57 protein-coding genes (1 of these 57 running past the window's edge) are annotated in these 55,395 nt (G+C 72.0%); 23 read left to right on the forward strand and 34 right to left on the reverse strand.

Going from position 1 to position 55,395, the window contains the following annotated elements; genetic code table 11:
- Positions 1-167: 167 nt before the first annotated feature.
- The 4 genes from ACIPEP_RS01180 to ACIPEP_RS01195 all read right to left on the reverse strand — a co-directional run bounded on the left by ACIPEP_RS01180 (position 168) and on the right by ACIPEP_RS01195 (position 5,650).
- Positions 168-1,307 carry an LLM class flavin-dependent oxidoreductase gene (locus ACIPEP_RS01180; RefSeq protein ID WP_070417138.1) on the reverse strand — a complete coding sequence of 380 codons (1,140 nt, stop codon included), beginning with the start codon at positions 1,305-1,307 and terminating at the stop codon, positions 168-170.
- A gap of 105 nt (positions 1,308-1,412) precedes the next feature.
- On the reverse strand, positions 1,413-2,369 hold the full coding sequence (locus ACIPEP_RS01185; protein WP_092384764.1) for a DUF4436 family protein: 957 nt from the start codon (positions 2,367-2,369) through the stop codon (positions 1,413-1,415).
- Positions 2,366-4,753 carry an Ig-like domain-containing protein gene (locus ACIPEP_RS01190; RefSeq protein ID WP_402716234.1) on the reverse strand — a complete coding sequence of 796 codons (2,388 nt, stop codon included), beginning with the start codon at positions 4,751-4,753 and terminating at the stop codon, positions 2,366-2,368. The genes ACIPEP_RS01185 and ACIPEP_RS01190 overlap by 4 nt, the downstream gene beginning before the upstream one ends.
- Positions 4,754-4,849: 96 nt before the next feature.
- Positions 4,850-5,650: a phosphatase PAP2 family protein gene (locus tag ACIPEP_RS01195; RefSeq protein WP_071295521.1), complete on the reverse strand. Its 801-nt coding sequence runs from the start codon at positions 5,648-5,650 to the stop codon at positions 4,850-4,852.
- A 334-nt stretch (positions 5,651-5,984) separates the two neighbouring features.
- Here ACIPEP_RS01195 and ACIPEP_RS01200 point away from each other — a divergent pair, with 334 nt between their 5' ends.
- On the forward strand, positions 5,985-6,437 hold the full coding sequence (locus ACIPEP_RS01200; protein ID WP_175473751.1) for a DUF4383 domain-containing protein: 453 nt from the start codon (positions 5,985-5,987) through the stop codon (positions 6,435-6,437).
- A gap of 94 nt (positions 6,438-6,531) precedes the next feature.
- Here the strand turns inward: ACIPEP_RS01200 and ACIPEP_RS01205 are convergent, their stop codons facing one another.
- From ACIPEP_RS01205 to ACIPEP_RS01235, 7 genes are all read right to left on the reverse strand, one after another.
- Positions 6,532-7,854 (reverse strand): ATP-dependent RecD-like DNA helicase, encoded by a 1,323-nt coding sequence (locus ACIPEP_RS01205; RefSeq protein WP_402716235.1) that lies wholly within the window; start codon positions 7,852-7,854, stop codon positions 6,532-6,534.
- Positions 7,851-9,785 carry a cytochrome c oxidase assembly protein gene (locus ACIPEP_RS01210; RefSeq protein WP_402716236.1) on the reverse strand — a complete coding sequence of 645 codons (1,935 nt, stop codon included), beginning with the start codon at positions 9,783-9,785 and terminating at the stop codon, positions 7,851-7,853. Before ACIPEP_RS01210 ends, ACIPEP_RS01205 begins: the two co-directional genes overlap by 4 nt.
- 166 nt (positions 9,786-9,951) lie before the next feature.
- Positions 9,952-10,239, reverse strand: coding sequence for an HU family DNA-binding protein (locus ACIPEP_RS01215; RefSeq protein WP_022908191.1), 288 nt, complete (start codon positions 10,237-10,239; stop codon positions 9,952-9,954).
- 288 nt (positions 10,240-10,527) lie between these two features.
- Positions 10,528-10,833 (reverse strand): 30S ribosomal protein S14, encoded by a 306-nt coding sequence (gene rpsN / locus ACIPEP_RS01220; RefSeq protein ID WP_070417144.1) that lies wholly within the window; start codon positions 10,831-10,833, stop codon positions 10,528-10,530.
- Positions 10,834-10,835: 2 nt separating this feature from the next.
- Positions 10,836-11,006 carry a 50S ribosomal protein L33 gene (rpmG, locus tag ACIPEP_RS01225; RefSeq protein ID WP_022908193.1) on the reverse strand — a complete coding sequence of 57 codons (171 nt, stop codon included), beginning with the start codon at positions 11,004-11,006 and terminating at the stop codon, positions 10,836-10,838.
- Positions 11,006-11,242 (reverse strand): 50S ribosomal protein L28, encoded by a 237-nt coding sequence (rpmB, locus tag ACIPEP_RS01230; RefSeq protein WP_022903747.1) that lies wholly within the window; start codon positions 11,240-11,242, stop codon positions 11,006-11,008. Before rpmB ends, rpmG begins: the two co-directional genes overlap by 1 nt.
- Before the next feature lie 419 nt (positions 11,243-11,661).
- Positions 11,662-12,357, reverse strand: a complete 696-nt coding sequence (locus ACIPEP_RS01235) for an alpha/beta fold hydrolase (protein WP_402716237.1) — start codon at positions 12,355-12,357, stop codon at positions 11,662-11,664.
- A gap of 62 nt (positions 12,358-12,419) precedes the next feature.
- On the opposite strand from ACIPEP_RS01235, the gene ACIPEP_RS01240 reads away from it, so the two are divergent.
- From ACIPEP_RS01240 to ACIPEP_RS01255, 4 genes are read left to right on the forward strand one after another with little or no spacing between them, the layout of a single operon-like run.
- Complete coding sequence (locus ACIPEP_RS01240; RefSeq protein ID WP_402716238.1) at positions 12,420-12,701, forward strand: hypothetical protein; 282 nt, start codon at positions 12,420-12,422, stop codon at positions 12,699-12,701.
- Positions 12,702-12,729: 28 nt separating this feature from the next.
- Positions 12,730-13,890, forward strand: a complete 1,161-nt coding sequence (locus ACIPEP_RS01245; RefSeq protein WP_402716239.1) for a hypothetical protein — start codon at positions 12,730-12,732, stop codon at positions 13,888-13,890.
- The gene (locus ACIPEP_RS01250; RefSeq protein WP_402716240.1) at positions 13,887-14,603 is read left to right on the forward strand and encodes a hypothetical protein; all 717 of its coding nucleotides are present in this window, start codon (positions 13,887-13,889) and stop codon (positions 14,601-14,603) included. Before ACIPEP_RS01245 ends, ACIPEP_RS01250 begins: the two co-directional genes overlap by 4 nt.
- The gene (locus ACIPEP_RS01255; RefSeq protein ID WP_402716241.1) at positions 14,600-15,304 is read left to right on the forward strand and encodes a hypothetical protein; all 705 of its coding nucleotides are present in this window, start codon (positions 14,600-14,602) and stop codon (positions 15,302-15,304) included. The genes ACIPEP_RS01250 and ACIPEP_RS01255 overlap by 4 nt, the downstream gene beginning before the upstream one ends.
- A 4-nt stretch (positions 15,305-15,308) precedes the next feature.
- Here the strand turns inward: ACIPEP_RS01255 and ACIPEP_RS01260 are convergent, their stop codons facing one another.
- From ACIPEP_RS01260 to ACIPEP_RS01280, 5 genes are all read right to left on the reverse strand, one after another.
- A complete protein-coding gene (locus ACIPEP_RS01260; protein ID WP_402716242.1) occupies positions 15,309-15,725 on the reverse strand; it encodes a Fur family transcriptional regulator in 417 nt (138 codons plus the stop codon).
- Positions 15,722-16,669: a metal ABC transporter permease gene (locus tag ACIPEP_RS01265; protein ID WP_402716243.1), complete on the reverse strand. Its 948-nt coding sequence runs from the start codon at positions 16,667-16,669 to the stop codon at positions 15,722-15,724. Before ACIPEP_RS01265 ends, ACIPEP_RS01260 begins: the two co-directional genes overlap by 4 nt.
- On the reverse strand, positions 16,669-17,550 hold the full coding sequence (locus tag ACIPEP_RS01270; protein ID WP_083295100.1) for an ABC transporter ATP-binding protein: 882 nt from the start codon (positions 17,548-17,550) through the stop codon (positions 16,669-16,671). The genes ACIPEP_RS01265 and ACIPEP_RS01270 overlap by 1 nt, the downstream gene beginning before the upstream one ends.
- Entirely contained in the window at positions 17,547-18,458 is a 912-nt protein-coding gene (locus tag ACIPEP_RS01275; RefSeq protein ID WP_070417147.1) for a metal ABC transporter solute-binding protein, Zn/Mn family, read from the reverse strand. Before ACIPEP_RS01275 ends, ACIPEP_RS01270 begins: the two co-directional genes overlap by 4 nt.
- A gap of 115 nt (positions 18,459-18,573) precedes the next feature.
- Positions 18,574-19,839, reverse strand: coding sequence for a PTS transporter subunit EIIC (locus ACIPEP_RS01280; protein WP_071303396.1), 1,266 nt, complete (start codon positions 19,837-19,839; stop codon positions 18,574-18,576).
- A gap of 178 nt (positions 19,840-20,017) precedes the next feature.
- On the opposite strand from ACIPEP_RS01280, the gene ACIPEP_RS01285 reads away from it, so the two are divergent.
- Together ACIPEP_RS01285 and ACIPEP_RS01290 are read left to right on the forward strand one after the other, a co-directional pair.
- Positions 20,018-20,254 (forward strand): PTS transporter subunit EIIB, encoded by a 237-nt coding sequence (locus ACIPEP_RS01285; protein ID WP_022907163.1) that lies wholly within the window; start codon positions 20,018-20,020, stop codon positions 20,252-20,254.
- A complete protein-coding gene (locus ACIPEP_RS01290; protein WP_402716244.1) occupies positions 20,251-20,703 on the forward strand; it encodes a PTS glucose transporter subunit IIA in 453 nt (150 codons plus the stop codon). Before ACIPEP_RS01285 ends, ACIPEP_RS01290 begins: the two co-directional genes overlap by 4 nt.
- A gap of 93 nt (positions 20,704-20,796) precedes the next feature.
- On the opposite strand, the gene ACIPEP_RS01295 is transcribed toward ACIPEP_RS01290, so the two are convergent.
- A complete protein-coding gene (locus ACIPEP_RS01295; protein WP_070417150.1) occupies positions 20,797-21,537 on the reverse strand; it encodes a GntR family transcriptional regulator in 741 nt (246 codons plus the stop codon).
- A gap of 115 nt (positions 21,538-21,652) precedes the next feature.
- On the opposite strand from ACIPEP_RS01295, the gene ACIPEP_RS01300 reads away from it, so the two are divergent.
- The 8 genes from ACIPEP_RS01300 (at position 21,653) to ACIPEP_RS01335 (ending at position 30,210) form a co-directional block, all read left to right on the forward strand.
- On the forward strand, positions 21,653-22,276 hold the full coding sequence (locus ACIPEP_RS01300) for a response regulator transcription factor (RefSeq protein ID WP_217647220.1): 624 nt from the start codon (positions 21,653-21,655) through the stop codon (positions 22,274-22,276).
- Positions 22,269-23,471 carry a sensor histidine kinase gene (locus tag ACIPEP_RS01305; protein WP_083403336.1) on the forward strand — a complete coding sequence of 401 codons (1,203 nt, stop codon included), beginning with the start codon at positions 22,269-22,271 and terminating at the stop codon, positions 23,469-23,471. The genes ACIPEP_RS01300 and ACIPEP_RS01305 overlap by 8 nt, the downstream gene beginning before the upstream one ends.
- A 97-nt stretch (positions 23,472-23,568) precedes the next feature.
- Positions 23,569-25,608, forward strand: coding sequence for a bifunctional lysylphosphatidylglycerol flippase/synthetase MprF (locus ACIPEP_RS01310; RefSeq protein ID WP_402716245.1), 2,040 nt, complete (start codon positions 23,569-23,571; stop codon positions 25,606-25,608).
- A complete protein-coding gene (locus ACIPEP_RS01315) occupies positions 25,605-26,885 on the forward strand; it encodes an alpha/beta hydrolase (protein ID WP_402716246.1) in 1,281 nt (426 codons plus the stop codon). Before ACIPEP_RS01310 ends, ACIPEP_RS01315 begins: the two co-directional genes overlap by 4 nt.
- Entirely contained in the window at positions 26,882-27,049 is a 168-nt protein-coding gene (locus tag ACIPEP_RS01320; protein WP_402716247.1) for a hypothetical protein, read from the forward strand. Before ACIPEP_RS01315 ends, ACIPEP_RS01320 begins: the two co-directional genes overlap by 4 nt.
- A 77-nt stretch (positions 27,050-27,126) precedes the next feature.
- A complete protein-coding gene (locus ACIPEP_RS01325; protein WP_402716248.1) occupies positions 27,127-27,522 on the forward strand; it encodes a lactococcin 972 family bacteriocin in 396 nt (131 codons plus the stop codon).
- Positions 27,523-27,547: 25 nt separating this feature from the next.
- Positions 27,548-29,572, forward strand: coding sequence for a hypothetical protein (locus ACIPEP_RS01330; protein WP_402716249.1), 2,025 nt, complete (start codon positions 27,548-27,550; stop codon positions 29,570-29,572).
- Positions 29,572-30,210 carry an ABC transporter ATP-binding protein gene (locus ACIPEP_RS01335; RefSeq protein ID WP_402716250.1) on the forward strand — a complete coding sequence of 213 codons (639 nt, stop codon included), beginning with the start codon at positions 29,572-29,574 and terminating at the stop codon, positions 30,208-30,210. The genes ACIPEP_RS01330 and ACIPEP_RS01335 overlap by 1 nt, the downstream gene beginning before the upstream one ends.
- Before the next feature lie 15 nt (positions 30,211-30,225).
- Here the strand turns inward: ACIPEP_RS01335 and ACIPEP_RS01340 are convergent, their stop codons facing one another.
- Positions 30,226-30,801 carry a GNAT family N-acetyltransferase gene (locus tag ACIPEP_RS01340; RefSeq protein ID WP_402716251.1) on the reverse strand — a complete coding sequence of 192 codons (576 nt, stop codon included), beginning with the start codon at positions 30,799-30,801 and terminating at the stop codon, positions 30,226-30,228.
- Between the two features lie 113 nt (positions 30,802-30,914).
- On the opposite strand from ACIPEP_RS01340, the gene ACIPEP_RS01345 reads away from it, so the two are divergent.
- A complete protein-coding gene (locus ACIPEP_RS01345; RefSeq protein WP_402716252.1) occupies positions 30,915-31,973 on the forward strand; it encodes a type IV toxin-antitoxin system AbiEi family antitoxin in 1,059 nt (352 codons plus the stop codon).
- Positions 31,970-32,800: a hypothetical protein gene (locus ACIPEP_RS01350; protein WP_402716253.1), complete on the forward strand. Its 831-nt coding sequence runs from the start codon at positions 31,970-31,972 to the stop codon at positions 32,798-32,800. The genes ACIPEP_RS01345 and ACIPEP_RS01350 overlap by 4 nt, the downstream gene beginning before the upstream one ends.
- On the opposite strand, the gene ACIPEP_RS01355 is transcribed toward ACIPEP_RS01350, so the two are convergent.
- The 5 genes from ACIPEP_RS01355 to ACIPEP_RS01375 form a co-directional block, all read right to left on the reverse strand.
- Positions 32,797-34,389 carry a dihydrolipoamide acetyltransferase family protein gene (locus ACIPEP_RS01355; RefSeq protein WP_402716254.1) on the reverse strand — a complete coding sequence of 531 codons (1,593 nt, stop codon included), beginning with the start codon at positions 34,387-34,389 and terminating at the stop codon, positions 32,797-32,799. The genes ACIPEP_RS01350 and ACIPEP_RS01355 overlap by 4 nt on opposite strands.
- Before the next feature lie 41 nt (positions 34,390-34,430).
- Entirely contained in the window at positions 34,431-35,390 is a 960-nt protein-coding gene (locus tag ACIPEP_RS01360) for an alpha-ketoacid dehydrogenase subunit beta (RefSeq protein ID WP_402716687.1), read from the reverse strand.
- A gap of 86 nt (positions 35,391-35,476) precedes the next feature.
- Entirely contained in the window at positions 35,477-36,613 is a 1,137-nt protein-coding gene (locus ACIPEP_RS01365) for a thiamine pyrophosphate-dependent dehydrogenase E1 component subunit alpha (RefSeq protein WP_402716255.1), read from the reverse strand.
- Between the two features lie 23 nt (positions 36,614-36,636).
- Positions 36,637-37,716, reverse strand: coding sequence for a histidinol-phosphate transaminase (locus ACIPEP_RS01370; RefSeq protein ID WP_309888362.1), 1,080 nt, complete (start codon positions 37,714-37,716; stop codon positions 36,637-36,639).
- A gap of 214 nt (positions 37,717-37,930) precedes the next feature.
- Complete coding sequence (locus ACIPEP_RS01375) at positions 37,931-39,592, reverse strand: hypothetical protein (RefSeq protein WP_402716256.1); 1,662 nt, start codon at positions 39,590-39,592, stop codon at positions 37,931-37,933.
- A 97-nt stretch (positions 39,593-39,689) separates the two neighbouring features.
- Here ACIPEP_RS01375 and ACIPEP_RS01380 point away from each other — a divergent pair, with 97 nt between their 5' ends.
- From ACIPEP_RS01380 to purB, 3 genes are all read left to right on the forward strand, one after another.
- Positions 39,690-40,088, forward strand: coding sequence for a phage holin family protein (locus ACIPEP_RS01380; RefSeq protein ID WP_229086539.1), 399 nt, complete (start codon positions 39,690-39,692; stop codon positions 40,086-40,088).
- 119 nt (positions 40,089-40,207) lie between these two features.
- Positions 40,208-40,720, forward strand: a complete 513-nt coding sequence (locus tag ACIPEP_RS01385) for a low molecular weight protein-tyrosine-phosphatase (protein WP_070419277.1) — start codon at positions 40,208-40,210, stop codon at positions 40,718-40,720.
- Positions 40,717-42,102 carry an adenylosuccinate lyase gene (purB, locus tag ACIPEP_RS01390; protein ID WP_070417158.1) on the forward strand — a complete coding sequence of 462 codons (1,386 nt, stop codon included), beginning with the start codon at positions 40,717-40,719 and terminating at the stop codon, positions 42,100-42,102. The genes ACIPEP_RS01385 and purB overlap by 4 nt, the downstream gene beginning before the upstream one ends.
- Positions 42,103-42,225: 123 nt before the next feature.
- On the opposite strand, the gene ACIPEP_RS01395 is transcribed toward purB, so the two are convergent.
- Positions 42,226-43,140: a LysR family transcriptional regulator gene (locus tag ACIPEP_RS01395; RefSeq protein WP_402716257.1), complete on the reverse strand. Its 915-nt coding sequence runs from the start codon at positions 43,138-43,140 to the stop codon at positions 42,226-42,228.
- A 72-nt stretch (positions 43,141-43,212) separates the two neighbouring features.
- Between ACIPEP_RS01395 and ACIPEP_RS01400 the strand changes: the two genes are divergently transcribed.
- Positions 43,213-44,340 carry an EamA family transporter gene (locus ACIPEP_RS01400; RefSeq protein WP_402716258.1) on the forward strand — a complete coding sequence of 376 codons (1,128 nt, stop codon included), beginning with the start codon at positions 43,213-43,215 and terminating at the stop codon, positions 44,338-44,340.
- Here ACIPEP_RS01400 and ACIPEP_RS01405 read toward each other — a convergent pair.
- Positions 44,309-45,286, reverse strand: a complete 978-nt coding sequence (locus ACIPEP_RS01405) for an epimerase (RefSeq protein WP_402716259.1) — start codon at positions 45,284-45,286, stop codon at positions 44,309-44,311. The two genes, ACIPEP_RS01400 and ACIPEP_RS01405, sit on opposite strands and share 32 nt — an antisense overlap.
- Positions 45,287-45,415: 129 nt before the next feature.
- On the reverse strand, positions 45,416-45,793 hold the full coding sequence (locus ACIPEP_RS01410) for a DUF4166 domain-containing protein (protein WP_402716260.1): 378 nt from the start codon (positions 45,791-45,793) through the stop codon (positions 45,416-45,418).
- A gap of 214 nt (positions 45,794-46,007) precedes the next feature.
- Between ACIPEP_RS01410 and ACIPEP_RS01415 the strand changes: the two genes are divergently transcribed.
- A complete protein-coding gene (locus ACIPEP_RS01415; protein WP_402716261.1) occupies positions 46,008-46,928 on the forward strand; it encodes a cation diffusion facilitator family transporter in 921 nt (306 codons plus the stop codon).
- Positions 46,929-46,965: 37 nt separating this feature from the next.
- On the opposite strand, the gene ACIPEP_RS01420 is transcribed toward ACIPEP_RS01415, so the two are convergent.
- Together ACIPEP_RS01420 and ACIPEP_RS01425 are read right to left on the reverse strand one after the other, a co-directional pair.
- A complete protein-coding gene (locus ACIPEP_RS01420; protein WP_402716262.1) occupies positions 46,966-47,577 on the reverse strand; it encodes a hypothetical protein in 612 nt (203 codons plus the stop codon).
- Positions 47,578-47,673: 96 nt separating this feature from the next.
- The gene (locus ACIPEP_RS01425; protein ID WP_402716263.1) at positions 47,674-48,948 is read right to left on the reverse strand and encodes an MFS transporter; all 1,275 of its coding nucleotides are present in this window, start codon (positions 48,946-48,948) and stop codon (positions 47,674-47,676) included.
- 48 nt (positions 48,949-48,996) lie between these two features.
- On the opposite strand from ACIPEP_RS01425, the gene ACIPEP_RS01430 reads away from it, so the two are divergent.
- Positions 48,997-49,926 carry a LysR family transcriptional regulator gene (locus tag ACIPEP_RS01430; RefSeq protein ID WP_181015155.1) on the forward strand — a complete coding sequence of 310 codons (930 nt, stop codon included), beginning with the start codon at positions 48,997-48,999 and terminating at the stop codon, positions 49,924-49,926.
- 73 nt (positions 49,927-49,999) lie between these two features.
- On the opposite strand, the gene ACIPEP_RS01435 is transcribed toward ACIPEP_RS01430, so the two are convergent.
- From ACIPEP_RS01435 to ACIPEP_RS01460, 6 genes are all read right to left on the reverse strand, one after another.
- A complete protein-coding gene (locus ACIPEP_RS01435; protein ID WP_402716264.1) occupies positions 50,000-50,782 on the reverse strand; it encodes a hypothetical protein in 783 nt (260 codons plus the stop codon).
- The gene (locus ACIPEP_RS01440; RefSeq protein WP_402716265.1) at positions 50,772-51,311 is read right to left on the reverse strand and encodes an RNA polymerase sigma factor; all 540 of its coding nucleotides are present in this window, start codon (positions 51,309-51,311) and stop codon (positions 50,772-50,774) included. Before ACIPEP_RS01440 ends, ACIPEP_RS01435 begins: the two co-directional genes overlap by 11 nt.
- 104 nt (positions 51,312-51,415) lie before the next feature.
- Complete coding sequence (locus tag ACIPEP_RS01445) at positions 51,416-52,912, reverse strand: DHA2 family efflux MFS transporter permease subunit (protein WP_402716266.1); 1,497 nt, start codon at positions 52,910-52,912, stop codon at positions 51,416-51,418.
- Positions 52,884-53,147, reverse strand: a complete 264-nt coding sequence (locus tag ACIPEP_RS01450) for a hypothetical protein (RefSeq protein WP_070417166.1) — start codon at positions 53,145-53,147, stop codon at positions 52,884-52,886. The genes ACIPEP_RS01445 and ACIPEP_RS01450 overlap by 29 nt, the downstream gene beginning before the upstream one ends.
- Positions 53,144-53,803 carry a DUF308 domain-containing protein gene (locus ACIPEP_RS01455; protein WP_309888345.1) on the reverse strand — a complete coding sequence of 220 codons (660 nt, stop codon included), beginning with the start codon at positions 53,801-53,803 and terminating at the stop codon, positions 53,144-53,146. Before ACIPEP_RS01455 ends, ACIPEP_RS01450 begins: the two co-directional genes overlap by 4 nt.
- 111 nt (positions 53,804-53,914) lie before the next feature.
- Positions 53,915-55,395 carry the 3' portion of a hypothetical protein gene (locus ACIPEP_RS01460; protein WP_402716267.1) on the reverse strand. 490 nt of this gene lie beyond the right edge of the window, so the window shows 1,481 of its 1,971 coding nt (coding positions 491-1,971); its start codon lies beyond the right edge, outside the window; the stop codon is at positions 53,915-53,917.

Below are 55,395 nucleotides of genomic sequence, written 5' to 3' on the forward strand. Positions count from 1 at the left end.
CGCCCCGGGTTCCTGGGTCGCGCCCCGCGCGGGGCGCGGGCCCGGCCGGGGGGGGGGGGGGGGGGCCGGGGGGGGGCGCCCCCCCGCCCCCCCCCGCCCCCCGGCCCGGGGGGGGGGGGGGGGGCCCCCCCCCCCCCCCGCCTCCAGGCCGTCAAGCGGTCACGCGATCAGACGGACGCACCCGTCCACTCGTCCTCGGCGGCGACGTGGTCGCTGCCCAGGGTGCCGGCGGCCATCGCCGCGGCCACGCGGTCGGCGTGCGACGGCGGGTTCGAGGGGACGCCTTCCGGGCGGCCCTCCTCGTTGATCTTCCGCAGCTCGGGGACGATGTCCTCGGCCAGGATGTCGATCTGCTCGAGCACCGTCTTGAGCGGCAGCCCGGCGTGGTCGACGAGGAACAGCTGGCGCTGGTAGTGCCCGACGTGGTCCTTCATGGCGGCGTACCGGTCGATCACCTGCTGCGGCGAACCGACCGTGAGCGGGGTCTGCTCGGTGAAGTCCTCCATCGAGGGGCCGTGCCCGTAGACCGGCGCGTTGTCGAAGTACGGGCGGAACTCGTCGATCGCGTCCTGCGAGTTCTTCCGCGCGAAGAACTGGCCACCGAGTCCCACGATCGCCTGGTCGGCGCGGCCGTGCCCGTAGTGCTCGAAGCGCTGGCGGTACAGGCCCACCATCTGCTCGGTGTGCTGGATCGGCCAGAAGATGTTGTTGTGGAGGAATCCGTCGCCGTAGTAGGCGGCCTGCTCCGCGATCTCCGGCGTGCGGATCGACCCGTGCCACACGAAGGGCGCGACGCCGTCGAGCGGACGCGGGGTGGACGTGAAGCCCTGCAGCGGCGTGCGGAACTTGCCCTGCCAGTTGACGACGTCGTTCTCCCAGAGCTGGCGGACGAGCGCGTAGTTCTCGATCGCGAGGTTGACGCCCTGGCGGATGTCCTGCCCGAACCACGGGTAGACCGGCCCGGTGTTGCCGCGGCCCATCATGAGGTCCATGCGGCCGTCGGAGATGACCTGGAGCATCGCGTACTCCTCGGCGATGCGCACCGGGTCGTTCGTGGTGATGAGGGTCGTCGACGTCGAGAGCGTGATGTGCTTCGTGCGTCCCGCGAGGTAGCCGAGCATCGTCGTCGGGCTCGAGGCGACGAACGGCGGGTTGTGGTGCTCACCGGTGGCGAAGACGTCGAGTCCGGCCTGGTCGGCGTGCTCGGCGATCGTCAGGATGTCGCGGACCCGCTGGGTGTCGTCGGGGGTCCGGCCGGTGACCGGGTCGGTCGTGACGTCACTGACCGTGAAGATGCCGAACTGCATGATGCGCCGCCTTCCGCGGAGTCCCTCCGCCTGCGATTTCGATGCGTTTGCATCGACTTGCTCGGTACAACGTACCGCAGGCCGAGGCATTCCCGCCAGCGGCGACTACGCGGCGTCGTCGTCCAGCACGCGGTTCCGCAGCACCTTCGACTCCCGCCACAGCATGTACGCGCCGGTCCACACGAACATGATCGCCACCAGCGCCAGGCAGGGGAAGAGGAAGACGAAGTCGAGCGTCGTCCCGATCGGCGGGGCGCCGGGCATCGCCGACCGCAGCGCCGGGAACGACAGCAGCGTGGCGCTCAGCCAGATCACGTTCGCGAACTCGAGCTTCCGCCGGAGGATCGCGCTGCCGATCGTCACGACGGCCATCAGCGTCGTGAACAGGATCGCCATGATGTAGAACGACACGATCACGACGCTCAGGGTGTCCCGGTGCCCGTCGATCTGCATCGGGACGAGGGTGCGGTCGCTCTGCACCTCGGCGGCGCTCCGCTCGGCGTTCATCACCCACGGCCGGGCGGAGTTCGACATGTCGACCTCGAACGGCACGGCGTCCCCGGAGTCGTCGTCCTGCACGCTCAGCTGGAAGTTCGCGAACGGCTGGTCGAACGGGTACGAGGTGTCGCCCCGGTCGAGCGTCAGCGTCAACGAGGTCGCGTCCACCACCGACTGCCCAGGGAACGTCACGACGCTCGTCGTCACCCCGCCGCTCGAGACCTCGATGCGCAGCGGCTGCGAGATCTCGCCGGCCTTCTCGCCCTCGAACGAGCCGTGCGGGATCGGCAGGACGTTCGCCTGCATCACCCGGTTCGAGAGGTCGACGTCCTGCACGCTCATCCGCAGCGTCATGTAGTCGCCGGACTGGCTGTTCGACCCGCTCACCGGGACGGCGGTCGTCGTCTTGAGCGCTCCGGAGAGGCCGATCACGACGTAGTAGACGGCCAGGAGGACCACCGCCACGAGCAGGATGACCGGCGCGGGGTTCCTGCGGGTGCGCTTCGCGGTCGGAGCGCCGGGAGCGCCGGGTGCGTCGGTCGGGGCGTCGGTCGTGTGGGTCATCGGTTGCTCCCGGACGGTGGGTCGGTGGCGGGTCGGCTCGGGTCGGTGGTGGGGCCGGTCGGTGCGGCGGTCGGACCGGTCGGTGCGGCGGTCGGACCGCTCGGTGCGGCGGTCGGACTGGAGGCGCGGCTCGGGTCCGACGGACCGGACCCGGTCGGCGAGGCGGTCGCCGCTGCGGCGGGGCCGCTCGTCGCCCGCCGGCCGACGACGGTCGCGGCGAGCGCGAAGAGCAGCATCGCGAGGAGCGGCACCATCGCACCGGGGAACTCCGTCGCGTTGAAGGTCGTGATCTGGTCGGCCAGCTGCGACGCCTCGGTCTCGCCCTTCGCGACGGCCGTGGTCACCGTCATCGCGTTGGACTGCGACGCCCGGTTCGACGCGAGCGAGATCTGCTGGACGGCGGTGTCCGGCGCGTTCACCGGGTCGGCGTACACCCGGACGTCGACGTCCGCCTGCTGCCCGGGGTCGAGCGGGATCATGCACGAGAACGAGCTCGTGGCGACGGTGCAGTCGAGCGGGGAGCCGTCGACCTCGACGTTCACGTTCCGGTAGACCATGCCGGTGGTGATCCGGGCCTCGAACGTGATCGCGACGGTCGCCCCGGAGGCGTTCGGACCGAGCGTGCCCCGCATGTCGGCCGCGGTGCCGGGCACGATGCGCTGCGTGCCGAAGCGGAGGTCCATCGCGAGCGGACCGTCGTCCGTGCCGCCGTTGCCGTTGCCGTTGCCGTTGCCGGCGCTCTCCCCCGGCGCGGGCGGTGTGGTCGAGGGCGGCGACGACGGACCGGTGCTGCCGCCCACGTCTCCCGACCCGACCCCCTGGCCGACGCCGGAACCACTCCCGGCTCCTGTGCTCGAGCTGCCGGGTGTGCTCGGCGCGGTCGGCGCGGTCCCGCCACCGGCGCCGCCGGGACCGCCCGTGGAACCGCCGCCGGTGCCGGGGAGGCCACCCGCGCCTCCTGGAGGGGCCGGTGTCGCGACCGTCACGGTGAAGGCGGTCGACGCGCGCGCGGACTCGACGCCCCCGTACGTCTGGGTCGCCGTCAGGGCGACCGCGCCGAGGGCGAATGCGCGCTCCGGCGTGCAGGCGAAGGAGGTGGTGCGCGTCGCGGTGGCCGTGCAGACCACGGTCTCTCCCTGCCGGACGGTCACGACGGCGTTCGGGATGACGCCGCGGCCGCGGACCTCGGGTGTGCGTTCCGTCGTCGACGTGCGATTGCCCGGAGCGGTGATCACCGGCGCTCCGGGAGCGATCGTGCGGACGGTGCTGCCGGACTCGACCGGTGAGACGGCCGCGGTGGTGGAGGACGCCCGGGCCGTGATGGTGAACGCCGACGCGGGGACGGTCCCGGACCGGGCGGCGACCGTCAGCCGGAGGACGTGCCGGTCGCCGGGAGCGATCGTGCCGAGGTCGACCCCGGCGGCGAGGCCGGCGCAGTCGATCGTGGCGCCGTCGAGCTCGCACACGGGGACCTGCAGGCCGCCGGTGTCGGCGGTGAGGAGGACGCCTCGCGCCTCGCCCTCGCCGGTGTTGGCCAGTGTGACCGTCCGGATCGCCGGGAAGCCCGCGTAGAGCTGCGTCGCACCGGCCTGGGTCACGCTGAGGCCGGCCGGCGCCAGGACCGTGAACGTGCTCGTCGCCGCCGGGGAGACCTGCCCGAAGCGGTCCGTCTGCGTCGCACTGACGGTGTGCTGTCCGACCGCGAGCGGCTCGGTCGGCGTGCACGACCAGTCCGGGGTCGTCGCCGGGTCGACCGTGCACAGCGGCTCGCCGTCGATCGTGGCCGCGAGGGTCGTTCCCGTCGTGTCCGCCGCACCGGCCACCTTCGTGCCGGTGATCGTCGGCTGTGTCGCGATCGACTCGTCGCCCGCGGGCGGGGCGGTGATGGTGGGGGCAGCGGGGGCCGGGGGTGCGACGACCGTGATCGAGTAGGGCGCGGCTGCCTCGAACGGGCTGATCTCGGACGAACCGGCGACGGTCCCGAGCGGCGAAGCCGGATCGATCGTCATCGTGATGGCGACCTGGTTGCCGGTCCCCCACGTGCTGGCACCGCACGCCGCCTGCGTCCCGCCGTTCGTGGGCACGCAGGTGAACTGTCCGAGCCCGGGTGCCGGGACCGACTGCGCAGCCGTGATCGTCGTGTTGGGCGGCGCGGTGATCGTCCAGGTCCCGGTGCCGGCGGCCTGGTTCTGCACGACGGCCTGCACGGAGCTCCCGGGGACGCCGGTCGGTGGCGCGCCGACCTGGGTCATGGCGGATGCGGAGGTCGCGGGGACGAGCACCCCGGTGGCGACGAGGAGCGCCCCGAGGGCAGCGGCGACGGTGCCACGGACCCGACGAGCCCGCGTCGGGGTGTGCTCCACCCGCATGTGTTCCCCGTCCACGCCGGCTCCCGAGGCCGGCGTGTGGACGACGCTAGTCGGCCAACGGCCGTCGGGTCCGGAGGCGTTACAGGCCTGTAACCCTTACGGATGCGATGGCTACCGGCCCGGGAGCGCCTCGGAGTCCGTCCGCGCCGCGTGGTGCATGCCGTCGGCGATCCACACGATCGTCACGACGGCCAGCACGCTCGCGCTCGACGCCATCCGGCCCGCGACGAGGATCGCACCGTGGTCGTGTGCCCCGCCCGAGATGCCGTACACGAGCGCCGCGACACCGACCAGGAACGTCACCCCGGTGGCGACGAGGAGGACCCAGGTCACCAACCGACGCGGACCACGGTGGCCGTCGCGGTCGCCGCGCGCGCCACGGTCGACCCGTGGTCCGAACGCCCGGACGGCCCCGACCCAGAAGAGCGCGATCGCGCACGCGCCGATGATGTCGCTGACCCGGTGCCAGCCGTAGACCACGGTCTGGTTCGCGACGAAGACCGCGTAGGCGGCACCGACGATCACGACGAGCGGGCGGAACCGACGCGGCGTGACCATGAGCACGGCGAACAGGGCGGCGAGGGCGATCGTGGCGTGACCGGACGGGAACGAGTTCGGCGTGGTCGACTGGGCGATCTCCGGGCGCTCGGCGATACGCTTGACGAGCGTCGAGGTGGCCGCCGAAGCGAGCACGACGACACCGGCTCCGAGCCCCACTGCGAGCCGGCGCCGAGCGAGCGCGACGGCGGCGATCACGACCACGAGCAACAGGATCACCGGTACCGAGATGACGTTCAGGGCAGTGTCCGACGAGAACAGGTCGGATTCCCGGACCCCGCCGAGTGCGGCGTCCTCGACCCGCTGCCCCACCGGCGTCAGCACCGCCACCGCGTAGACGAGAGGCACGATCACGAACCCCAGAGCCGACAACAGTCCCCACCGCAACCGCCGTGAGACGCTCGGTCCACGCGACTCGGGTGCGCTGCGTTCGGGCGTTCGGGTCACCGGGCTGGTCCTCCTCGGGGTGCTGGTCGTCGGTGTCGTCGCACGCCTGTTCACGCGCGTGCGATTCGGACGGTCGGGGTCCGACACGATACCGTTGGGACGCCGGTCGGAGCCTGGGAACCGCGGGACAGCGACCTTCGGATCCGGCAACGCACCGACCGGCCGCGCGCGGGCGAACGCACCGGCGCGCATCGCCGGACCGACGTACACGGCGTCGGCTGCGTACGAGGAGGAAACCGAAGTGGCCATCAAGGAACCGAGCATCACCGCTTCCCCGAACCGCGGTCTCGCGCTCACCGTGGGCGCGCTGCTCCTCATCTGGGGCATCCTCGGGTTCTTCTTCGCCGCCGACGGCGACCCCGGCTTCTTCAGCCGCAAGGGCGGCATGCTCTGGAACGCGTTCGGCGTCAACCCGCCGCTGGCACTGCTGTGGGTCCTGCTCGCGGCCGTGCTGCTCATCGTCGGGCTCGGCAACACGATCGGGTCGCGGAACGCGAACGTCCTCGTGGGCGCCGTCCTCGTCGTGCTCGCGGTCTACGGCTTCGTGTTCGTGAACACCTCGGCGAACGTGTTCGCGCTCAACACGACCGACAACGTCTTCCACGCGATCGTCGGTGTCATCCTGCTCCTCACGGCGTTCGGCGCCGACAAGGAGAACCTCCGCGCGCTGCGTGCGGACACCGCTCGCGCCTGATCCCGCGCGTCCCGACGCCCCGCCCGCCCCTCGTGGCCGGCGGGGCGTCGTGCGTCCGGGCCGTCGCGCGCCTGGGCCGTCGCGCGGGGGCGGGTCAGTCGCCGTCGTCGGCGCCCGGGCCCGGAGCGGGAGCCGCCTCGAGCTCCGTCGCCACCACCCGCGGCGCCTCGGACATGAACCGCCGGACGTCGAGGTCCACGATGATGTCCTGCGGCCGCAGCGGACGCGTGAGGTACAGCCCCTCGAGCGAGGTCAGCCGTGACAGCGCCACGTACGTCTGCCCGGCGCTGAACACCCGGTTGCCGAGGTCGATCACCGCCCGGTCGTAGGTGCTGCCCTGCGACTTGTGGATCGTCACCGCCCACGCGAGCCGGAGCGGGAACTGCTGGAACTCGCCGACGGTGTCCTTCTTGAGTTCCTTCTTGTCGGCGTCGTAGGAGTACTTGAACTTCTCCCACACCGACGGCTGGACCTCGAACGACTCCCCGTCGACGTCCACCCACACGGTGTCGCGGATCGTCTGCACGACTCCGAGGGTGCCGTTCACCCAGCGCTGGTCGGGGTCGTTGCGCAGGAACATCACGTGCGCGCCGGGCTTCAGCTCGAGGGCTTCGTCCGCCGGGAAGTTCCGTCCGCCGAAGTCGCCGTTGACGTCGGCCCGCGCGGTCCGCACCTTGCCGGGCAGCCGGTCGAGCGCGGCCTTGTTGATGCGCGCCACGGTGTCGTTCCGGGTCGCCAGGGTGATCGCGTCGTCCGGCGCGGGCCGGGCGCCCGCCGCGTTGAGCTGCCCGGCGACGTCGGCCGTCACGCGCCCGTGCCGCACGGCCGTCAGCATCGCGGCGAAGGCGTCGTCGCGCTGCCGGTGGACGGTCGCGAGCTCGACGATGTTGAGCTCCGCCTCGAGCCAGACCTTGGCGTCGAAGAACCACATCGAGCGGTAGTGGTCGGTGAAGTACGCGCGCTCGTCCCCGTCGCCCGGCACCGGCGGCAGCTGGTACGGGTCGCCGAACATGACCACCTGCACGCCGCCGAACGCCTCGAACTGACGCCCGCGGGCCTTGCGCAGCGAGCGGTCCATCGCGTCGAGGAGGTCGGCGTTCACCATCGAGACCTCGTCGATCACGAGGGTGTCGATCGTGTTGAGGAGCTTGCGGGTGTCCGGCCCCTGCCGGAGTTCGGCGTCGGCGATGAGCCCGATCGGCAGGCGGAAGAGCGAGTGGATCGTCTGCCCACCGACGTTCAGCGCCGCGACACCGGTCGGCGCGCAGATCACGACCTGCTTCTCGGTGTTCCACGACAGGTGGTTCAGGAGCGTCGACTTGCCCGTGCCCGCACGCCCGGTGATGAACACGTGGTCGCGGGTGTGCTCGATGTACTCGAAGACGGCCCGCTGCTCGGCACTGAGCTCGACGCTCATCGGGTCGCCACCCGGTCGTCGCTGCGTGGTCCGTCGACGGCGGGCTCCGCCACGGCGCGGCGCACCCGGACCAGCACCACCACGACGACGGTCACGACGACGGCGACACCGGCGACCACGAGCAACGCGCCCGCGCGGGCCTGGTCGACGAGCGGATCCGGTCCCCACGTCCGGCCCATCGCACCGAACCACGACGCCTGCAGGAGCCCGAGCGGCCCGCGCATCGCGATGCCGAGCGACACCAGACCGGCCGCGACGACGACCGCCCCGGCGATCCGGACGAGCGCCGCGGGCATCGAAGCGCGCCGGGCGCCGACCGCGATCGGTGTGAGCAGGGTGGGGACGGCGAGGAGCCCGACGAGCAGGAACCCGACGTCGATGACGGTGCGGCCCGTCGAGTCGCTGACCGACCACCGGAGTGCGTCGGTCACGAAGAACGCCCACCACGCCGCTGCCAGGAACAGGAACGCCGGGAACGGCTGCACGAGGTACCGCACCGCCTGGTTGTCGACCAGGACGCCCGTCCACTCGCGGACACCGGTGCTGCCGTCGTCGCGGGGGTGCACGGCGGCACGGATGAGCTGCACGGGTGCCGACGCCCAGACGAGCGCCGGCACGACGAGCCCGAGGAGCACGTGCGACCCGACGTTGGCGGACACGAGGAAGCGGTCGTAGGTGTGCAGCGAGCCCGAGGTCGCGACGACGAGCGAGACGATCGCGATGCCGGCGGCGACCGTCCGGCGCACGGGCCAGCGCACACCGGCGCGACGCAGGCGGACGATGCCGGCGGTGTACGTCGCTGCGAGCAGGACAGCGGCCATCAGCCAGAACAGGTCGATGTTCCACGCCGTCAGCCATCCCCAGGCACCCGGAGCGTGCGGCAGGGCGTCGTCGGTCAGCAACTCGGCCGGCGACGGGTTCGTGGTCTTGCTCAGCGCGACCTGGTCGACGGGGGTCGCGGTGCGGCCGAGTGCCGCGGCGAACCCGCTGGCGACGCCCATCACGGCGAGCTCCGCCACGATCAGGAACCAGAACGGACGACGGCGCTCGGGGGCGGTGCTGAGCGCGCGGATCGCCCATCGACGCTGCACGACCCCGAGCACACCCATCGCGACGATGGCCGCGATCTTCACGAGCACCAGGACCCCGTACGCGGTGAAGAGGTTCGAGAGCGCCCCGACCCGGATCTGCGCCGAGGCCACACCGGACACGGCGACGAGCACGAAGCACCCGAGTGCGATGCTCGAGTAGCGCCCGACGACGACGGCCAGGCGATCGCCGTCGATCACCGGGCGCAACAGCACGAGCATCACGAGTCCGCCGACCCAGAGTGCGGCGCCGACCAGGTGCAGCCCGAGTGCGGTGACGGCCGCGTCGTGGCTCGCCGTGCCCGCGGCGTGCCCCTGCTGGGCGAGCGGGACGAGCCCGATCATCGCGACGCCCGCGGTCAGGGCGACCATCCCGCGGGAGCGCACGGCGAAGCACAGCACCGTGACGGCCGCGGCGACGAGGACGGTGACGAGCCACGCGAGGCCGAGGTCCGTCCCCGTGAGGAACACCCCCATCGACTGCCCGAACTGCTCGTCGATGCTGATCCTCGAGCCGGCGACGCTGAGGAAGGTGAAGAACGTCGTCACGGCCGACGACACGGTCCAGACGCCCGCCGCACCGGCGGCCACGTCGATCGCGCGGTTCCACTCGGGCGCGGTGCGCGACAGCCCGACGGTCGCGAGTGCGAGACCACCGATCGCGGCCGCGGCGGAGAGGTCCACCACCAGTCGGGCGATCGGCAAGCCGAACCGGACGACGGCGCCGGGGTCGGCGATGAGCGCGGCGTTCGCGCCGCCCCCGATGACGAGGGCGACGAGGAGTGACACGAACCCGACGAGCAGCAGCACGGCGGGGCCGGCGATGCGCGCGATCCGATTCACCCGTCAAGCCTAGGCGCTGCCCCACCCGGCCACGGAATCGAGCGGGGCGACCTGTGGAGGGCGATCCGCGCCTCCTGGAGGTGGAGGACCGACCACGGACCCATCGCAGGCCGGGCACGACGAAAGGGACGGCCGAAGCCGTCCCTTTCGTGGCGCGGGAGCAGTCTTACTTGACGGCAGCCTTGAGCTTCGAGCCGGCGCTGACCTTGACCGAGTCGCTCGCGGCGATCTCGATGGCCTCGCCGGTCTGCGGGTTGCGGCCGGTGCGGGCGGCACGGTGGGTCTTCTCGAAGGCGATCCAACCGGGGATCGTGACCTTGGTGCCGTCGGCGACCGAGCCGGAGACGACGGAGAAGAGCGCGTCGACGACGCCGTTGACGGTGGCCTGGCTCTGGCCGGACTCAGCGGCGACGGCAGCGACGAGCTCGGTGCGGTTCAGGGACTTGTCAGCCATGGATGTCCTCCTCGGACTTCTTGCAGTATCGGTCGGACGACTTCTCGTCCGGCGCCCGGAGCGGGTGCTCCGTGCCACGGTGCCGGTGGGCGCGAGACCCTGCGGAACCGGAGTCGAACGTACCAGCCACCAGGGACGAAACCTGCCGACTCGCCCGGATTTCCGGGGTTGTCGGGGTACTCGAGGGGCGGAAGTGACCGATGTGACGAAGATGTCCCCCGAAACGGCCCGGGAACGGCGAACGCCCCGCCACCACTGGGGTGACGGGGCGTCCGCGGAAGCTGGTGCTTACCAGGAGCTCTTCGTGATGCCCGGCAGCTCGCCACGGTGGGCCATGTCGCGGAAGCGGACACGGCTGATGCCGAACTCACCGAGGTGGCCACGGGGGCGACCGTCGATGGCGTCGCGGTTGCGGTAGCGGACCGGCGACGCGTCGCGCGGGAGCTTCTGCAGGCCGACGCGGGCGGCCTCACGCGACTCGTCGGAGCCGTTCGGGTCCACGAGGGCCTTCTTCAGCTCGAGACGACGCTCGGCGTAGCGCGCGATGATCTCGGCGCGCTGGTTGTTCTTCGCGATCTTGCTCTTCTTCGCCATGCTTAGCGCTCCTCACGGAAGTCGACGTGCTTGCGGATCACCGGGTCGTACTTCTTGAGCACGAGGCGGTCCGGGTTGTTGCGACGGTTCTTCTTGGTCACGTAGGTGAACCCGGTGCCCGCCGTGGAGCGGAGCTTGATGATCGGACGAACGTCCTGACCCTTCTTGGCCATCAGATCTTCTCCCCACGGGCGAGGAGATCCTTGACGACGGACTCGATGCCGCGTGCGTCGATCACCTTGATGCCCTTCGCGCTGAGCGTGAGCGTGACGTTACGACGAAGCGAGGGCACGTAGTACGTCTTCTTCTGCACGTTCGGGTCGAAGCGACGCTTCGTCCGGCGGTGCGAGTGCGAGATGTTGTGTCCGAAGCCGGGGGTGGCTCCGGTCACCTGGCACACTGCTGCCATGGTTTCCTCCTGAGGTACCGTGCGACCGGCCGGCCGCACCCAAGGTCACTTGCCTGGCGCGCACGCGCTGCGTCGCCGGGCGACGGAGCGAGGGGGTTGTGCGCACCGCCCAGGCCCGCGATCCCTGTCGAAGGGGCCGTGGACACCGCGCGACCGCGGCGTACGCGACGGTCGGAGGGCTTGGAACAACTGGGCTCGCCGCGCGGACGCGGAGAACCAAGGGTCAAGAGTACGCGACGACCGGGCGTGTCGCAAACTGCCGCAGCTGCGTGGGTCGCCCTGGAGGCGCGCCGCACCTCCGGCGGCCGCGTTTCGTGAGCAGAAATGGTCGGGTCACGGTCGGCCAGCCGACACCTTCTGCTCACCAAGTGAGCGCAGCGCGGCACCCGCGTGCGCGGGCGCCCCGGACCCGCCCCGCGCTACGGCGCCTCGGCCCGCCTCGGCGCCAGCGCCTGCACCATGAGCTCGCCGAGCTCCCGCGGCGCCGTGAACATCGGCCAGTGCCCCGTCTCGAGCCCGAGGATCGCGAGCTCCTCCGTCGCCACGAGCTCCGCCGCCCACGCCTGGTGGTCGGCCACCATCGTCGCGAGGTCCGCCGCCGGGATCTCGCACGTGATCACCGTCGCCGGGATCGTGTGCCGCGCGGCGTCGGCGTAGTGGAACCGGTCGGACGGCACCGCAGCGGGCTCCGGGATCGCGCGGTGCTCGAACTCCGACCGCAGTGCCGGTGTCATCCCCCGCACGGTCGCCGGCTCCCACACGTCCCACGAGGGCAGCGGCACGACTCCGTCCACCACGGGCAGCTCGTCGTTGACGCAGCCGCCCGCGGGCCCCGGGAAGGTGTCGACGTAGAGCAGGTGCGCGACGAGCGAGGGCCGCTGGTCGGCCGCCATGTACGCGATCGGCCCCGCGCCGGAGTGTCCCGCCAGCACCACGGGCTCCTCCGGCGTCGCGACGTCGTCGAGCAGCTCGACCAGGGCGGCCACCTGCTCGTCGAGCGTGTCGCCGTCGCGGGTGACCGCCTCGACCGAGTGGCCCGCTGCTCGGAGCACCGGGGCCACCTCGTCCCAGGCGCTCGCGTCGAGCCAGAAGCCGGGCACCAGGATCACGTGCATGACGCGGACGCTACTCGCCCGGGGCGGTTCCCGATGCGCGTGTCGCTTGGTACCGTCGTCGCGTGGCCGATCTCATCATCGACTTCGGTGCGCTCGAACGCACCCGGGGGAACCTCAACGACGTCACCGACCTGCTCACGGGTCCGTGCAAGGGCATGGCCGACCTGCCCGCGAGTGCTGCCAGCGAGGCGACGCTCACGGCGAAGCTCCAGGACTTCGGCGACGAGTGGGAGTACGGCATCCACAAGCTCGCGGAGTTCAGCAGCGGCATCGGCGATGTCCTCCGCGATACCGTCTCGACGTTCCGCGACCTCGACGACGAGCTGGCCGCGGCGTTCGAGTGACCGACGCGTCCACGTCCTGAGGGGGATCATGCAGTACACCGCGCTTGGTTTCGACCCAGCACCCGGCGAGCCCGACGCCGGACGCGAGATGGTCCGGAAGCTCCGGACCGCCACTGAGGCGCTCAGCAGGATCGACAGCGTCGTCTCCGGCAGTGCCACTGCTGACTGGTCCGGAAGGACGGCAACGGCGTTCCAGGGGCTCGTCGGCGACGAACTCCGACCCCGTGTCCACGAGGCGTACTCGAGCTTCGACCGCGCCACCCGTGCGCTCGACACATGGGTCGTCAACCTCGACGGGTACCGCGAGCGTGCACGGGCACTCGAAGCCGAAGCCGATGCGGCGAAGTCCTCCGCGGCGTCGGCGAGGACCCGTGCGGCGAACCTCCCGGACCTCGCAGACGATGCCGATGCCACCGCCGCGGCGAACCACGCGGCTGACGTCCGCAACGCCTCCGCCGCCGTCGACACGGCTGATGGCGTCCTGTCCGACGTCCTCCGTCGCGCGCACGACCTTGCGTCCGAGGCGACCGCGAACGCCACGACGGCGGCGGCCGCACTCGAGACAGCGATGTCGCTGGCACCAGACGCCCCTGGCCTCCTCGACCGGATCGGCGGTGCGCTCGAGGGCGTCGGGGACTTCCTGGCGGACGCGGTCACGTTCGTCAAGGAGAACTGGTGGGACATCCTCCACCGCGTGGTGAACATCGCGTCGACGGTGCTCTCGATCGCGTCGATCTTCTTCCCTGCCCTCGCACCGTTCGCACTCGGCTTCGCGATCGCCGACGTCGCCATGTCCGGCTGGGACGCGCTGCACGGTCGCCCCGGGGCAAAGGAAGCGTTCGCCGCGGGCGCTCTCGGTCTGGTCGGTGGGTTCGCGGTCGGGAAGCTCATCGGTGCGTTCACGCAGGCGGCGGGTCCGGCCTTGGCCAACGGTCCGTTCCGCTCGGTTGCTTCCGGCGCTCTCGCCACTGCGGGGCCAGCTGGCGCGAACGCGGCGTCCCAGGCCGGCTCGGCGGCCGCCGCGCTGACGTACAACCCGGCCTACGGCCCCGCCCTGACCGGCTACATGGTCGCGAAGGCGAAGGACGCTTCCGACGCGAGGGACGGCATCGTGTCCCTCATCGGCGGCAACACCTACTACGACTCGTCGCTCTCCGAGAGCTGGCGCAAGATCCGGGGTCACGCGTGACGACCGTCGTCCAGGTCGGCGACGAGCTCTGGGTGGGGCTCCCACCCGGCTGGATCGAGCTCGTCGCACACCAGGACGAAGCCGCCGCGCAGCAATGGTTCGACGAGCTCCTGCGGACGGCGCCTGCTGAGATGCCGGTCGAGGTCCGTCAGGCGCTGCGCGAGCACTACGCGAGCGTCCGGGAGCAGATGCCGCGCGGCACGATCGACAGTGCCGGTCTGCTGGTCACGACGTTGCCGGACGACACCGTCACGGCGTGGCAGTTCGCGATGACGATCGTGGCCGGACCGCCGATCGGCGACGTCGACCTGCTGGCGGTCGTCGAGCGGTTCCTGGACTCGCCCGCTGGTTCGGCTGGCGTCGGCCCGGAGGACCTCGTGGAGTCCTTCGTCACGCACGACGGGCGGCCTGGTGTCGCCATCCACACGACCACCGGAGGATCCGATGCCCTCCGAAGGAACGTCCCGCACGCGAACGCCGACGCGCTCGGCGTCGTGTACGCCGCTGTCAGGCTCGAACACGGCCGCGCGGACAGCGACCGGGTCCTGCTGTTGACCGGGATCGCCCCGACAGTCGCCGAACGCCTGCCGATGTCGGTGCTCGCCGCACAGATCGTCCTGAGCGCGACCCTGCGAGACTCGGGTGACCGACCCGACGTCCGCGTGGCCCTCGACACCACCGGCCAGACGAAGCAGGACTCGACGCGCCCGTGATCCCCACCAACCGACTCATCGGACCGGACACTCGCGAGGTCCTCGCGTACGACGTCTCCGCGCTCTCGCCGTACGACGCGCTGAACGCGCTCGCCTACCGGAACCGCCGACTCGCGACCCTCTCGGCCGAGAGCGACTCGTTCGCGCGACTCGGCTGGGGCCTCCTGGCATGGGGCGTCACCGTGCTCGGAGTGCTCGGCCTCGCCGCTGCGCTCTGGGACGGCGCCCCTGCCGTCCTCCGCCTGGTCGGAGTCGTCGTCGCGTTCGCGGGGCTCGGCTGCGGGGCCCTGCTGGGACGCGACGTCTGGCGCGCGGGACGCTCGGTCGTGGATGCGTTCGTCGCTTGGACGCTCCTGCCCGAGCGGCTCGCGCAGGGAGGCGCGGGTGTCGCCGATTGGCGGGCCGACCCGGTACGCGATGCAGTCCGCGCGCGGGTGTTCGTCTTCGAGGGCTGGCGCGTCCTGCGCATCGTCGCGGCGGTCGCCGCGTTCCTGGTCACACCGATGCTCGGCGACCAGCTCCAGCGGACTCCGGCGGACCAACAGTGGTGGGCTGGCCAGACCGCCTCGGTCACGGTCTTCGTGCTCGGGCTGCTCGTCGTCAGCATGACCGTGGTGGTCGTCCTGATGGGCGGTCAGTGGCGCGCGAATCGGGCGCATGCCCGCCGCGACCCGGTCCAGCGCCGGCTGCTCGGTCGGTAGCCGCTCAGCGCCCGCCGGTGCGCGCGGCCGTGCAGGACGCGCACTCCCCGAAGATGTCCACCACGTGGCTGGCGTTCGTGAACCCGTTCGCCGCCGCGACCTCCTGCGCCCACCGCTCCACCGGGTCCGCCTCGATCTCGACCGTGCGGCCGCAGTTCCGGCAGATCAGGTGGTGGTGGTGCGCGTCGGTCGTGCACGCGCGGTACAGCGATTCGCCGTCCTGCTGCAGCGAGTCGGCGTCGCCCTCGGTCGCCAGGTCGGAGAGCGCCCGGTAGACGGTCGCGAGTCCGATCGTGGAGCCGTCGTCCCGCAGGTGCTGGTGCAACGCCTGCGCGCTGACGAACCCCTCGGTGCTGGACAACGCGGTGCGCACCGCTTCGCGCTGCCACGTGTTCCGCTTCGGCTTCTGCACGGCGTTCATGCGGTCGCTCCTTCCTTCCGGCCGGCGGCGGACCGGTGGTCCGCATCGTCGGCCTGGAGGCGCGGTGCGCCTCCGTCACGCTGGTCGCGGCGCACGATCCGGTCGCGTCCGCGCTTGTCCTTGCGTCCGCCGACGATCCGGCAGACCACCCAGATCACGAACGAGATCGTCGTGACGTACGGGCTGATGGGGAGCCCCCCGCCGAGGGCGAGCAAGATGCCGCCGACGACCGAGACGACGGCGAACACCGTCGACAGGACCGGGACGACGACCGGGTGGGAGCTGAGGCGCAGGGCAGCGGCCGCGGGGGTGACGAGCAGCGAGAGCACGAGCAGCGCGCCGACGATCTGCACCGACACCGCGGTCGCGAGTCCGAGCACGAGCATGAACATGAGCGCCAGCGTCCGGACCGGCACCCCGGCGGCGGCGGCCACGTCCGGGTCGACCGACGAGAACATCAGCGGGCGCCAGATCACGAGCAGCGTCACGACGACGATCGCGGCGACGACGACGAGGAACGTCAGCTGCGGGTTGTCGACCGAGACGATCTGCCCGGTGAGCAGGCCGAACTTGTTCGCGGCGCGGCCCTTGTAGAGCGCGAGGCAGAGGATGCCGAGGCCGAGGCCGAACGGCATGAGCACGGCGATGATCGAGTTGCGGTCCCGCGCCCTCGACCCGAGCAGCCCGATGAGCAGCGCCGCGATCACCGACCCGACGAGCGACCCGGTCACCACGTTCACCCCGAGCAGCAGCGATGCCGAGGCGCCCGCGAACGAGAGCTCCGAGATGCCGTGCACGGCGAAGGGCATGTTCCGTGCGACGACGAACGGCCCGATGAGCCCGCCGACGATGCCGAGCACCGCGCCGGCCCAGATCGAGTTCTGCACGAGCACGACGAGCTCGCCGTAGTCCTGGAAGGAGAAGACCTGCGACCAGATGTCCATCAGATCCGCCCGTCGTCCGGCGTCGCGGCGTTCGGGTCCGCGTCGCAGTGGTGGTCGTGCGCGTCGTTCGCGCCCACGATGACGATCCGCCCCATCGTGCGGACGACGTCGACGGGGGTGCCGTACAGGTCGGAGAGCACGTCCGTGCGGAGGACCTCGTCGGGGGATCCGATCCGGAACCGCCCGCCGGCGATGTAGAGCACCCGGTCGACGACGTCGAGGATCGGGTTCACGTCGTGGGTGACGAACAGCACGGCGGCGTCCTGCTGCCGACGCTGCCGGTCGATGAGCTCGGTGACGCCGCGCTGGTGCCGGAGGTCGAGCGAGATGAGCGGCTCGTCGCACAGGAGCAGCGCGGGGTCGGCGGCGATGGCCTGCCCGACGCGGGTGCGCTGCTGCTCGCCGCCGGACAGCTCGGCGACCGGGGCGTCCGCGAACGCGGTGGCCCCGACCTCGTCGAGGATGCGATCGACCCGGGACCGTTCGGCACGGCTCGCGGGCTTGATGCCCCACCGGGAGCCGGTCACGCCCTGCGCGATCATGTCCCGCGCCCGGAGCGGGGTCCCCGCGTCCATCAGGCGCTGCTGCGGGATGTACCCGATCTTGCGGTGCCCGCGCCGGACGGGCTGCCCGAGGAACGACATCGTGCCGCTCGTCAGCCGCTGCTGCCCGAGGACCGTGCGGAGGAGCGAGGTCTTGCCCGCCCCGTTCGGCCCGAGCACCGCGACGAACTCGCCCGGCGCCAGGTCGAGGTCGAGGTGCGACCAGAGTGCACGGGAGCCGTACGACAGCCCGGCGTCGCGGAGTTCGAGCACGGCGGAACCGCCACTGCCCGGGGCAGTGGCGGTCCGCTCGGTCGTCGGGTGGGAGACGGTCGTCACTTCTGGAGCGCCGCCTGCACCTGATCGATGTTCGCCTGCTGCCACGAGACGTAATCCTCCCCCTTCGGGAGCGTCTCCGTGACACCGACGACCGGGACGCCGTTCTCGTCGGCGGCCTTCTTGACCTCCTCCGTCTCCGGGCTCGAGGTCTGGTCGTTGTAGGCGAGGAGCTTCACGGTCTTGTTCGTGAACAGCTTGAGCGTGTCGTTGAGCGCCGCCGGCGGCACGTCGTCGCCTTCCTCGATCGCCTCGGAGAAGGCGTCCGGCGTGACGTTGTCGAGGCCGATCGCGTCGAAGAGGTACCCCGGGACCGGCTCGGTGTACGCGACCTTCTCGCCGCCGTACGTCTTCTCGAGCTCGGCCGTCTTCGCCTCGAGCCCCTCGAGCTTCGTCGTCAGGGCGTCGGCGTTCTTCGTGAAGGTGTCCGCGTCCGCCTGGTCGAGGTCGCCGAGGCGCTTCGCCACGTCGTCGGCGAGCTTCACCATCGTCGGGTAGCTGTAGAACACGTGCTCGTTGAACTCGGTGTCGCCACCCTTGTCGAGACCGGAGAGCTCGACGACGTTGATCGTGTCCGCCTTCGTGCTGGACGCGTCGGCGAGGGTCGTCATGAAGTCGTCGTACCCGCCGCCGTTCTCGATGAGGAGGTCAGCCTTGGACACCGCGAGCTGTGTCGTTGCGCTCGACTCGAACGAGTGGGGGTCCTGCGACGGGTCGTCCAAGATGCTCGTGACGGAGACGTGGTCGCCGCCGATCGCCTCGACGATCGAGCCGTAGACGTTGGTGGAGGCGACGACCCGGACGGTGCCGTCGCCCGAGGCGTCGCCGGAGGCGGAGGACGTCGCGCAGCCCGTCAGGGCGAGCGCGGCGGCGCCGGCGACGAGCGGCAGGGCGAGGAGACGGTTGTGCATGTCGACGAGCGTAGGGCTAGTTGATAACGGTTGTCAAAACCAGTATCAGCGGGATGACGGACGGGAGGCGCGGTGCCAGCCGACACCGCGCCTCCCGTCCGTCACATGGTGACGGCTACGGCTTCGTGGCCGCCTCGATCGTGTTCTCCGCGATCGTGTCGTCCTCACGCCCGGGCGTGCGGAGGTTCCACTTCTTGATCACGAAACTGAACAGGAAGTAGTAGATAACCGCGTAGCCGAGGCCGATCGGGATGAGCCAGATGGCCCCGTCCGCCTTGCCGAAGTTGAGCACGAAGTCGATCGCGCCGGCCGAGAACGAGAAGCCGTCGTGGATCCCGAGCGCGTTCACCAGCGCCAGCGAGGTACCCGTGAGCACCGCGTGGATGATGTAGAGCGGGAACGCGACGAACATGAACGAGTACTCGAGGGGCTCGGTGATGCCGGTCACGAACGAGGTGAGCGCGGCCGAGAGCATGATGCCGCCGACGAGCTTGCGGTTCTGCGGCTTGGCGTTGCGCCAGATCGCCAGGGCACCGGCCGGCAGCGCGAACATCATGATCGGGAAGAAGCCGGTCTGGAAGATGCCGGCGGTCGGGTCGCCGGCGAGGAACCGGGCGATGTCGCCGTGGTACGTCGTGCCGCCGGTGGTGAAGCTGCCGAGCTGGAACCACGGGAAGAAGTTCAGCAGCTGGTGCAGGCCGATCGGGATGAGCATGCGGTTGACGAACCCGAAGATGCCACCACCGATGACGGCGTTGTCCGCCACGGCCTGGCCGGCAGCGGTCAGGGCGATGTCGAAGTACCGGTAGAAGAACGACATCACGACGGCGATGAGGAGACCGGCGACCGCGGTGAGGATCGGCACCAGGCGGCGCCCGGAGAAGAAGCCGAGGAAGTCGGGCATCTTCGTCCGGTGGAACTTCTCCCACAGGAACGCCGACACGAGCCCCATCACGATGCCGCCGAGGACACCGAAGTTGATCGTGGCCTGGTTGCCGTTCGCGTCCTTCACCCCGTCGAGCACGATCGGGGACATGGCCGCGAACACCTGGTACATGACCATGTAGCCGACGACCGCGGCGAGCGCCGTGGTGCCGTCCGACTTCTTCGCCCAGCCGATCGCGATGCCGACGGCGAAGAGCAGCGGCAGCCAGGTGAAGACACCGTTGCCGGCGGCGGCGATGATCGTCGCGCCCTGCTCGAAGCCGGGGATCGCTCCGAGCATGTCGGCCTGGCCGAGGCGGAGCAGGATGCCCGCTGCCGGCATGACCGCGATCGGCAGGAGCAGGCTCCGGCCGAGGCGCTGGGCGTTGGCGAAGACGCGCGACTGCTTCTTCGGGGTCTTCTTCTCCGGCACATCCGTGGCAGTGGTGGTGCTCATCGGAGGTCCTCTCGTCGTTGGGTGGAGCTGTCGGGGTGAGTTGAGTCGTACAGTCAGCGCAGGTAACCTCGGCGGTGTCGCCAGGTCCGGTCCTGTCCGGTCATGACCAGTTCCGTAGTCTGAACCGCGACCACACGCCTGTCAACCCGGCACGCGTTTTCGTAACGAGGAGGAAACGATGGCTGACATCAAGGCCGCTGACATCATCGCCGCGCTGGGTGGCGCCGAGAACATCGACGAGGTCGAGGGCTGCATCACGCGCCTGCGCGTCGAGGTCGAGGACGGGGACCTCGTCGACAAGGACGCACTGAAGGCCGCTGGCGCGCAGGCCGTCGTCGGTGGCGGCACGGGCTGGCAGGTCATCGTCGGCCCGATCGCCGACAACCTCGCGCAGGACATCCAGGACGAGCTGTGACCGCCGTCCGGACCCCGTTCCAGGGCCCGGTCGTCTCGCTCGCCGACGTGCCGGACCCGGTGTTCGCCGGGCAGCTCGTCGGCGCCGGCGTCGCGGTGGACCCGACCGGGGTCGAGGGTGCCGTCACGGCGGTCGCACCGGTCGACGGCACGATCGTGAAGCTGCACCCGCACGCGTTCGCGCTGCAGGGCGCCGCGGGCACCGACGTGCTCGTGCACGTGGGCATCGACACCGTGAAGCTCTCGGGCGAGGGCTTCGAGCTCATCGCGGCCGAGGGGGACACCGTCGTCGCGGGCGACCCGGTCGTCCGGTTCACCCCCTCGGTGATCTCGGCCGCCGGCTACTCGCCGATCTGCCCCGTGGTCGTGCTCGGCTCCGCGCCGGACTCCATCTCGCAGGACGCGGTCGGCACCACGGTGCGCGACGGCGACACCCTGTTCGAGGCGTAGCACGCGACACCCTGCCGCGAGACTCGGCTCCGCGGACACTTTCGGGCCCGATCGGTCGCGAATGTGTCCGCCGGGCCGAGTCTCGGCGGTCGGCTACGCGACCGCGTGCGCCGCCGTCGCCGTGACCTCCATCTGCACCCGGTACCGGTCCGAGCGGTACCAGCTCCGCGTGTGCTCGACGGGGCGCTCCCCCGCGTACGACACCCGGTCGAACTCCAGCAGCGGCGCCCCGGTCTTCGTGCCGAGCAGCGTCGCCACGTCGTCCGCCGCCGGGTTCGCCGCGACGGTCTGCTGCGCGCGGTCGATCGGCGTGCCGTACTCGGTCGCGATGATCGAGTAGACCGACCCGGACAGGTCGTGTTCGAGCAGCCCGGGGAACGCGTCCGCGACGAGCCAGGCGTCGTCGATCGACACCGGCGCCCCGTCGGCCATCCGCAGGCGCTTCACGTGGAAGGCCGCGACGTCGGGGTCGAGTCGCAGGGCCGCGGCGGTGTCGGACGGCGGGACCCGCTCCTCGCGCACGAGCACGACGGTCGTCGGCACGTGCCCCATCGCCCGCATCTCCTCGGTGAAGGACGCCAGGTGCAGCGTCGACTGCACGGGGCGGTGCGCCACGAAGGTGCCCTTGCCGCGCACGCGTTCGAGGTAGCCCTCGTTCACGAGCTGGCCGAGGGCCTCGCGCACGGTGATCCGGGACACCCCGTACTCGGCGATGAGCTGGCGTTCCGAGGGGATCGCCGCCCCGGGTGCGAGCCGGACCGTGGCGAGCTCGAGGAGGATGCGCCGCAGCTGCTGGTGCTTCGGTTCGGCACCCTCGGTGATCCGGCTCGTCATGCGGTCCTCGTGCTCCGTCGCTGGTCGTGCGGGTGGTCATGCGCGGACATGACCAGTGCCTGCCACAGTAGCGAGTCCCCCTCGGAACGCCAACGTGCATGACAAGATGACGCGCGTGACAACCGTGGTGATCGTCGACGACGAGACGCTCGTCCGCTACGGCTTCGAGCTGATCCTCGGCGCCGCACCGGACATCGACGTCGTCGCCACCACCGGGGACGTGGACGCCGTGCAGGTCATCCGGTCGCACGCGCCCGACGTCGTGCTCCTCGACGTGCGGATGCCGCGGGTGAACGGCCTCGAGGTCCTCCGCGAGCTGCAGGCCTTCCCCGAACCACCGGCGGTCGCGATGCTCACGACCTTCGACACCGACGAGTACGTCGGCCGGGCGATGGAGCTCGGCGCCGCCGGCTTCCTGCTCAAGGACACCGACCCCGAGGGCCTCGCCGAGTACGTCCGGGTCCTCGCCCGCGGCGGGGTCGTCCTGGCACCGGGCGTCGACCGGACCCGGCTGTTCGCGGCACGTCCGGCAGCCCCCGCGCCGTCCGTCAGCGACCGGGAGCACGCGGTGCTCCGGCTCGTCGCGGACGGCGTGAGCAACCCGGACATCGGCCGACGGCTCGGCGTGAGCACCGGGACCGTCAAGGAGGACATCCGGTCGCTGCTCGCCGCGTTCGGCGTCCCGACGCGCGTCCAGCTCGCGCTGCGCGCGGCCGAGGCGGGACTCCTGGATGGCTGACACGCAGCGGTCGGGGCGCGTCCGGCGGGTGCTCGCGGCGACCGACGGGAGGCTCGACCGCCTCGTCGACGTCGGCCTGCGGTGGGCGCGCACCCACCGTGCACCGTGGTGGCTGGTCGACGCCCTGTTCATCGCCGCCGCCGTCGCGGACGCCGTGCTCGACATCTCCGGGGCGACCGCCCTCGAGACGTGGTTGTCGCTGCTCGCGGCGGCCGCCCTGTTGCTCCGACGTCGCTTCCCCGTGCTCGCGTTCGCCCTGACGGTGCCCGGGTTGTTCGTCGGTTCCGCGGTGGTGGCGGCGAGCGTGGCGCTGTTCACCCTCGGGGAGCGCACGAGCCGCCGGTGGCTGATGCTCCTCGCCGCGCTGGTCCAGTTCGTCGGCTTCAGCGGGTTCGTCGGGCCACCGCAGACCCTCGACGAGATCGTCGTCTCCGTCGTCTACGCGCTCATCTTCGCGCTCGGACCGCTCGCCGTCGGGCTGCTCGTGCAGACCCGTGCGCGGCTGACCGACCAGCTCGTCGAGTCCCGCCGGGCCCGCGAGGACGAACGCCGGCAGGCCGCGGCCGTCGCCCTGTCCCGCGAGCGGGCGCTGCTCGCGCGGGAGATGCACGACGTCGTCTCGCACCAGGTGACCCTCATCGCGGTGCAGGCCGGCGCGATGCAGATGGCCGGACGCGACGAGGCCGAGCGCGGGTTCGCCCGGACGATCCGGCAGCTGTGCGTGATCACCCTGCAGGAGCTCCGCGAGATGGTGCAGGTGCTCCGCGCCTCCGGTGGCACCGACCGCGAGATCGCGCCCCAGCCGGTGCTCACCGACCTCCCCCGGCTCATCGCCGAGAGCGGGCTCGAGACGAGCACGACCGTCGACCTGCCGGACACCCTCGCCCAGCCGCTCCAGCGCGCGGTGTACCGGTTCGTGCAGGAGGGGCTGACGAACGTCCGCAAGCACGCCCCCGACGCCACCGTCCGGGTGAGTGGCCGGATCCACGGCGAGCACGTCCTCGTCGACGTCGTGAACGGCCCGGCGCGTTCCGAACGGCTCGAACTGCCGGGGTCCGGGCTCGGCCTGATCGGGCTCGGGGAGCGGGCGTCGCTCCTCGGCGGGAGCATGGAGTCGGGCCCGCAGCCGGACGACGGGTTCGCACTGCACCTGCGGCTGCCGGTGGAGCACGTGCCGGCTGCCCGGGCGGTCTGACGGTCATCCTCGGAGCCAGCCCGTCCTGGCCGATCGGCCATCGCGGTTCACGCCGTGGAGCGATGCCCCGGCGGGGGCGATCGGCTGGGATGGGACCGTGGCACCAGCAGCGCTCCTCGGACGACTCCGTCGATCCCCCGTCTCCGTCGCCGTGGCGGTGGTCGCGGTCGCGCTCGTCGTGACCGCACGGATGGCGCACTCCGAGCCGGACTTCCCGCACCACCCGCCCGTCGCGTGCCTCGCCCTCGTGGCGGTGGTCCTGACGACCGTCCTCGCCGAGCGCTCCCTCGGATCGCTCCGGACCCTCGTGATCGGGGTCGGCGCGCCGCTGCTCGGGGTCCTCGCGACCCTCCTCACCGTCACGATCGGTTCGGCGCTGGGCGAGGCACACGCCGAGTTCGCCGTCGGACAGCCGCTCTTCGCCCCCTCCGTCGTCGCCGCCGCGTTGCTCGGGGCCGCGTCGGCGGCGATGCCCGCGCAGCGCCGCTGGCGGACGCGCGCCGCGCTCTGGACCGTGGTGCTGACCCTCGTGCTCTTCGCGGGCCACGGATCGGACCTGGCCCGCGCCCTGGCGACCCTGCTCGGGACCGCAGCCGGCGCATGGATCGTGCGCCGCGCCTCCAGGCCCCAGAGCCGCACCACCCGCGTCACCGCACGGACGGTCGTGGTGAGCGCCCTCATCGCGCTCGGTGCCGGCACCCTGGTGACCCCGATCGTGCCGGACCCGGACGGCGTGCTCTCGCCGTTCGCCGACGCGATGCCGGACCGTTCCGTGGTCGTCGTCGGGGTGCTGCTGCTCCTGGCCGCCTGGCTCGTGCACCGCGGTCGCCGGACGGGCATCGCGCTGGCGATCGGCGTGCTCCTGACGCTCACGGTCGTGCTCGCCGACGTCTTCCTCATCGAGCCGGTCAAGGACGACGCGGTGCAGTGGCAGGGGCTCGGACTCGACGCGATCGAGTGGCAGGTCACCCTGCTCGGCGCGTGGATCGTCCCAGCCGCCGTGCTGCTCGCCGTGCTCCTCCTCCGACCGAGGCTCGTCCGGGCGCGGTTCCGGGCCGCCGGTGCACGCCGTGACGACCTCGTCGAGATGCTCCGCGACGGCGACGCCGGGACCCTCGGACACATGGGCACCTGGCGCGGGAACGCGACCTGGACCCACCCGGACGGACGCGGCGCCGTGGCCTACCGGGTGCGCGGCGAGGTCGCCCTCGCCGTCTCGGACCCGGCGTGCGCCACCGCCGACCGCGCCGATGTCCTCGCCGGCTTCACCGCGTTCTGCGAGCGCAACGGCTGGGTGCCCGCGTTCACGAGCGTCCACGAACCCGTCCGCGCGATCCTCGGTGCGGAGGGGTGGACCGCGCTGCCGGTGGGTGTCGAGTGCGTGCTCGACGTGACGACGTTCGACCTGCGCGGCAAGAAGCGGCAGGACCTCCGGACCGCGTCGAACCGTGCCGACCGCGAGGGTGTCCGAGACGAGTGGACCACACTGGACGCGCTCGACGCCGACCGTCGTGCCGAGGTCGAGGCGATCTGCACGCGATGGGCCGCCGATCGGCGTCTGCCGGAGATGGGCTTCACGCTCGGCGGGTTCCGCGAACTCGACGACCCGGACGTCCGGCTCATGCTCGCCGTCGACGCAGACGGGCACGTCACCGCGGTCACGAGCTGGCTGCCCGTCCACGAGCGGGGAGCGCTGACCGGCTACACGCTCGACGTCATGCGTCGCGGTGACGACGGGATGCCCGGGGTGATGGAGTTCCTCATCGCCCGGACCGCGCTCCGTGCCCGCGAGGCCGGCCTCACCACGATCAGCCTCTCCGGCACGCCGCTGGCCGCCCACGCCGGGGCCCGGTCGCTGGTCGTCCGTGGGTCGGTGCTCCTCGCCCGCGTGCTCGAGCCGGTGTACGGGTTCCGGTCGCTGCAGCGCTTCAAGGAGAAGTTCGGCGCGCGGCACGAGCCCCTGTGGTTGGTCGTCCCGACGCCGTTGCACGTGCCGCGGGTCGCCCGGGCCCTGGCGTCGGCGTACGTGCCGGGCCTGCGGCCGAAGCACCTGTGGGCGCTCCGGCAGGCGCACCGTGCGGTGGCGGACGCCCGAGCAGTGGCCGAGGCCCGTGCCGCGGGTGCGGCGCGCTCGTGAGTCCGACCGAGTGGCTGCTCGCCACCCAGCTGCAGGCGCCGTCGAAGCTCGTCCCGGTGGACATCGCGTTCGCGGTGCTCGCCGTCGCGGTGCTGATTCCCGGTCTCCGGCACACGCGGTCCGGGTCCGCCTGGCGTGCCGTCCGGCTGCGCGCCGTGGTCGCCGTCGGGGCCGCCGTCGCCGTGCTCCTCGTCTGCTGGGTCCTGAGCGACGTCCTGAACCTGTTCGGCGTCGCCCTGAGTCCGGTCACGCGGATGTGGGTCGCGATCGCCACCGCCGCACTCGCCCTGGCAGTCACCGGCATCGTGCAGGGCGGTCGCGGACGCCGGGTGCTCGCCGCCGTGCTCGTCCCGGCCGCGCTGCTCGTCCCCGCACTCGGGGTGAACGTCGAGTTCGCCAAGTACCCGACCCTCGGCACCGTGGTGCAGAGCGACCCGTACCCGGCGCTCGACCTGCACGCGGCCCCAGCAGCCGCGCTCCCGGCGCACGGCGAGGTCCGGACGGTGGACATCCCCGGGACCCGCTCCGGCTTCCCGGCCCGCCCCGCCGTCGTCTACCTGCCGCCGGCCGCACTCGTCCGGGACCCGGCACGCCTGCCGGTCGTCCTCGCGTTCGCCGGGCAGCCCGGTGCGCCGAGCGACATGTTCACCGCCGGGCAGATGGGGACCGTGCTCGACGCCTACGCGGCCGCGCACCACGGATCGGCACCGATCGTCGTGTCGGTCGACCAGCTGTCGGCTCCCGGTCGGAACCCGATGTGCGTCGACTCGACGCTCGGGAAGTCCGCGACCTACGTCACCGAGGACGTGCCCGCCTGGATCGCCGCGCACCTCCCCGCGACGCCGGACCGGCATGCCTGGGGCCTCGTCGGGTTCTCGCAGGGGGCGACCTGCGCGATGCAGTTCGTCACCGCCCACCCGGGGTCGTTCGGCGCCGCGCTGGCGATCTCCAGCGAACTGCAGCCGATCGACCAAAACCCGCGGCACAGTGCCGACCAGGCGTTCGGTGGGTCGGTGGCCCGGTGGAAGGCCGCCGCCCCGATCGCGCAGATGCGGGCGAACGGCCTCGGCGGTCACGCGCTCTGGCTCACGGCCGGGTCCGCCGACCACCAGTTCAGTCGGAACGCCCGGGCACTCGGCAGTGCGGCCCGGACGGCGGGCGCGGACACCGTGGTCGCGTTCGCGCCGGGGAGCGGGCACGACTGGAACACCGTGCAGTGGTCGCTGCGCACGGAACTGCCGCACGAGGCCGACACCCTGTTCGGGGCCCTCGGGTGAGGCCCGTCGTGCTGGCGGTGGTCGCCCTCGTCGCGGTGCTGCTGCTGACGGTGGGGCCGGTCGCCGTGACGCCGGTCGCCGCCGTGCTCCTGCTGCTCTGCGTGGGTGCTGCTGCCCTCGCGACCGGGGACGACGGCTCGGACAATCGTCGTCGCGAATATTGACATGTTGCGTGTTTGACATTGCCGTTCGGTCGCTGTCACGATGTGGCCTGCTCCATGGAGGGGCAGAGACAAGGGGAATGATGCAGAACACGAAGACGAAGATCATCGTCGGCCTCGGGCTGTCGATCGGCCTGGTCACCGGGACCGCCTCGACGGCGTCGGCCACGCCGTTCGAGATCATGGGATCGGGGCCCGTGGCCGGCGGGGTGAGCATCGCCGACTCCGGAGACGGTTCGACCGGAGCGACCACGGGTGTCGGCACCCGGAACGACGGCGGGGGCGGGAGCTTCTGGCAGTGGGGTGTCGGCAAGGACGACACGTGGTCGAACTACTTCCGCGAGAAGCGGTGCCACGGCGCGACGGCTGTCGGGAAGAAGTCCAAACGAGTGTCGAACGTCCCGGGCGGCAAGTACGCGATGGCGAAGACGCCGAAGGCGAGCAGCGGGAACAAGGCGTACTACCACAACTGCTGATCGTGCCGTTCCCGGGAAGTGCGGCATGACGATCCGATCGGTGACGCTCGCCTACGTCGTCCCGCCGGTCCTCGCTCTGGTCCTGGCGTTCATCGGGGTGACGCAGGTCAGCGAAGCAGGACTCATCGGCGCGTCGTCGACGGTCACGGCCACCGCCGGTCCCGAGACCGGCTCGAACCAGCGTGTCGCTGCGGCACTCGACCGCGTGGCACGCGTTGCGGACGCGACCATCGTCCGCGTCGTGGCAGACCGGGCGGCACCCACCACACGACGCGTGGCGCTCGTCACCGATGCTCCGGCGAGTCGCGGTGAACGGTGGCTCCAGGACGGCTACGCGGACTTCTCGAGGTCGATGACCACGCACGTGCGGCCGATGCAGGACCTCGACCAGTTCGACCCGACCGGGACCTACGACGTCTTCGGCGACGACCGAGCTCGACGAGCGGCCGTGCAGGCGCTCACCGAGGTCGGCTACGCGGTGACGTCCGAACGGGTCCCCCTGCTCCATCGGGTCGGGGTCGTCGACGGTGTCGATCGGACAGCCGGACTCATCGTCACCCTGACGCTCGGGTGCTCGACGCTGTGCGTGATGGGGACCAGCGGGTCTCCCCGTCGGTGCGCAGTCCGGAGGTTGCACGGTCGCAGTACGGCGTCGATCGTGCGCTCAGAGCTCGCGGAAGCCCGGACGTCCGTGCTCGCCATCGTGATCGCGGCCCCCTGCGCGGCGATCTGGCTCGGGATGCACAACGGGCTGGCAGACGTGACGACGTTCGGTACGGCGTTCGTCATCCTCTGCGGAGCACTCCTCGCTCCGGTCGCGGTCGCCCACGCGCTCGGCACGATCGGAGCCTGTCGGGTGCCGATGGTCGATGCGCTCCGGGGTGCCCGGCCCGCCGGGGCGCTCCTGGTCGTCGTGCATGCCGCACGGCTCCCGGCGCTCCTCGTCCTGGTCGCTGCATCATTCGACCTCGTCGGCGCCGTCGCGGTCGTCCGATCGGGCAGCGCCGAACGCGACCTCCGAGCAGCAGGAGAGACGGTGCAACTCTGGGTCACTCCGGACCCACGCCCGGTGGACACGCAGCCCTACTGGGACCGGATCGGGGCGTTCGCAGGACGGGCGCTCGACCGCGGGGACGCACTGCTCGCGGCGCCGGTCGAGGTGTCCACCGGGCAGGGCGACGCGACGGCACCCGCGCTGTTCGTCGACGCTGGCTACCTGGATCGACAGGACGTGCGCGCGGACGACGGCGAGCGTCTCACCGCTGATGAGCTGGGCGTCTCCGTCTGGCTGCCACCGCGCAGCACCGTGGATGCCAGCAGACTCGTCCAGGCGCTCTCCGAGTGGGAACTCCGCGATGCTCCCGCTGCAGCACGCTCGAACATCACCGTCGGTCGGCTCGCAGCACAAGAGGTGTACTCCTACCCCGGCGATTCCACGTCGCGCACGTGGCTCGACGACGCGGTCCTGGTCGTCGTACCGGATCCCGCTGCAGCCTTCTCCGCAGACCAACTCGGCTCGTGGTTGTCGAGCGGGGATGTCGTGTTCGGGTCGCGCTCGGCTGCGGAGCGCGCGATCCGGACGTCTGACGTCGGCCGCGAGTTCAGTGCTGTCGTCGACGTGGGCCAGGTGGCCGCGGAAGCAGCTCGGCAGGCAGCGCGCACGGTCGGGATCGGGGTCGCCGGCGTAGTGAGCGCCGTCATCGTCAGCGCGGTGCTCGCCGGACTCGGTGCGGCCGCACACCGCCGGCGGTACGGCCGCGCGCACTTCGCGAGGATCGCGGCAGGAACGCCCTTCTTGCGGGCGAACGCCAGCCTCGTGGTGATCGAGGTCGTGCTCGTCACTGTCGCCACCGTGGCCGCGATCAACACCTGGTGGGATCTCCGCCCGGACGGGGCCGGTATGCGCTCCGCACTCGACCCGGTCGCGCAGACTGCGGGGGTCGCCGTCGCCTTCGCGGCCGGGATGCTCGTGCTGGTCGGTACGGTCAGCGCCACGGCGATCGCGACGACAGCGAAGACCGTTGCACGAACACGAGGGAACGGATCCTGATGATCGAAGTACGCAGTGCCAGCAAGCGCCGCGGGCGACGTGTGCTCTGGCAGGATCTGACGTTCGACGTCGGTCGTGGTGAGATCGTGGCCCTGGTGGGACCGAGCGGCTCCGGCAAGTCGACGCTCCTCGACTGCATCGGCCACATCGACACGTTCGATGCCGGATCGATCCGGATCGACGGCGTCACGGTCGGCGGTGGTGGTCGGAGCGCACGGCTCGTCCGCCGACGACACCTGGGGTACCTCTTCCAGGACTTCGGGCTGGTACCCGACATGACCGTCCAGGCCAACATCGACATCGCACGGGTGCCGGCCCGCGAGCACCGTGGCACACCGGTCCGGACCGCAGCGGCGTTGGAACGGGTCGGACTCGCTGGGCGGGCGACGGATCGTGCGCACGAACTCAGCGGCGGCGAACAGCAGCGTGTGGCCCTTGCACGCCTGCTGGTCAAGCAGCCGGACGTGATCCTGGCCGACGAACCGACGAGTGCGCTCGACGGGACGAACGCGTCGATGGTGCTCGACCTGCTCGACGAGTTCGCGGCATCGGGTGCCGCGGTGGTCATCGCGACGCACGCGGCCGAGGTGGAGACACGAGCGACGACGACGCTCTCGCTGTTCGACCCCGACCGGTGAAGAGACCGGTGCGGGTCAGGCGTTCGCGACGAGCCAGGCCCGCTGCGTCCGCGACAGCGCTCGGTCGGCCCAGACCTGCCGCTCGACACCGTCCGGCAGCGTCGACGACGTCGAGCCCTGCCACACCAGCTGCAGCCCCGCGCGGTCGAGCACGGCCGCCGAGGCCGGGTTGTTCGTCAGCACCCGCCCGGTGACCGCGACGTCGGGAGCGACGTCCGCCGCGGCAGCCACCGCCGCGAGCGCGATCTCCGTCGCGTAGCCTCTGCCCCACGCCGCCGGCGCCAACCGGTAGCCGAGGTTCCACACCCCGGCCGCGGTCATGTCCACGCCACCGACGCCGAGGAAGGCGTGGTCGGCCGCGGCGCGGACCGCCCACGAGCCGAGCCCGTGTCGTGCCCGACCGCCGATCTTGCGCTGGACGAGGTCGACCGTCGAGGCCCGCACCGCGTGCCGTCCCGCGGGGAGGTGGGTCCACGTCCGGGCGTCGGAGAAGACCGCGTGCACGTCGTCGATGTCCGCCGGCGACAGCGGGGTGAGCAGGAGGCGATCCGTTCGGATCTCCTGCGAGGGCATCAGGAGCTGGTGGACCATGCCTCGATCATCCCGCCGCCCACCGACATCCGTGTGAACACCACGCGACGAATGCGGGAGTCCGCAAGCAGGGATTTTCAGCCAAGACGTCTATTTCACTGTACAGTGAAAATATGCCGATCACTGAAAAGACCCTCGTGCAGGCGCTTCGGCGCACACTGCCTCCAGGGTCGATCGACATCATCTCGCGTGACGGGGCCGCTCCGGTGGCGGTGCTCCCCGACGGCTCCGAGGTGGCACTCGTGATGCGCTGGGCCGGAGCAGGGTTCCCACGGGACGTCGCCCGGGCGTTCGAGAACGAGCCGCTGTCCCCGTCGGCAGACGCAGGGGTCGACGCACATCACGAGGTCGTCTTCGCGCAGTCCGTCTCCGACGGGTCACGACGGGTCATCGAAGCCGTCGGTGCGTCCTGGGTCGCACTCGACGGGTCGGCGTCCCTGCACATCGGGACCGTCTGGGTGGAGCGAGCTCCGACTCCCGGCCTCGTCGCCGAGGAGGTCGGGTTCCGCTGGTCAGCTGCGCGGGCGGACGTCGCGGAGGCGTTGTTCGCGATCGTGGCGGACGGCAGTCGGTGGGGCGACGGACGGACACGGGTCCCCGAGGTGGAGAGCCTCGCGACGCTCTCAGACCGATCGCTCGGTTCGGTCTCGAACGCCCTGAGGGGCTTCGACCAGAACGGATGGACCGGACCCGGACCGGAACCGAGGAGTCGTGTGCTCGTCGACGGGTCGGGCATGCTCGACTCGTGGTCGGAGTGGAGTCGCCGACAGCCACGGAACTGGATCTCCTTCCACACCCTCGACCGCGAACCCGCGAGGGTCGAGCGGGTCTTGCTCACGACGTTCGGGACGGACCTCGTCCTCACCGGCGCTTCGGGCAGCGAGCGTCTCCGTCCGTTCCTCACCGGGGCGAGGAGCGTGAGCGCGTACGTGGTCGATGCGGACGACGACCACATCCGCGACCTCGGCGAGCGGGCGGGCATGCTGCCTGCTCCGACGGGGCAGGTCCGGGTCGCGGTGGCACCGCGCGCGATCGCGAACACGACGCGGGTCGCTGCGGACGTCCGGATCGCCTCCCCGGCCCGCATCTACGCCGATCTCCTGACCGGGTCGGAGCGGGAGCGGGAAGCCGCGGACATCATCCGTGACTCCGCGCTGGGGAACCTGCCGTGAGCGCCGACGGGTCGCGAGACCACGCCGCGCGGGCGCTCGCTGAGGAGGCGCTCGCCGCACTCCTCCGGGCAGCCGGTCCCAGATCGACCGAACTGGTCCTCATCGGCGGCCTCGTTCCCGAGTACCTCGTCGAGACCACGGATCCGCACCAGGGAACCAACGACGTCGATCTCCTGCTCGACCTCGGGTTGGAGTACGACCGAGACGAGCACGACTACGGCTGGCTGGAGCGTGCGCTCGTCGCTGCCGGCTTCGTCCCCGCGTCACCGAACGTCGGGTGGCGATGGGTCGCCGAGGTCCGCGGCCACCCCGTGCTCGTGGAGTTCCTCGCCGACGTCGCCGACAACCTCGACCGTGAGATCGCCCTGCCGGGTGCATCCGTCCTCGGCGCGAAGAACCTCCGCGGACCCGGGCCCGCACTCCGAGACGCGCACGATGCCGTCGTGCACGGTCACCCGGTACGGATGACCGACATCGGGGGCTACCTGTCGGCGAAAGGTGCCGCCGCGTACTGGCGGGGCGCGGAGAAGGACCTGTACGACTTCGCGTGGGTGCTGGTGAACGCAGCGAGGATGGACGCCGATCGCGCTGTGAACGCCGTCACAGCGGTGCTCGACGCAGGTGTCGACCGCGATCGGTTCGGCGCCGTGCTGGGAGCATGCGCCTCGTTCGAGACAGCGGCCAGCATCGGTGCGGTCGTGTTCGCGAGCGCTTCGATCGCCGCGGGCGACCAACGCGACCACGACGCGCTCGCGCTCGACGCGGTCCTGGCCGTGCGGATGTTCCGAGCGGGCCTGTTGCGCGCTGCGGAGGGGCGTGACGGCTAGTCGAGCAGCAGCGCCGGCTCCTCGAGCACCGAGGCCACGTCGTGCACGAAGCGCGACGCCACGTCGCCGTCGACGACCCGGTGGTCGAACGAGGCGCCGATCGTCGTCACCATGCGCGACCGGACCTCGCCGTCGACGACCCATGGCTTCGGCTTGATCGTGCCCATCGCCACGATCGCGACCTCGCCCGGGTTGAGGATCGGGGTGCCGGTGTCCATGCCGAACACGCCGATGTTCGTGATCGACACCGTGCCGTTCGCCATCTGCGCCGGGGTGGTCTTGCCGTCGCGGGCGGTCAGGGTGAGCTGCTCGAGGGCCTGGGCGAGCTCGAGCAGGGACATGTCCTGCGCGTCCTTGATGTTCGGCACGATGAGGCCGCGCGGGGTGGCCGCGGCGATGCCGAGGTTCACGAAGTGGTGGACGATGATCTCGCGGTCGGTCCAGGTGGAGTTCACCGAACGGTTGCGGCGGACCGCCCAGATCACGGCCTTCGCCACGAGGAGCAGCGGCGACACCTTCACGCCCGCGAACGTCGGCGAGGACTTCAGCCGCTTGACGAACTCCATCGTGCGAGTGGCGTCCACGTCGACGAACAGCGAGACGTGCGGTGCGGTGAACGCCGACGTGGTCATCGCGGTCGCGATGGCCTTGCGGACGCCCTTGACCGGGATCGTCTCGCTGCGGACGTCGCCCCACTCGGGGGTCTCGATGTTGCGGAAGACGCTGGCCTGCTTCGCGTGCCGGATGACGTCGTCGCGGGTGACCTCGCCCGCGAGGCCGGTCGCGACGATCTCGCTCAGCTCGACGCCGAGGTCCTTCGCGAGCTTCCGGATCGGGGGCTTCGCGAGGACGTTCGTCGCCACGCCGTGTTTGCGCGCGGAGCCGGACCCGAGGGCGGAGATCGCCTCGGCGGTGGTCTCCTCACCGGGGTCGGTGGCGGCTTCGGCCGCTGCAGCGGCGTCGGCACTGGAGGCGCGGCTCGCCTCGGCCGCGAGCGCTGCGGCCCGTCGGGCGCCCGGCTTCCGGCGGGACGGCGACGAGGTCGCGGAGCCGTAGCCGACGAGGACGGCGCCGGAGGACTCGTCCGTGCCGACGACGGAGGCGTCGACGGCGACCGGCTGGGCGGGCGCGGCTGCGGGCTGCGCGGGAGCGGCGGCGGGCGCCGCGGCGGCCCGCGGCGGGGTCGGCGCGCTCACCGGCGCGGGTGCGGCGGGGGTCTGCGTGACCGGGGCGGCGGGAGCGGCCGGTGCCGGCGGGGTGGCGGTGACGTCCGGCGAGGTCGGGACGCTCTGGTCGACGTGTGCCGCGCCTCCTGGGCCGGCGACCGGCGCACCGGACGCGACCTGCGCGTCGGACTCCACGCGGATGATCGGCTTGCCGACCTCGACGGTGTCGCCCTCGGAGACGAGCAGGCCGGTGACGGTGCCGGAGAACGGCGACGGGAGCTCGACGAGGGACTTCGCCGTCTCGATCTCGACGAGGACCTGGTCGACGGTGATCTCGTCACCGATCGCGACGCGCCACTGCACGATCTCGGCCTCGGTGAGGCCTTCACCCACGTCGGGCAGGGGGAATTCGGCGACGGCCACTACGGCTCCTTCGGCGTTCTGGTCGAGCTCGGACAGGGAGGTCAGTAGGCGAGGGCGCGGTCGACGGCCTCGAGGACGCGGTCGGCGTCCGGCAGGTGCAGGTGCTCCAGCTTCGACACCGGGAACGGGATGTCGAACCCGGAGACCCGGAGCGGCGGGGCCTGCATCGTGTAGAACGCCTTCTCGGCGACGGTCGCGGCGATCTCGCTGCCGACGCTGACGAAGCCGGAGGCCTCTTGCGCGATGACGAGACGACCGGTCTTCCGGACCGACGCCAGGAGCGGCTCCCAGTCGATCGGCGAGATCGAGCGGAGGTCGATGACCTCGCAGCTCGTGCCCTCGCCCTCGGCGATCTCCGCCGCCTGCATGAGCGTGGCGACCATCGCGCCGTGGCCGACGAGGGTGACCTCGGTGCCGGTGCGGGCGACGCGCGTCGTGTGCATCGGGACGTGCCCGTCGACGAGGTCCACCTGACCCTTCGGCCAGTAGCGCGACTTCGGCTCGAGGAAGACGACCGGGTCCTTCGAGGCCACTGCTTCCTGGATCATCCAGTAGGCGTCGTTCGGCGTGCTCGGGCTGACCACGCGGAGACCAGGGGTGTGCGCGAAGTACGCCTCGGGCGACTCCTGGTGGTGCTCCACGGCGCCGATGTGGCCGCCGTAGGGGATGCGGATGACGACGGGCAGCGACATGTGCGTCGGCAGCCGGTTCGCCATCTTCGCGAGCTGCGAGGTGATCTGGTCGAAGCCCGGCCAGACGAAGCCGTCGAACTGGATCTCGACGACCGGGCGGTAGCCGCGCAGGGCCAGGCCGATCGCGGTGCCGATGATGCCGGCCTCGGCGAGCGGGGTGTCCCGCACGCGCTCGGGGCCGAACTTCTCCTGCAGGCCCTCGGTGATGCGGAACACACCGCCGAGTGCGCCGATGTCCTCGCCCATCAGCAGGACCTTGTCGTCCGCCTGCATCGCGGCGGCGAGCCCGGCGTTGAGCGCCTTGGCCATCGTCAGGGTCGGGGTGGGGTCGCTCGGGACCTCGCCGGCGCCCGGGTGGGAGCGCAGGGTGTAGTCGAAGAGCTGCTCGGTGGTGCTCATGCGTGGGCGCCCCCTTCGAAGCCGGCCTCGTACTGTTCGAGCCAGGCCTTCTGCTCGGCGACCAGCGGGTGCGGCTCGCGGTAGACGTTGTCGAACATGACGTCGACGGACGGCGGTGTCAGGGCCACGGTGCGGCGGCGGACGTCGGCGGCGATGTCCTCGCCCTCTTCGTCGAACGCGGCGAACTGCTCGTCGGTCGCGCCCTTGGAGCGCAGGTACGCCTCGGACCGGACGATCGGGTCGCGGCGGACCCAGTCCTCGAGCTCGCCCTCGGCGCGGTAGCGGCTCGGGTCGTCGGAGCTGGTGTGCGCGCCGATGCGGTACGTGTCGGCCTCGATGAACGCCGGGCCCTGGCCGCTGCGGGCGTGGTCGGTGGCGACGACCGAGGCCGTGTAGGAGGCGAGGATGTCGTTGCCGTCGATGAGGACGCTCGGGATCCCGAAGCCGCGCGGACGGTCGACGAGCGGGGTCGGCGACTGGACCGACACCGGTACCGAGATCGCCCAGTGGTTGTTCTGCAGGAAGAAGACGACGGGGGCCTTCGTCGAGGCCGAGAACACGTACGCCTCGTTCACGTCGCCCTGGCTCGTCGCGCCGTCGCCGAAGTAGACGATCGAGCACGCGTCGCGGTCGGGGTCACCCGTGCCGACGTCGCCGTCGAGCTTCTGCCCGAGCGCGTACCCGGTGGCGTGCAGGGTCTGCGAGCCGATCACCAGGGTGGAGATGTGGGTGTTGCCGCGCTCGTCCGGGTCCCACCCGCCGTGCGTCTGGCCGCGGTACATCGCGATGATCTCCATCGGCTCGACGCCGCGGTGCATCGTGACCGCGTGCTCGCGGTAGGACGGGAAGACGTGGTCCTGCGCACGGAGGGCGAAGGCGGAACCGGTCTGTGCGGCTTCCTGCCCGTGGCTCGGCACCCAGAGGCCGAGCTGACCGGTGCGCTGGAGGTTGTGACCGGCGTGGTCGAACCGACGGGTGAGGACCATCCGGCGGTGCATCGCCAGCAGGGTCTCGTCCGGGATCGCCCGCGCGGCGGCGGCGAACTCGGCGTTCTCGTCGGTCTCCACGAACCGACCCTCGGGGTCGAGGAGCCGGACGGTGGTCGTCGCGGGGGCCGCGGCGCGGAATGACATGCGGGCCAGCGTAGCGGCAGCGACTACTCGGCTGCCTGGAGGTCCCCCACAAGCGACCGTGCTGTTTCGAGGAGCGTTCCCACAGCCTCGTGCTCCCCGATCGAGATGCGGATGCCCTCGTTCCCGAAGGCCCGGACGATGATGCCGACCTGCTCGAAGCGCTCCGTCGCGTGCGCCGTCAGCTCGCCGGTCGGCAGCCACACGAAGTTGCCCTGGGCGTCGGGCACGTCCCAGCCCTGCTCGCGGAGCGACGTGACGACGTGGTCCCGCAGGACGGCGATCTCGGACACGCGCTCGAGCAGTTCGGACTCGCGTTCGAGGCTCGCGAGCGCCGCCGCCTGGCCCTGCGCCGTGACCGAGAGCGGGATGGCGCAGGCGCGTACGGCATCGAGCACGTACGCCGGGCCGAGGGCGTACCCGACACGGAGTCCGGCCAGCCCGTACGCCTTCGAGAAGGTGCGGAGCACGACGAGGTTCGGGTACCGCTCGAGCAGCGGGGCGCCACGGACGGCGGTCGGCTCGGTGACGAACTCGGCGTAGGCCTCGTCGAGGACCACGAGCACGGTGGCGGGCACCTGGGCCATGAACGCCTCGAACTCGGCGCCGGTCACGATCGGGCCGGTCGGGTTGTTCGGCGTGCAGACGATCACGAGGCGGGTGCGCTCCGTGACCGCGGCGGCCATCGCGTCGAGGTCGTGACCGCCGTCGGGGCGGTTCGGCACCTGCACGCTCGTCGCGCCGGCGACCGTGACGACGCCCGGGTAGGCCTCGAAGGAGCGCCACGCGTAGACGATCTCGTCGCCGGGGCCGGAGGTCGCCTTGGCGAGTTCGTGGAGGATCGCGACGCTGCCGGGGGCGACGTGGACCTCGTCGACGGTGGTGCCGAAGCGGTTCGCGAGCACGGCCCGGACGGCGAGGGCGGTGGCGTCGGGGTAGCGGTTGAACGCGGTCTGCGCCTGCACGGCCTCGACGACGCCGGGCAGCGGCGGGAACGGGTTCTCGTTGCTCGACAGCTTGAAGGCGTCGGCCGCGGCCTGGCGCCCCTGCTTGTAGGCGGGGAGAACGGCGATCTCGGGCCGGATGTGCACGCGCTCGTCAGTCACGGGATCAGGCTACCGGGCCGGGAGAACGGCGATGCGGTGCCCATCCGGGTGCCGGATGTGCACGCGCTCGTCAGTCACGGGATCAGGCTACCCGGCCAGGAGAACGGCGATGCGGTGCCCATCCGGGTGCCGGATGTGCACGCGCTCGTCAGTCACGGGATCAGGCTACCCGGCCGGGAGAACGGCGATGCGGTGCCCATCCGGGTGCCGGGCGTCACCGTCCGACCTCGGCCGGCGGCGCGATCGGGACCACGGGCTTCCCCCAGTCCGCGATGGTCAGCGTGCCGCACCGCGTGATCTCCGGAGCACCCGCTCCCGGCACGGTCGGGACCGAGTCGATCGAGGTCACGATGTCGACCGGCTTCGCGATGAGACCGGGGCGTTCCCCGCCGAGGACGACCCACGACGCCCGTCGGACCCCGTCGTAGTCGTGCTTGTTCGTCAGCCACGTCGTGGCCCCGAACGTTGCGTTGACCTGCAGGAGCTGCCGCTGGTCGGCCAGCCGGTACTTCACACCGCGGACCGTCCAGAAGTCCCCGGCGCCGGTGCGGTCCGTCGCGGACGCCCAGTCGACGACGCACTGCACGTCCGGGTCCGCCTGGGCCGATGCACGGGCCACGTCCGGGAATGCGACCCCGGCCGACACCGGGACGCCGACCGCGACGGCGATCCCGAGCACCGCGAGGGTCGGCCGCGACCGGCCCGGGGTGACCGCGCGTCGACGAGCGCGCGAGTCCCACCGTGCAGCACGCCGAGCCCGGACGAGGGCCTCGACCGCCAGCACGACGGCCACCAGCGGCAGGAACAGCACCGGCTGGAGGTACCGGGTCCACGGGGTCCCGATCACGCCGAAGGCCACGACCAGGAGCGGCGCGAGTGCACCGGTCGCGATGACCGCCACCGCGCCGGGACCCGCAGTGCGCCGGACGCCCGGGACGACGAGCGCCACGACGCAGGCGGCCACGACCGCCGCCCACAGGACGACCTCGAGGAGTCCGGGGAGGGTCGCGACACGATCGGCGAACGCGGACCCGAACGTCCCGAACGCCTGGTCGGCGCGATCGGGCCGGAGCTTCTCGACGCCCGCGAACGCGACGCTGCGGCGGAGCACGAAGACCACGCCGGCCGCGGCCACGACGGTGAACGGCCCGGCGAGGTCGGCGACGGCGGAGCGCAGCACGGCACCACGGTCGGCACGCAGACGCCACCACGTCGTCGCCATGAGCACCAGGAGCACCGCGGCGGGGAGCGACACCCACGCCAGCACCATCGGGTTGGACCACACCGCCATCGAGACGACGGCGACCGCCAGGACGACCAGTACGGCCCGCAGCCGGACACTCGTCGCCAGTGCGTACCGCAGGAGGAGGCCGAAGAGCACGAGCACGGCCCAGATCGTCGCGCTGTAGTACGTCGTGAGGAGCTGCAGCGAGGCCAGCTCGAACGAGCCCCGATCACGCGAGGACTCCGTCAGCACCGACACCGTGAGCAGAGCGACCGGGAGGACGGCACTGCCGGCCCGGAGCCAGACGGACCGGGTCCGCAGGACGGGCGCCACGGCGAACCGTGCGGCAAGCCCGAACAGCACCACGTTCACCACGGCGTTCGCCGCGAGCGCCTGCTGGGCCGTCAACCCGAACAGGAGGCCGGTCGCGTCGTAGAGCAGACGCTCCTGCACGAACAGGACGGGCGAGTACCAGAAGTCGTCGGGGAGGCCGCCCTCGACCGACCGTCGCATGATCGCGAGCAGCACGGAGTCGCCGTCCTCGAAGAGCATCCACGACCGCGGGGTCCGGACGAGGTGCCACACGGCGAGGACCCCGAGGGAGACGAGCACGACGAGCGAGGTCGTCTCGGCGAGGAGGCGTCGAGCCACCCGGGGAAGAGTCGTTGCGCGCGTGGAGGTCATCCATACAAGATATTGCATATCAGACGACAGGACAAGCATCAGACCCGGAGGGCATCATGGACGCATGCGATTCCTCGTCCGCCTCGTCGTCAACGCCGTCGCCCTCTGGCTCACCACGCTGATCGTCAGCGGCGTCTCCGTCACGCCCTTCGGCGACGGCGGCACCACGGCCACCGTGCTCACCTACCTGCTCGTGGCGTTCGTGTTCGGCCTCGTGAACGCGGTCATCGGCACGCTCATCCGGATCGTCGCCTTCCCGATCTACATCCTCACGCTCGGGCTCATCTCGTTCGTCGTGAACGCGATCCTGCTGCTCATCGTCGCCGGGATCTCGGACGCCTTCGGCTTCGGGCTGCACGTCGACTCGTTCGGCTGGGGCATCGTCGGCGCCTTCGTGCTCGCGGTGTTCGCGTGGCTGATCGGGCTGTTCGTGCGGCCGGTGCTGAACCGCCCGCGCGCGTGACGCTGGCCGACGACGCGTCGGCGAGCACCCCGTCGGGGTGGGCCGACGACCGGACCGGCACCGTGCCTCCCGACAGCAGCAGCGTCGCGGACGGACGCTCCCTGCGCCATGATGTCCCCATGACCCCGGACGCCGACGCCCCCTTCCGGGTCTCGTTCGTCTGCAGCGGCAACATCTGCCGCTCCCCCATGGCCGGCATCGTCTTCGCCCAGCTCGCGGCGGACGCCGGCATGGCCGACCGGTTCCAGGTCGAGTCCGCCGGCACCGGCGACTGGCACGTCGGCGAGCCCGCCGACGAGCGCACGATCGCAGCACTCGCAGCGCGCGGATACGATGGCAGCAGGCATCGCGCCCGTCAGTTCGATCCGGACCGGTTCCCGGACCTCGATCTGGTGGTCGCACTCGACCGCTCCCACGAACGCATCCTGCGCTCGTGGGCACCGACCATGGACGACGCCGCGAAGGTGACGCTCCTGCTGCGGTACGACGACGCCTGGCCCCAGCAGACCGACGTACCGGATCCGTACTACGCGGACCGGCACGAGTTCGACCGAGTGCTCTCGACCGTCGAACGGGCCTGCCGGGCGCTCTTCCGCCAACTCGAGCCGGCAGTCCGTCAGGGAGCCCCATGACCCCCCTTCCCCCGCAGCCGATCAGCCCGCTCGACGGGCGCTACTACCCGATCGTGCACACGGTGGGCGAGCACCTCTCCGAGGCCGGGCTCAACCGCGCGCGCATCGTGGTCGAGGTCGAGTGGCTCATCTTCCTGACCGACCACGCGATGTTCACCACGTCGCCGCTCAGCGTCGACGACAAGGCCGCGCTCCGCCGGGTCGTGGAGACCTTCGGCCAGGAGCAGATCGCCGAACTCGCCGAGATCGAGGCCACGACGCGGCACGACGTCAAGGCGGTCGAGTACTTCGTCCGTCGTCGCCTGTCCGAGCTCGGGCTCGACGCGATCGCCGAGCTCACGCACTTCGCCGCGACGAGCGAGGACGTCAACAACCTCTCGTACGCGCTGACCGTCCGCGACACCGTCGACCAGGTGTGGCTGCCGGCCTACCGCGCCGTCGTGGCGAGGCTCCGCGAGCTCGCCGACGAGCTGAAGAGCGTCCCGATGCTCTCGCACACGCACGGGCAGCCGGCGACGCCGACGACGCTCGGCAAGGAACTCGCGGTCGTCGTCTACCGCCTCGAGCGCGTGCTGTCCCAGATCGAGGGCGGCGAGTACCTCGGCAAGTTCTCCGGCGCGACCGGCACGTTCTCGGCGCACCTCGCGGCCGACCCCGAGGCCGACTGGCCCGCACTCTCCCGCGAGTTCGTCGAGGGTCTCGGGCTCACCTGGAACCCCCTCACGACGCAGATCGAGTCGCACGACTGGCAGGCCGAGCTGTACGACCGGGTGCGCCACGCGAACCGGATCCTGCACAACCTCGCGACCGACGTGTGGACCTACATCTCGATGGGGTACTTCACGCAGATCCCGGTGGCGGGTGCCACGGGCTCGTCGACGATGCCGCACAAGATCAACCCGATCCGGTTCGAGAACGCCGAGGCCAACCTCGAGATCTCGTCGGCGCTGTTCTCCACGCTGTCCGAGACGCTCGTGACGTCGCGGCTCCAGCGTGACCTCACCGACTCGACCACGCAGCGGAACATCGGCGTCGCGTTCGGGCACTCGCTGCTCGCGCTCGACAACCTGCGCCGTGGCCTGGGCGAGATCGCCGTGAACGAGGTCCGTCTCGCCGAGGACCTCGACCGCAACTGGGAGGTGCTGGCCGAGGCCATCCAGACGGTCATCCGCGCCGAGGTCACCGCCGGGCAGTCGAACATCGAGGACCCGTACGCGATGCTCAAGGAGCTCACGCGCGGGAAGCGCATCGGGCAGGCGGAGCTCGTCGCGTTCGTGAACGGCCTGGACATCTCGTCCGGCGCGAAGGCCCGGCTGACGAACCTCACCCCGGCGACCTACACGGGCCTCGCCGACGAGCTGGTCGACCACCTCGACGTGTAGCGCGGCGCGCGGCGCTCGCTTCGTGAGCAGAAATGGTCGGGTCCCGAGCAGGGACCCGACCATTTCTGCTCACCAAGCGTCGGACTGGAGGCGCGGGTCGGCCCCGCCGGCAGCGTCACCGCCTCAGGTGGTGACGTCCAGGGCCTCGGCGACCAGCGCCTCCAGGACCGTCCGGACCACGGGGCGGACCGCACGGTCCGGCCGGACGAGCGCCTCGATCCGCCGCCCTGCGCGGACGTCGGCGAGCTCGGCGAGGTGGAAGCGACCGGACGCCCGGGTCCCCGAGGTGTACCGCGGCACGAGCGCCACCCCGTGTCCGGCGGCGACGAGGTTCTCGATGACGGGCAGGTGGATCGTCCGGAAGCCGACGCTCGGCGGCGTGTCCGTCGCCGCCGCCATGGCCGTGAGCACCCGGTCGATCGGGTAGCCCTCCGGCACCCCGATCCAGGACTCCCCCACGACGTCGTCGATGCGGACCCGCTCGCGGGCGGCCAGCCGGTGGTCGAGCGGGAGCGCGACGTCGAGCGGCTCGCGGAGGAGCGGGACGGTCTCGAGCGCCTCCCGGCCGGCCGGTGGGGCGCCGTCCGGCCGGTGCCCGATGACGACGTCGTGGTCGGCGGCGAGGGGGCCGAACGCGTCCTCGCTGACGTCGACGTCGACGAGCACCAGGTCGATGCCGGGGTGCTCGCGCATCCGGGTGAGCAGGCCGGGCAGCAGGAGCTCCGCGGCCGACGGGAACACGGCGAGGTCCACCCGCCCGGTCGCGCCGCCGAGGTGCTCCTGCCACGCCGCGTCCACCGTGGCGATCGCCGTCGCGACGCCGCTCGCCAGCCCGGCGAGCACCCGGCCGTGCTCGGTGAGCCGGACCCCGCGGCCGACCCGTTCGACGAGGGGGACGCCGACCTGGCGCTGGAGGGTCTGGAGCTGCTGCGAGACGGCGCTGGGCGTGCGGTGCGTGGCATCGGCGACGGCGGTGACGCTCCCCCGCTCGGCGAGTTCGCGGAGCACGGCGAGGAGCTGCACGTCGAAGCCGACCATGCAGGGAGCCTACAACGTCGGTACGGAACTCTTCGCTGGTGCTGAACGGTGCAGCTGGGTCACGATCGACCCGTGCGCACCCGTGACCGTCTCCTCGCCGTGGTCGTCGCCGTCGTGTGGGGGCTCAACTTCCCCGCGACGGCCCTCGCCCTCGAGCACTTCCCGCCGTTCCTGCTCGCCGCGCTGCGGTTCACGCTGCTCGCGGTCCCGACCGTGCTGCTCGTCCCGCGTCCGAGGATCCCCTTCGGCCGGCTCCTGCTCGTCGGCTTCGGGCTCGGGGTCCTGCAGTTCGCGTTCCTGTACCTCGGCATGGCCGCGGGGCTCCCGTCCGGGTTGGCGTCGCTCGTCCTGCAGGCGTCGGCGCCGTTCACGGTGGTGCTCGCCGGGGTGTTCCTGCGCGAGCGGCTCACCGGCCGGCAGGTGATCGGGGTCACGATCGCGGTGGCGGCCCTGGCGGCGATCGCCGTGCACCGAGCGCAGGCGGCGGCGCTGCTGCCCGTCGTGCTCGCGCTGTGCGGGGCGCTCGGGTGGGCGATCGGCAACGTCGCGACCCGTCGGGCCGGGGCGGCCAACCCGCTGCACCTGACGCTGTGGTGGTCGATCGTGCCGCCGGTGCCGATGGCCGTCCTGTCGTTCGTCGTCGAGGGGCCGTCGCGCATCGGGAACGCGCTCGGGACGGCGTTCACCGCGGAGGCGCTGCCGGCGGACCTCGGACTGCTCTACATCGTCCTGGTGGCCACACTCGTCGGGTACGGCATCTGGTCGCGGCTGATGGCGGCGTACCCGTCGAGCACCGTCGCGCCGTTCTCGATGCTCGTGCCCGTGGTCGGGGTGTTCGCCTCGTGGGTGGCGTTCGGGGAGGTGCCGGACGCGGTGGAGATCGCGGCCGGGGTCGTCGTGGTGGCCGCCGTGCTGTGGTCGTCCCGGCCCGCGCGGTCCCGCCCGGCACGGGTCCGCCCGGCACGGTCCCGCCCGGCACAGGCCCGCCCGACACGGGCCCGCCCTGCGCGGGTCCGCCCGGCGTCGTCGCCGGTCGAGGTCGCACCACACGCCGCGGACGCTCCGCCGAGGTCGCACGACGTGCCGTCCGCCGACGGCCGGGGCGGCAGTTCGAGCGACCTCGGCGACCCGCCCCCGCCCCCGCCGACGCCCGCGCCGACGCCGGCGCTCAGCCCCGGTGCTGCCGACGCTCCGCGATGATCCCGGCGAGTGCGCCGCGCAGGTGCGGGTAACGGAACTCGTACCCGGCCTCCACCAGGCGCGTCGGCACCACCCACCGGCTCTTCAGCACGAGCTCCGTCTCGGTCCGGATCGCGAACGACCCGAGCTCGAGCATCCACCGCCACGTCGGGATCCCGAAACGTTGCCCGACGGCGTCCCGGATGGTGGCCATCACGGTGCGGTTGTCCGACGGGTTCGGGCTCGACACGTTGACCGCGCCGTCGATGTCCTCGTGGTCGCGGACGAAGCGGATCGCCCCGAGGACGTCCGCGATGTGCACCCAGCTGAACCGCTGCCGGCCCCGGGTGTGCCGGTTCACGTGGTAGGTGCCGGCACGGAGCCGGGAGCGCGTCGGGAACCACGGGCCGTCGTACTGCGGCCCGCCGAGTCCCGCCTGCGCCAGCCGGAGCAACGGCACGAGGGCGCTGCCGTCGCCGAACACGATCGCCATCCGGAGCGCCACGCGGCGGGTGCCGGGCAGGTCGACCGCGGACAGGGCGTCCTCCCACGCCTTCGCGACCGAGACCGAGAACCCCTCGCCGAGCTCGCCCGTCGCCTCGTCCTGGGGCCGGTCGTCGGCATGCCGGTAGATCGTCGCCGTCGAGGCGTTGACCCACAGCGGCGGCGGGTGCTCGCTCGTGCGGATCGCCTCGGCCAGTTCGAGTGTGGTGTCGACCCGGGAGCGGATGATCTCCGCCCGGTTCCGGCGCCCGTACCGGCAGTTGACGCTCTTGCCGGCCATGTTCACGACGAGTGCGGCCCCGTCCACGAGTTCCCGGATCCGCATGGTGTTGCCCCACACGGCGTCGCCGGTGCGGCCGATCGTGACGACCTCGTAGCCCTCGTCGCGGAAGGCCTCCTGCAGGTACTGCCCGACGAAACCGCTCGCCCCCGCGATCACGGCGCGGCCCTTGTGGTCGCTCATCTCATCCCCGTCCTGTGTCCGGCGCGATCTCGTACCGGAACGCCCCCTCGTACCGGTACAGCGTGCCGACCAGCGGGGCCGAGAGCACCAGGGACACGCGCTGCTGGTCGGCATCGTCATCGAATCGTTCTACGCGCCCCGCTCGGCGGCAACGCGCCAGCGTTGCGCGGGGTGCGCCGGGCGAGCCTGCGAGTCCGGGTCACTCGCCCGAGTTCGGACCAGGCGCAGGGCGCCCGCGTCCGGCCCCTGCGCGTCGACCTCCGCCCGGAGCAGGGCGCTGACGCGCCCACGGCGACCGAGGTGGTCGACGAGCCCGTCGGGTCCGGCGGTGATGGCGTCGACCATCGTGCAGGTACCGGAGCGGAAGCGGAAGGTGCGGTGCGCGCGGACGGCGACCCGACCCTCCTGGACCGCCTGCCCACGACCGACGCGAGCCGGGCGGTTCTCGACCGTGAAGGGGACGTCCCGTTCCCAGACCGGAACATGACGGCGTCGCGGGCGAACCACGCGAGCACCGGCCAGAGCCAGCGGCGGGGTGTGCCGACGACGTCGAAGACGCCCTCGCCACGGCCGACGTGTCCGGGCGGGATCGCGCCGAAGTACGTCGACAGTCGCGGGTGCAACCGGGCCAGCACGTCGGGCGGTGTGGACAGCTCGTAGGGCGACCGGGTCACGTCCCGATCCTGGCATGTCGTCGGTGCGGATCCCTACGATGATGCGCATGGGACACGACCACGGAGCAGGGCACTCGCACGGGCACGCGTCCGAGCGCGCCCTGCTCATCGCGTTCTGCATCTCGGCGACGATCCTGCTGGCCGAGGTCGTCGGCGCCGTCGTGACCGGATCGCTCGCCCTGCTCGTCGACGCCGGGCACATGGTCGTCGACACCGGCGGGCTCGGCATCGGCCTGGTGGCGACGCGGCTCGCACGACGCTCGCCGACCGCGCAGCGCACGTGGGGCTTCCAGCGCGCCGAGGTGCTCGGGGCCACGGCGCAGGCGGCGATCCTGCTCGCCGTCGGCGTCTACGTGATCATCTCGGCGATCCAGCGGCTGTTCGTGCCGGCCGAGATCCACTCCGGGCCGCTGCTCGTGTTCGGGATCATCGGCCTCGTCGGCAACCTCGTGGCGTACGCCGTGCTGCTGCGGGCCTCCGGCGAGGGGTTCACCTCGCGGGCCGCCCGGCTCGAGGTCCTCAACGACACCCTCGGCTCCGTCGCGGTCATCGCCGCCGCGGTCGTCCTCATGCTGACCGGGTGGGAGCGGGCGGACTCGGTCGCGGCGATCCTGATCGGGCTGCTCATCCTGCCGCGGGCGACCCGGCTGCTGCGCGAGACCGCCAACGTCCTTCTCGAGTCGACGCCCCCGGGGCTCGACCTCGACGACGTCCGGGGGCACATCCTCGAACTCGACCACGTCATCGCCGTGCACGACCTGCACGCGACCCTCGTGGCGACCGGGGTGCCGAACCTGACCGCGCACGTGGTGGTGGACGACGAGTGCTTCTCGACGGCGCACGCCCCGCGGATCCTCGACGAGCTGCAGCAGTGCGTGGCGGAGCACTTCGACGTCCCCGTGGAGCACTCGACGTTCCAGCTGGAGCCGGCGTCGCACCGGCGGCACGAGCACGAGGTGCACGCCTAGGCGGTGTCCGCCGCGCCACCGTCGCCCGGGGACGAGGTCAGCAGCCGCCGTCGCTCGTGGGGAACGCCGTGATCACGCGGTCGGTGGTGGCCGACACGATCACGCGGACGAACGGCTCGGCCGCGGGGCGAGACCCGTCGTCGAACCGCACGGGAGCGGCGAAGCAGACCTTGCCGTCGCCGGCGTCCTGCGGGTACCCGGTCGCCGGTGCCTCGAGGGCGGACTGCACCGCGGTGAGCATGGCGTCGTCCCAGTCCCGGGAGCCGTGGCCGGTCACGACGTCCTCCCAGTCCGCGGTGTGGCGGACACGGATGTGCTCGTAGCCCTGGCCGGAGTTCCCGCACTGCAGCACGACCGTGCGGAGCGCCTCGGTGTCGTACCGGGCCACGGTCTCGCGGGTGCTCGTGTCGCAGCGGGCGAGGACGGCGTCGCCGGGCAGGTCCGGGCCGGTGCGGGTGATCGTCACCGTGCCGTCCTTCGTCGTGCCCCCGCCGGCGGTCGCGCTCGGGACGACGCTGGCCGCCGTGCCCCCGAGCACCGGGTCGTCGGCACCGCGCTGCGCCGTCAGTGCGACGCCACCGGCCACGAGGCCGGCGGCCAGCACGGCGGCGACGCCGGTGATGACGGAACGGTTGCGCTTCTGGGACACGCGCCCAGTATGCCGGACGGGTGTCGCGCCTCCTGGACCGGCCGCGGACGCAGTCGAACGCGCAACGCGGCCGACGCGCGGGACGCGGACCAGTGCTCAGGCCCGCGCGGCCAGGCGGGTCCCGGCGACGACGGCCAGCACGGCCACGAACACGACGTACCCGAGCAGCACGGGCAGCGTCGGCAGCACGAGGAGCGCAGCCCCGACCGCTACCACCGGCACGGTCAGCCCGGCGTAGGCGATGAGGAAGGTCGCGGCGAGGACGCCGCCGCGACGTTCCGGGCCGACGAGGGCGCCCGCGCTGCCGATCGACGCGCGGAACAGCAGCCCGACACCGGCTCCCGCGACGACCCCGCCACCGATGAACCCGGCCACCTGCAGCACCACCGCGGCACCGGCCAGGACGACCAGACCAGCGACGAGCAGGACCATCCCGAGGCGGATCTGCGCCCGCTGCGACAGCCGGGCGAAGACGATCTGCGACACCGCGCTCGCGGCGAACACCCCGAACGTGGTGGCTCCGGCGGCGAGCCGGTCGGTCACGTGGAAGGTCGTCCCGAGGAAGGTCGGCGCGACCGAGGTGAAGAGTCCCTGCACCGCGAGCGCGGCGAACGCGGCGGTGCCGGCGGTCCAGAACGCTCCGGCCTGCCCCTCCGGCGCCTGCAGTCGCTGCGGGCGGTAGGGCACGGGCGACGTGGGACGGTCGACGGTCTCCGGGGCGGCGAGCACCACCACGAACGCGACGGCCAGCGCCACGACGAACACGACGTAGGGCACCATGAGCGGCTGCCCGACGAACTCCGCGAGCGCTCCACCGACGAGGGCGCCGAGCGACAGCCCGCCGAGGTTCACGACCCCCGCGACCACGCCCGCCCCGCCGGCCGACGACTGCGAGCCCGTCGCCCGGACCCGCAGCTCGCCGAGGTGCGCGGTCGCCGTCGCCGTCAGGAGCCCGACCCCGAGGCCGGTCACGAGCCGGGCGACGATGAGGCCGCTGACGTCGTTCCAGAGCAGGAAGAGCACCGCTGCGACGAGCTCGAGCGCCACCGACACGAGGATGAGCGGGCGCCGTCCGTGCACGTCGCTGAGGTGTCCGGCGAGGTACAGGGAGCCGACGACGCCCACGCCGTACGCCGCGAAGACCACGGTCGTCGTGAAGGTCGGGAAGCCGTCGCGTGCCTGGTAGATGACGTAGAGCGGTGCGGGCACGGTCGCGAACGCCATCACCGCGAGGAACGCGAACGCCACGGCCCAGAACCCGACGCCGTGCCGACGGCGCGTGTGCGCTCGTCGTCCACGCGGGGCGGCGACGCGCTCGCTCGCGATGGCGACGGTCGACGACGTGGGAGCGGATGCGGTGGCGGTTGACATGCTCCGATCGTGCCGCCGAACACCCATCGAGTCCAACGGATCCTCTTGATGTCGTCCATCGACCTGATCGATACTGAGCCGGTGGAGACCCGCCTGCTCGAACAGTTCGTCACCGTCGCCGCCGAGGGCAGCGTCACCCGCGCCGCCGAACGGCTCTGGGCGGCGCAGTCCACGGTGTCCGCGGGGATCGCGTCACTCGAGCGGAGCTTCGGGGTCCGGCTGTTCGACCGCACCGGACGGCACCTCGTGCTGACGACCGCTGGCGAGGACCTGCTCCCCCACGCCCGCGCCGTACTGGAGTCCCTCGACCGGATGCACGACCTCGCGACCGTCGACGACGCCGACCTGCGGGGACGGGTCCGGCTCGGCATCTTCACGAGCATGGACATCGTCGACCTCACGGGCGTGCTGCGACGGTTCCGGCAGCGGCACCCGCTGGTCGCGGTGGAGCTCATGACCTCGCCCTCCGGGACGACCGGGCTCGTGCAGGACCTGGTCGCCGGGCGGCTCGACATCGCCTACACGGGCCTGCCGGCGGTCCCGGCCGGGGTCGAGGTGGCGCCGCTCCGGGAGATGCCGTTCCGGGTCTTCACCGCCGCCGACCACCGGTTCGCCGGTCGTCGCTCGGTCTCGCTCGCCGAGCTCGCCGACGAGCCGTTCATCGACACCGCGCACGGCTTCGGCAACCGGATCATCCTCGACACCGCGCTGGAGCGGCTCGGGATCCGGCGGCGGATCGTCGCGGAGATGAACGACATGCCCGCGGTGATCCGGTTCGCGTCGGCCGGCCTCGGTGTCGGCGTCGTCCCTGACTCCGGGGTGCGCCACGACGGTGCGGTGCTCGAACTCGAGGACGAGGTCGACCCCCTGCGCATCGGCCTCGCGATGCGGACGAGTCCGGAGCCGAACCGAGCGGTGCGCACGCTGGCGCGCGACATCGTGGCGGCGCGCGTCGACGTCGCTGCGCAGCCGGGCTGAGCGGCCGGATCCCGGTCGTACCCCACCGACGGACTGGAGGCGCGGGTCGTCCCCGCCACGCGCCTCCAGGCCGTCAGTCCCCCCAGATCTCCCCGACGATCGCACCCAGCAGGTTGTCGGTCGGGAAGTTGGCCTGGTCGATCTCCAACCAGGTGTCGCCGCGGACGTAGCGGGTTCTGCTCCAGTCCGTGCCGTACTGCGGATCGGGCCTGGTCTGCCGGCAGATCCGGATGCCGTCGGACTCCTCGCACGTCGGCGACCACCCCTCGTAGTAGCTGCGCTCGCCGTTCGCGAGCTCCTCCGGCGTGCCGTGGCCCATCGTCACGGCGAGCCCCGTGATGTCCGCAGCCGGATCACGCCACAGGCAGTACAGGTCGGTCTCCGGCAGTCCCGATCCGTTACCCGCCACCGGCGGAGGCGTGGCTTCAGCGGGCAGCCCTTCCGCGACCGGGAGCACCCGCTGCAATGGGACGTCGCCGAAGAACCGGTCGTAGTCGGACGCCGGGACGAGCGCACGGCAGTCGGTCGGGATCGTCGCCGTCGTGTTGACCGGCGTCGGGGTCGGACGCGGTGTCGGGCGCTGCGTGATCGGCGCGGACGTCGGGGTCGTCGCGGACGGTGCGGGCTCCGGTGCGCGGCTCGTCGTCGGCGCGGCGACGGGCGTCTCCTGCTGCGACAGCGACAGGGCCACGGCGCCCGTCGCGGTGCCGATCGCCAGCAGGCCGATGACGCCGAGCGCGATGCCCGGACGGAACCGACGCCGCTTCGGACGCGGGGTGGCACGTTCGAGGACGTTCTGCTTCATCGAGACGAGCATGCGCTGCAGGTCGTCTCCCTCGGGGGGCTCAGTGTTCATCGTGCATCACCACCTTCTTGAGTCGGCGTCGGGAGCGGGAGACCCGCTGCGTGACCGCACCGACGCTGAGGCCCAGCATCTCGGCGGCCTCGGCGTAGGAGTGTCCCTCGAGGAGGCACAGTTCGCAGATGCGTCGGTCGGTCTCGGGGAGCGCGGCGATCTCGTCGCGGACCCAGCGGAGGCGTTCACGGGCCTCGGCGTGGTCCTCGGGTGCGGCGAGCTGCTCGGGGAGTTCGTCGGCGCGACGGCGGGCCTGCTTCCGGCCGGTGTTGAACGCGTGGTTCCGGCACACGACGAGCAGCCACGGGAGCATCGTGTCCGCGGGCAGTTCGAGGGTCTCGGCACGCTGCCAGAGCGTCAGGAAGGCGTCCTGCACGACCTCCTCGACGTCCTGGCGGTCGTCGACGAGTGCCCAGGCGTAGCGGGTGAGGGTCGCGGCGTACCGGTCGAACGCCCGGGCGAGCGCGCTCTTGTCGCCCCGTGCCATCGCACGGACGATCGCCTCGTCCGTGTCGGTGCCGGTCGTCACGTCCACATCCCACCTCCTTCACTCCAGAGGTGTCGGCTGCACGCGCGATCGTGACAGGACCGTGGCGAAAACGTGATCCCGGGCGTGTCGGTCGCCCGAGCGACTCAGGCGTCGAGCAGGTGCGCGATGCCGGCGACCGAGCGCTTCGCCGCAGCCGAGGTCGACAGGTACCCGACGAGGACGATCCCCGCTCCGATCCCGACGACGATCCACCACATCGCGTGCGTGGCCACCGCGAACCCGGCACCGACGGTCGCGACCGCACTCGCGCCGGTCACGGTGCCGGCGAGTGCGACCCCGAGCGACACCCCGGTTTGCCGGCTCGTGGACGCGACGGCCGCAGCGGACCCGGACTGCGCGCGGGGCATGCCCGAGACGGCCGTGTTCGTGATCGGCGCGTTCACCATGCCGAACCCGAACCCGAACAGCACGAAGGCGACGACGAGCACCCACATCGGTGTCGTGGCGTCGATCGTCGTGAGGATCGCCCCGGCGCCGCCGACGCCGATGCCGGCGAGGACGAGCGGGACCCGGGTGCCGATCGAGCCGACGAGACGCCCGGACAGCGGCGAGACGAGCATCGTCGCGACCGCGGCGGGCAGCGTCCACAGGCCGGCCTGGAACGGCGACATGCCCCGGGCCTCCTGCAGGTAGAGCGCGTTGAGGAAGAGGAACGCCCCGTTGGCGCCGAACGCGCCGATCGCGGTGACGACCGCGGCCGAGAACGGGATGCTCCGGAAGAACCGGACGTCGATGAGCGGTTCGCGGCGGCGGCGCTCGACCGCGACGAGCACGACGAGCGACGCTGCGGCGAGGACGAACAACCCGAGGGCGGCCGGTGACGTCCAGCCGAGCCGCGGCCCCTCGATGAGCCCGCCGACGAGCGTCGCCAGGAGCACGATCACGAGCACCTGGCCGACGGGGTCGAGCCGTCGGGGCTTCGGCGACTTCGACTCGGGGACGAACAGGAACGTCAGCACGATCGCCGCGATGCCGATCGGCACGTTGATCCAGAAGATCGCGCGCCAGCCGACGGTGTCCGTCAGCGCGCCACCGACCAGCGGACCGAGCCCCATCGACACACCGACGACGGCACCCCAGACGCCGACGGCACGGGCACGCTCCTTCGCGTCGTCGAAGGTGGCCGTGATGATCGACATCGCGACCGGGTTCATCATCGAACCGCCCACCGCCTGGACCATGCGGAAGACGACGAGCCAGCCCACCCCGGGCGCGAGCGAGCAGAGCAGCGACCCGACCGTGAAGAGCGCGAGCCCGATCTGGAAGGTGGTGCGGCGGCCGATGCGGTCGGCGGTGGAGCCGGAGAGCAGCAGCAGGCTGGCGAGGACGAGCGTGTAGGCGTCGATCGTCCACTGCAGCCCGGAGATCGAGCTGCCGAGTTCACGCCCGATCGAGGGCAGTGCGACGTTCACCACGGTGGCGTCCATCGAGACGATGAACAGGCTCATGCAGCAGACCGCGAGGATGAGGTACCGGTGCCGGTACCGCTGCGGCAGGCCCGGGTCGCCCTGGAACGGCCGCCGTGACGGCACCGCGGGGGCGGCCTCCGACTCAGTGGAAGTCGTTGCCGTCTCCTTCACCCGGGGTCTTGTGACCACCGAGCATGTCGTTGTCGTCCTGGTCGCTCGTCGACGCGAGCTGCAGCATCGCGAGGACGACCACGACGACGATGAACGCGATGCCGAGGAAGATCGCGGCGAGCTGGAGCTCACGCGTGGCGAGCAGCACGACGAGCCCGGTGAAGACCGCGACGATCGCGGAGATCCCGAGGAGCTCGACCGGGCGCAGGCGGTCGCGACGGCTGGGGGTGGTCATGCGTGTGGTGCTCCGTCCGGGGTTGCGGCCGGGGCCGCCGTTCCCCACTTGTGCGAGAGGCCGGCGATCACGTGGAAGACCGCGGTGATGGCGAGGTAGGCGCCGAGCAGGCCGACGAGGACGATCGAGGCGTCCAGTGTGCCGGTGACCCGCTCGACACCGCCGAGCTCCTGCGAGTAGTCGGGCGGCGTCACCAGGAAGGCGATGGCGAGCAGCAGCGTCAGGCCGCCGACGGTCGTCCAGTCGCGCGCGAACGGCGAACGCCCACGGGCGCGGAGCCCCTGCGTGAGCTCGAGCGCCCCGGTGAGGACGGCGAAGGCGACGACGACCGCGATGAACGCCGGCAGGCCGAGGCCGTTGCACGCGAACGCGGCGACCGCGGCGACGAGGGTGATCACCGCCTGCAGGAGGGTCGTCCGGCGCGACCGTCCGTCCGCCGGGAGCCGCGTCGTGCCCGCGAGCAGCAGCACGAGTCCGTCCACCGCCGCGAATCCACCGAACAGCAGCAGGCCGTAGCCCGCCGCGTGGTTGGACGAGAAGGTGATGACGATGGCCACGATCGCGGCTGGCACGGCCCGGAGGACGGGGATCGGCCAGTACCGCGCGCGCTGGCCGGAGTCGTCCACGGAGTCGGACACGAGACCTCTTTCGGGCATGCGGATCGTGGTTCGATCCTACCGCCGCACGGTGCAGCGGCCGACCGCGCGGGGCGATCGGCCGCTGAGGATGCTCGAACCAGCAGGCGTCAGCGAGGGGTCAGCGAGGGGTCAGCGGGGCGTCGACCCGACCTCGTCCTCCGCCGCACGTCGGCGCGCACGCCGCCGCGCGAGCCACCAGCACGTCGCCCCGGCCGCCACACCGACGGCCGCCACCGCCGCGACCACGCCGAGGTCCTCCGTGCCGGTGTAGGCGAGCGCTCCGGTCCGGGCCGGCCCGGCGTCCCCGCCGTCTCCACCGTCGCCGGCGGGACGGGCCCCGCGGTCGTCGGGCGCCGGGTCGCGCGGACCCGTGTCAGCGTCCCCGCCGTCACCCGGCCCGTCGGGGCCGCCGTCGCCGCCGTCACCACCGCCTTCTCCGCCGGGGACCACCACGATCCCGACGCCCGGCGAGGGGTCGCCGCCGTCCGGATCGCTCGGCGACGTCGCGGTCGCCACGTTCACCACGTCCGACCCGTCCCCGGAGTACGCCGGGTCGAGCTGCGCCCGGACTCGGAACGACACGGTCTCCCCCGCGGCGAGCGCGGCACCGGAGCGACAGGTCACGTCCTGCCCCTCGGCCGTGCAGTGGTCCGGCGACCCGACGAAGCGCATCGCGCTCGGCAGCTCGTCGATCGCCCCGACGTCCTCGGCGGTACCCGGGCCCCGGTTGCGGGCGGTGATCGTGTACTCGACCTCGTCACCGGGCTCGACCGCGGTCGAGGGGGACACGGACTTGTCCGTCTCGACGTGCGCGTCCACCCGGGCGGCGACCGTGGTGCTCGCCGCCGAGGTGTTGTCGTCCTCGTTCGTGTCGGCGGTGCGGGGCGCCGGTCGGATCGTGGCGACGCTCTCGAGCGTGCCCTCGGCATCGTCGGCGGTGCGGCCGCGGATCGTCACCGTGGCCGTCCCGTCGCGCGGCAGGCCGAGGTCGGTGGCGACGTCGCCGGTGCCCGATTCGGTCCCGCACGACGACCCAGCGGCCGCCGAGCAGGTCCACGTGGCGTCGCGCAGGGCGTCGGGCACGTCGACCTCGAGCGCGCTCGGGTCCGACGCGTTCACGCCGGCGTTCCGTGCGGTCACCGTGTACTCGACGTCGGCACCCGCCGGGACGCTCGGCGCGAGGTCGTGCGTGACGGCGACGTCCGTCGGCGTCCAGACGCGCAGGGCGTCGACCTCGTGCACGTTGACGTGGCTGCCCGTCGCCCCCGCGAACCCGAGGCGGAGCGTGCTCGGCAGCGGTGCCTGGCCGTCGCCGTGCAGGGGGACCCGGTCGAGCACGGTCCGCATCCGGTCCCCGTCCTGCAGCCGGACGGTGACCGCGAGTTCCCCGGCGTCCCCGGGGAGCAGGGTCACGCGGACCTTCCGGAGCGCTGCCCCGGCGGTCTCCGTGCCACCGGGCGCGGGGGCCGCGCCGACCCAGCGGTAGCCGAGCACCCCGTCGCCGGAGCCGCGGATCGACACGGTGTCCGGCCGCGCCCCGGGGCCGGAGTAGTTGATCGGCGTCGAGAAGTTGCCGTAGTGGTCGACCGCGATGCCCGCGAAGCCGCCGG

Source organism: Curtobacterium sp. NPDC087082 (assembly GCF_044745045.1).
Lineage (GTDB): Bacteria > Actinomycetota > Actinomycetes > Actinomycetales > Microbacteriaceae > Curtobacterium.

Excerpts from the sequence above, each read along its gene's own strand:
- ACIPEP_RS01180 (WP_070417138.1), bottom strand. The coding sequence starts at position 1,307 with ATGCAGTTCGGCATCTTCACGGTCAGTGACGTCACGACCGACCCGGTC.
- ACIPEP_RS01185 (WP_092384764.1), bottom strand. The coding sequence starts at position 2,369 with ATGACCCACACGACCGACGCCCCGACCGACGCACCCGGCGCTCCCGGC.
- ACIPEP_RS01205 (WP_402716235.1), bottom strand. The coding sequence starts at position 7,854 with ATGAGCGTCGAGCTCAGTGCCGAGCAGCGGGCCGTCTTCGAGTACATC.
- ACIPEP_RS01215 (WP_022908191.1), bottom strand. The coding sequence starts at position 10,239 with ATGGCTGACAAGTCCCTGAACCGCACCGAGCTCGTCGCTGCCGTCGCC.
- rpsN (WP_070417144.1), bottom strand. The coding sequence starts at position 10,833 with ATGGCGAAGAAGAGCAAGATCGCGAAGAACAACCAGCGCGCCGAGATC.
- rpmG (WP_022908193.1), bottom strand. The coding sequence starts at position 11,006 with ATGGCCAAGAAGGGTCAGGACGTTCGTCCGATCATCAAGCTCCGCTCC.
- rpmB (WP_022903747.1), bottom strand. The coding sequence starts at position 11,242 with ATGGCAGCAGTGTGCCAGGTGACCGGAGCCACCCCCGGCTTCGGACAC.
- ACIPEP_RS01235 (WP_402716237.1), bottom strand. The coding sequence starts at position 12,357 with ATGCACGTGATCCTGGTGCCCGGCTTCTGGCTCGACGCGAGCGCCTGG.
- ACIPEP_RS01245 (WP_402716239.1), top strand. The coding sequence starts at position 12,730 with ATGCAGTACACCGCGCTTGGTTTCGACCCAGCACCCGGCGAGCCCGAC.
- ACIPEP_RS01260 (WP_402716242.1), bottom strand. The coding sequence starts at position 15,725 with ATGAACGCCGTGCAGAAGCCGAAGCGGAACACGTGGCAGCGCGAAGCG.
- ACIPEP_RS01265 (WP_402716243.1), bottom strand. The coding sequence starts at position 16,669 with ATGGACATCTGGTCGCAGGTCTTCTCCTTCCAGGACTACGGCGAGCTC.
- ACIPEP_RS01275 (WP_070417147.1), bottom strand. The coding sequence starts at position 18,458 with ATGCACAACCGTCTCCTCGCCCTGCCGCTCGTCGCCGGCGCCGCCGCG.
- ACIPEP_RS01280 (WP_071303396.1), bottom strand. The coding sequence starts at position 19,839 with ATGAGCACCACCACTGCCACGGATGTGCCGGAGAAGAAGACCCCGAAG.
- ACIPEP_RS01285 (WP_022907163.1), top strand. The coding sequence starts at position 20,018 with ATGGCTGACATCAAGGCCGCTGACATCATCGCCGCGCTGGGTGGCGCC.
- ACIPEP_RS01295 (WP_070417150.1), bottom strand. The coding sequence starts at position 21,537 with ATGACGAGCCGGATCACCGAGGGTGCCGAACCGAAGCACCAGCAGCTG.
- ACIPEP_RS01305 (WP_083403336.1), top strand. The coding sequence starts at position 22,269 with ATGGCTGACACGCAGCGGTCGGGGCGCGTCCGGCGGGTGCTCGCGGCG.
- ACIPEP_RS01325 (WP_402716248.1), top strand. The coding sequence starts at position 27,127 with ATGATGCAGAACACGAAGACGAAGATCATCGTCGGCCTCGGGCTGTCG.
- ACIPEP_RS01330 (WP_402716249.1), top strand. The coding sequence starts at position 27,548 with ATGACGATCCGATCGGTGACGCTCGCCTACGTCGTCCCGCCGGTCCTC.
- ACIPEP_RS01335 (WP_402716250.1), top strand. The coding sequence starts at position 29,572 with ATGATCGAAGTACGCAGTGCCAGCAAGCGCCGCGGGCGACGTGTGCTC.
- ACIPEP_RS01340 (WP_402716251.1), bottom strand. The coding sequence starts at position 30,801 with ATGGTCCACCAGCTCCTGATGCCCTCGCAGGAGATCCGAACGGATCGC.
- ACIPEP_RS01345 (WP_402716252.1), top strand. The coding sequence starts at position 30,915 with ATGCCGATCACTGAAAAGACCCTCGTGCAGGCGCTTCGGCGCACACTG.
- ACIPEP_RS01360 (WP_402716687.1), bottom strand. The coding sequence starts at position 35,390 with ATGGCCAAGGCGCTCAACGCCGGGCTCGCCGCCGCGATGCAGGCGGAC.
- ACIPEP_RS01365 (WP_402716255.1), bottom strand. The coding sequence starts at position 36,613 with ATGTCATTCCGCGCCGCGGCCCCCGCGACGACCACCGTCCGGCTCCTC.
- ACIPEP_RS01380 (WP_229086539.1), top strand. The coding sequence starts at position 39,690 with ATGCGATTCCTCGTCCGCCTCGTCGTCAACGCCGTCGCCCTCTGGCTC.
- ACIPEP_RS01385 (WP_070419277.1), top strand. The coding sequence starts at position 40,208 with ATGACCCCGGACGCCGACGCCCCCTTCCGGGTCTCGTTCGTCTGCAGC.
- purB (WP_070417158.1), top strand. The coding sequence starts at position 40,717 with ATGACCCCCCTTCCCCCGCAGCCGATCAGCCCGCTCGACGGGCGCTAC.
- ACIPEP_RS01395 (WP_402716257.1), bottom strand. The coding sequence starts at position 43,140 with ATGGTCGGCTTCGACGTGCAGCTCCTCGCCGTGCTCCGCGAACTCGCC.
- ACIPEP_RS01405 (WP_402716259.1), bottom strand. The coding sequence starts at position 45,286 with ATGAGCGACCACAAGGGCCGCGCCGTGATCGCGGGGGCGAGCGGTTTC.
- ACIPEP_RS01415 (WP_402716261.1), top strand. The coding sequence starts at position 46,008 with ATGGGACACGACCACGGAGCAGGGCACTCGCACGGGCACGCGTCCGAG.
- ACIPEP_RS01425 (WP_402716263.1), bottom strand. The coding sequence starts at position 48,948 with ATGTCAACCGCCACCGCATCCGCTCCCACGTCGTCGACCGTCGCCATC.
- ACIPEP_RS01430 (WP_181015155.1), top strand. The coding sequence starts at position 48,997 with ATGTCGTCCATCGACCTGATCGATACTGAGCCGGTGGAGACCCGCCTG.
- ACIPEP_RS01435 (WP_402716264.1), bottom strand. The coding sequence starts at position 50,782 with ATGAACACTGAGCCCCCCGAGGGAGACGACCTGCAGCGCATGCTCGTC.
- ACIPEP_RS01450 (WP_070417166.1), bottom strand. The coding sequence starts at position 53,147 with ATGACCACCCCCAGCCGTCGCGACCGCCTGCGCCCGGTCGAGCTCCTC.
- ACIPEP_RS01455 (WP_309888345.1), bottom strand. The coding sequence starts at position 53,803 with ATGCCCGAAAGAGGTCTCGTGTCCGACTCCGTGGACGACTCCGGCCAG.